Genomic DNA, 57,671 nt, shown 5'->3' with positions numbered 1-57,671 from the left:
GGCCGGTCTGGCAACGCACGGCACCGGCGAAGAAGCGGAACACGTCGACCGTGGCATTGAGGTCATCCTGACGGGCCAGGTGCAACGGCTTGCCGCAATTCAGGGCTTCGAGACGGGCGAGATGGTCGGCGTTTTTTTCGATGGCGTTGGCGATGTCCAACAGCAGGTTTGAGCGCTGTTGTGGCGTGGTCCGCGACCAACCGGCAAAGGCGCGGTGGGCGGCGAGGATGGCTGCTTCGACTTGTTCGGTGCTGGCTTCGGCGATTTGCGTCAGGATTTCGCCGGTGGCCGGATTGATGATGGGTTCGGCAAAGCCTTGCCCTGCGACTATTTCACCATCGATCAACAAGGCGGTGAACAACGGGGTCTGCGCACCAGCCATTTTTCGGGTTCTCGTTTTTTGTGTGGCTTGTTGTGTAGACATGGCAGCGCTCCCTGTGACTGGGGCCCGGCCGTCTTTATTGGATGCAACAAGACTAGTTCGCGGACCCGAGGACAACAAATACTAAATACTGAAGGTAGCGTTCGATTAAATAGATGGCTTGCGCCCGCCGTGGGGTTGTTCACGCGCAACCGTGAGGAACGGGTCCACCAGCGCCGGCCGTGCGGTGCCGCGACGCCAGGCCAGGCCGACATCCAGGGTCTGGCTGAGGTCGGCGATCGGCCGCGCTTCGATGATGTCGCCCTCCAGTGACCACGGGCGATAGGTCATGTCGGGCTGGATAGATACGCCCAGGCCAGCGGCCACAAGGCTTCGCACCGCTTCGGTCGAGGCCGTGCGCAGGGTGATGCGCGGTTGCAGGGAGGCGGCGGACCACATACGTTGGGCATTGCGGTCCATTTCATCGACGTTCAGTTGAATCAATGGCTCGCGGGCCACGTCGGCGAGGTTGATGCTGTCGTGTTCCAGCAGCGGGTGCTGGGCCGGCAGCCATAGCCGGTGCGGCGAGCGGGTCAACACTTCGGTCTGCAATGCGTGGCGGTCTTCGAGGTTGGACAGGATCAACACGCCGACATCGATCTCGCCGCTGACCAGCAAATGCTCGATGTACGGGCGCTCATCCTCCATCACGCGGATTTCCACGTTGGGGTAGGCGCGCTGGAAACGGGTGAGCAAATCCGCCAGGTAATAACCGGCCACCAGACTGGTCACGCCGACGATCAGTTGCCCGGCGACCTGGTCGGTGCTCTGTTGCAGGCTGCGCTTGGCGTTATCCACCGTGGCCAGGATCAAGTGCGCCTGACGCAGGAATTGATGCCCCTGGTGGGTCAGGGTCATGCCCTTGGCATGGCGGCTGAACAGGCTGACGCCGATTTCCTCCTCCAGTTGCTGGATCGCCAGGGTCAGGGTCGACTGGGAAATGAACGCAGTTTGCGCGGCGGCCGAGATCGAACCGGTCTCGGCCACGGCGATGAAGTGACGGATCTGACGCAAGGTCATCATGGGGAAGCACCCGGTGGGCTGTTTTTATCGATTGGCGAGAGTGTATATCGTTTTTTCTGACGGGTCGGCGTAAGCGGCAATGGGCGCATTGAGGGGAGTTGTACGTTTTTAATAAAGTATGTACATTCATAATAAAGTGTGTACATTAATAATAAAGTATGTACTTAAAGGCGTGGCTGAGACCTGGAACGCCCCCGGTAAGCAGCCCACGCCGTGGTTTGAGGTTGAGTGATGGCGCGCCGCAGGTACGAGATTGATGAAGCAAAAATTCAAAAATTCCTTAAGGAGGGGAGGGGGCGTGGCGAGGGCGCTCACTATCTTCCATGGCTGACCATCCAAGACGTTCCTAGCTCAGGTCGATCAACACGAGCCCTTGGTAGTACCACTGGACGAACCCACCATCTCCTTTCCGACCTCGAAACTGGGCTTTTCCTGATCCTGGATCGCTCGTCACTAGTGATCGACATACGAGAACAGTTCCCCCTACCTCGTGAGGAGACGCAGCGAATTGCTGCCAGCATGGGTGTTAAGCATCCTCGTGAGCCCAAGGCAGGCAACGAAATTGTAATTACTACCGATTTTCTCATCACGATGCGGCAGGGATCCGAAACATGGTTTGTCGCGAGATCCGTGAAGCCTGCGGGAGAGCTTGAAAAGAAACGGGTACTTGAAAAGCAAGAAATCGAGCGACGTTACTGGAGTTCTCAGTCCGTGAGCTTTGGTATCGTGACTGAAAACGAAATACCAAAAGAACTTATCAAAAATTTGAGATTTCTCAGTGAGATGCGGTCGCTAGATGGGCTGATTGTTCCCTATGAAGGATATTGGGCGGACCGTGAATCTGTATTTGTAAGCCGATTTCAGCATACATCTAGCTGTACTTTGAAAGAGTTTTTTAATTATCTGGAAGCTTCGCAAGGTTTTCAAGTTGGAGAGGCATTAACAGTTTTCCGTCACTTAGCTGCAAATAAAGTTATCTCGTTTGATCTAAATAAAGAATGGCATGTGCATCTGCCAATTGAGCATTTTATTATTGAAAAATATGAATGTGCTGCCGGAGCGATAGCAAATGTTATTGGTCAATGAGGTATTAGAATACGTATGTTTTGATTTACGTCAGATTCGAGTTCTGTGGATCTCAAGCAAAGGTGATAATGTTGTAACTTTTGAAATTTCTAACCCTAAAGCGTTTCCCGTTCTGGTCAAGCTGGAAGTGCTCTTGGAAGAGATAAATGAAGGTAAGCTTAAAATTATTCCTGATCCGCTCTTGAATATCGCCAATCCTACGGGTGTTAGTGATAAGTCCAAGTCCAAGCGTGACCGCAATTGGATGCTCATTAGAGACATTGTTAACGATGTTCCTGCAGTGTTTCTCAAAACGAAGCGTCATAAACTGGTGAGCGAGGCGGCTAAGAAAAACTCGATGTCACACGTCGGATTTTACCGGTTGATGAGAAGGTATTGGGCAAGAGGCCAGACAATAAACGCCCTCTTGCCTGATTATAAAAATTCGGGTGGCAAAGGCAAACACCGTATAGCTACTAGCTCATCAGCGAAACGTGGGCGTCCAGTACAGTTTGGTTCTCTTCCCGGCATGAATACGGATGAAAGCCTGAAGAAATTGTTTAGGATAGCTATCCAGAGAAGAATTGCCCAGCTAGGCGGAAGGTTTAGTCTTGCCGCAGCCTATGAAGACATGGTCAAGGATTTTTTCTCTGATGTCGTTATAGATGAGAATGATGAAGAGATTGTATTGCTTCAAAAGCAGTACCGAGAAAGTGGGCCACCTACTTATACTCAGTTCTATTACTGGATGAGCCGAGAAGCTGACCTCCTAGATATTCGGAGAAAACGGCTTGGTGATAATGCCTACAATAAGGATATGCGTGGGTTACCCGGTACATCTGCCGCGGAGGTGTGGGGGCCAGGGGCGCGCTATCAAATCGATGCGACATTGGCGGATGTTTACATAGTATCAAAGCTTAATCGCAGGAAAGTAATTGGTCGCCCTGTGATATACGTTGTGGTAGATGTTTTCAGCCGTATGGTTGTAGGGCTCTACGTTGGTATTGAAGGTCCGTCATGGGTCACAGCTATGATGGCGTTAGCCAATGCTGCATCGGACAAAGTGGAGTATTGCGCGAAATATGGCATCGAGATCGAAGACGCTGATTGGCCATGTAAGGCTCTGCCTGCGGTCTTGCTGGGTGACAGGGGAGAGATCGCAAGTCATAACATCGAGACGCTTGAAAAGAGTTTCAATGTCTTTATTGAGAATGCCGCCCCGTATCGCGCCGATTGGAAAGGCATTGTCGAGAAAAAATTTAACACCATTCCTCTAAGTTTCAAGCCTTATGCGCCAGGCTATGTGCGGCCGCAGCCTAGGCAGCGAGGCGAAAGGGATCACCGTTTAGATGCAAAGCTAAACTTGGACGAGTTCACTCAGATCGTTATTACTTCGGTGCTGGCGTATAATAACAACCATGAGGTCAAGGGATACGATCGCTCTGTCGGTTTGGTTCGGGATGATGTTCCTGCCATCCCTATTGATCTGTGGGAGTGGGGATGTCATAACGCAAGCGGGGTGATGAGATCCTATCCGTCGGAAGCCGTTAAATTTGCGCTGATGCCTACAGCTCAAGCGACGGTGACGGTGCACGGTATCAAAATTTTTGACCTGTATTATGCGTGCCGGGAAGTTTTAGCAGATAAGTGGTTAGACCGTGCCCGTCAAGAAGGTCAGTGGAAGGTTACCATTTCGTACGATCCTAGGTCTGCTGATACCATTTATCTTCATTATCCAAAAGCAGCGAGTGGGTTTGTTGTGTGCTCGCTCAGTGAGCGTAGCCGTGCTTATAGGGCCGGTTCATTCTGGGACTCTGGGCAATCGTTCGAAGATTTGAAAATAGCGTCAGCAAACAATCGAGTGAATCGCGCAGATGCAAACTCTACGCGAAACAAGCGAATTCAAGATGTTATTAAGAAAGCGACGGAACAAACGGAGGCAGCAGTCGCCTCCGCAGGAGATGTAAGTGACAGAGAGGTTGTAAAATCCATCCGGAAAAATCGGGCCGAGGAGAGGCAGCATAATCGGCTGTCAGAAGCATTTAAGTTAGGTGGTAAAACTGGGTTGAGCTCAGGAAAGGTCCTGGGTTTTTCCCAACCTAATAAGCCGGATTATTCCACACCTAACATTGCTGAATTGCTCTCAGGGTTTGAGGAGGACGGCGATGAGTGATGAACGTTATTATGCGGTCCCAGAATATGATGGTAATCCATTCATAGCTAAGTTACCTCGGTTAAAAGATCGGAAGGCGGTATTTGGTGCTCTACAGTTTAAGCCAGAGTATTCTGAGGACGAGTGCGGTTATCCTCCTCACTATCGAAAGCATTTCGTTTTGCGGTTGACCCGATTTTTCGAGCCTGTAAGTCGTCATGTTGAGTTAGCCGAACGATTGGATTTTATTTTGCGTCAGGGGTATATAGGTCGCAATCCGTTGACTCATGATTATGTGAGGCATCTCCAGAATGATTTTAAGCGAACAGTTCAGAAAAATGTTTATGCGGAAAATCTTTTGGTGGTTGAGAATACAGCTACAAGTTTTTCAGTTGTCGGGTGTTCTGGAGTTGGTAAGTCGAGAGCAATTGAAAAAATTCTCCATCAATATCCTCAAACAATTACTCATTCGGAACCATTCCGCCTCATACAGGTGCCGTGGCTGAAGTTAGACTGCCCACATCAGGGGTCGCCTAGGCAACTCTGTAAAAATTTCTTCGTTTCTATTGATAAGATACTTGGTACTGAGTATGACAGGCTGTATGGGAATACGAGGGCGAGTCTGGATGAAATGCTGGTTCACATGGCCCAAGTAGCAAATCTGCACGCGCTCGGTCTGCTAGTAATAGACGAAATACAACATCTTCGTAAATCCAAAAAATCTGTTAATGCTTCAGGCTCTGATCAACTGCTGAATTTTCTGGTAACGCTTGTGAATACAATTGGCGTGCCGGTGGTTTTAATTGGCACACTCAGTGCCAAAGCGATACTTCAAAAAGATTTTCGTCAAGCCAGACGTGGGGCTGGCTTTGGTTCTGCACAGTGGGATCGTTACGCCTACGATGTCGAATGGAAACATATAGTTCAGCGTCTGTGGAAGTACCAGTGGACTAAAACTTACACACCCCTAACACCCGAGATTGAGGCAGCACTGTATGACGAATCGCAGGGGATATTAGATGTCTTGGTAAAGCTTGTGATTTTATCTCAGCTTAAAGTCATAAGCATTAATGAGGCGCGAGCACAAGGCGAAGAGATAACTCCTGAACTTATCAGAAGGGTTGCGTCCGAGGAGTTTAAGCTGATTCAACCCATGATTGAAGCCCTAAGGCGTAATGATTATGAGGCCATTTTCCAATATGATGACCTTTTTGATTTTGACGAGCATATATCAACCCGATACTCTCAGGTTGCTGCCACTTCGAGGGCGAATGAGTATGCTGATGCGCCCACGCCAGAGCTCGACAAACTTGCAGTGTTGATGAGGGTGGGCGTCTCAGAGGAAGAGGCAAGGGGCATATTGAGTAATTTAGCGAGTTCTACGACGCCTAATACAGCTATGCGCATGATTGTTGAGAACCCTGGTCAGGATGAGCCGAAGGCGCAACAGGAGGAAACTAAGGTTGCGGGTGATTTGCGTAACGCTTTTGGGGCACGGCCTTCGGTATATCATGTTCTCAAAGAACAGGGCGTAATTTCCTGCCCGTTGATAGATTTTAAGGTCGGTGAATAATGCATCGGAGGTGGGAAGGCTTATTGGTATCTGGTTACAGCTACGAGATATATTGGTTGATTGGTGTTATCAGAGATCCAACTGGCTGGATGATAAAATTTCTTGTCAGAAAGGCGAAAACTCAAATTTATGAGGAGGTCATTGCTCCACTCAATGAGTATTCTGGAATTATAATAGGAACGCTGCACAAGGACGGCCAGCGTTTGGGAGTAAGTCGTGGAGGGCTGAGTACTGTTGAGATATCTAATGCATCAGATTTTTCCCGTGTCCCAGTTAGTGGGGTGCCAACTGAATTGTACCCCATGCCGGCTCAGTATTCACAGGATCTCTTCGCGTACTCCATAGGTAACCACTTATATCTGATTCCAGAGTCCGAGTTAATTCGCGGGCTCTTTGCGCTCGATGCCTATCTTTCTGATGTTGTTATATCTCCCGCTGGGCTTTGCTTGCTTGTGTCTCCACAGTTAGAGGTTCAAGGGGGGCGATACTATGCGGAATTTTCTAATTTGATTTCCAAATATCATCAGACCGTCACGAGACTTGAGCACTATATTTGGTTGGCATTTGATGATGACGTTCGCAGAGCTTGGGATAGTATTGGAGAATTGTCTTCGTGCGAAAAAATATCTTTCAATCCGCCGCCAATAAAGTTGTCGCTGATCATTTCATCCATACAGCGTGGTGACGTCCATTTTGTTACTGAAATCGTGCATTCCAGTTCTGTTAATGCTTATGCTGGGTTGGTCTCTCAAGCTTGAGACTCTAGCATGAAACTATCGTTGATGATTCTTAAAGATATTTGATCGCTGTTTTGAGAGTAATCATAACTCCATGCTTCAATTATTTGGTGTTCATACAGTTGTGTAAGTGCATCTTTAATGGCTCTTGTGTTGTCTGGGTTTCTCTCTGAAAGCTTGATTGGACTCGAGTTGATTAAATTGGTAGTAGACAATACTAGTTTTTGGTTTGTAATTTCTTTGTGGAATCTGACTAGAAATTTATAAATGTGTTTTGCAAGGGCGCCCATTCTTGTGGCTTTGTGATAGTTTAGGCGCTCTGTCTCTCCTGATAGGATGCGTGCAGAGGTAAACTTACTAAACTTTACGCTGGACTTGATGTCTCGCGATTCGCTTGTCGAGTCTCTAATCGATAGATGGGCGAAAGCTTTGTAAGAAATATTCTCGTATTGCTGACCTTGAAAGGTTCCGCGAAATCGCACGCTTGTTTCGAATAATACATTCAGGGCAAGGCGTATCTCTCGAATTGAGTAAGTTTTCTTGGTTGAGCTAAGTTCGTTTTTTAGTTCGTAGAGGCTGAAGTAAACTGAAATGAATCCGTTGTCATTGTAGCAGCGTTTGGAAGCTAGTTGTATTAGAGCATCTTCCACATTTTCTTCCATAATTCCCGGGTAGCGAAAAATTGTCTTGGAATCTTTCTGCGTCGCATACCCGTGGTAAGTGATCTCACCGGTCAATTCAGAGTCGCTAGACTTAATGCTAAAATCAGGGGTATTTTCAAGCTTGCCTTTCGAAGCAAAAAAGCGTGGGGCTTTAAATAGGCAGTTGCTCCAAAGTTCATCGTGCGTCTCATGTTCCTTCATGGAAAACAGCTCAAATATACTATGTTTATGCATGCGTTCGCTCCTGAAATGGTCGACTATAATTGTACGGTTGTAGAGAGGGCTCTAGAATGTATGCATATTTTCCTGAGATGTATCCGGATGAATCATTGTACAGCGTTCTTGCACGTTTGCGGACGCATTTAGGTGGTTTATCGTCCGTGCAGTTTCAACGGTGGTTATATGCCGGGCTACTCCATCCTGCCGATTTTGAACTGGTCGGTGGTATAAACGTCATAGCTTATAATGCCTACGGAACATCACAGCGCGATCTTGATGCGCTCATTGATGATCATACGGGGCTGAATTATTATCTGAGGTATCAAGAGGCTTCGCTGGCAAAATCCTGTCGGAGTATGTATGCCAGTGGCGAAGAGAGAGGTTTATTAATATGGACAGGTTCTGCTACTTCTAATATAGGTAGAGTAAAAGCACTCCGTTATTGCTCGAAATGCCTTGAGATTATGCATGCCTCTTATGGGGAGTTTTACTGGCGACGTGCACATAATTTGCCTGGAAGTTTAGTTTGCCCTGATCATGGGTGTCCACTCTGCCTAAGCTCAGTTAATTTATATAGGCTCGGACGGTTTGATTTTATCTCAGCAGACATGGCGATATGTCGAGCACGTGATCACTTAGTGTGCGACATGCCGCCGGAAGTGATTCCGTTAGCACAGCAATTGGCTAAGATTTCCGCCGGCTTTTTGAAGGCCTCTGACTGTCATCAAAGTCGTGTCGATTGGGCTGCGGATTACATGGCCAAAATTCGAACCTTGGGATTTATGAGAGGTACTACCATGGTCGACGATAAGAAGCTCGCCATTATGGTGAGTGACGTATATAGCGGAATATATCCCTACCTGAAGGACTGCTTTTGCGAGCGCAGAGATGGGTTTTTCCCTATTCTCTCTATGCTCCGACATCCTAAGTCAGGCTTCCACCCACTTGATCACGCCTTGATGGAAGTCTTCCTATCTCGTGCTGGAAGCACTCGCACACTACCAACATCGCGAATCATAAACCTTTATGAAGCTGAACATCACGCTATAGACGCCGGTTACCGTCGTCCCTGCTTTGGAGACGTTGAGGATTGGGACGCGATTGATCGGGTGTTGCGTGATGTTGTGCTCCTGATCGCAGATTGCATCAGGTCAGAGCAGCCACCCGTTAGGATTTCTCGCGTCGAGGTCGAGCGTCGGTTGCCGGTTGGAGGCCGGATAGGAAAACGCTTGCAGCATTTGCCCAAAACAGCTGAAGTGCTTAGTCGCTATGTGGAAACGGCCCAAGATTTCCAATCCCGTAGGGTTCGTTGGCACATTAGCCAGTTCGTTCGCCTCGGAAAGCCCATCACTGCCGCCGCGATCATGAAGGTCTCAGGTATACGTTTTACCCAACGCTCGCGGATAGAGCAGTTGATTGTGGAATTTAAGGATGCCGGTGCTTCTGAAGCGGGCGCTGACTGAAGATTCTCGCTCGCGCTGCTCAGTCAATGCCAGTAGGACACCAATGCTCTGCGCCCGGTGCCGCTGCCGGCGCAAGGCACGATCTTCTCCAACCCAAATGACAAGTTGGACCCTAACGTGTTCCTCGGTGAGCCTGGCTTCGACGGTTTTGATCGTGAGCAGTACTCCTTCGGCTACGTGTTCGACCATCGCTTCAACGATCTTTGGTCGATATCTCAGAACCTGCGTTACAGCCACGCCGGCACTGCTGAGAAATTCAGCCTGCCGATGTTTGATGTCTCGTTCTTGGACGATCATCGCACGATGGATCGTCGGGCGTGGGACGACCGTAACCATATTAGTGTGTTCAGCGTCGACAACCAGTTGCAGGGCAAGCTGTCCAGCGGGCCGCTTCAGCATAGTCTGCTGCTGAGTGTGGACTACTGGTATGCCAGTAACGACTGGCAGTTTAATTCCTCCGAAATCAAGTCCATCGATGGGTTCGCGCCGCACTACGGTACGCCGATTGGTCCGTACACGTTTCATCGACCAGGAGCAGCGGGAGCGGTAAACGGCCAGCCGAAGCGTCAGTGATCATTGAGTTGCCCCTGGCTGGGCAAGTGATCACGGTGAAATGGCCAGCCTCAGACCCCGAGGGCTGCGCGCAATTTATCCGGGCTATCGCTCAATGATCCGCATTGATGCGATCTGGCTGGCCACTGAGCCGATGGACATGCGCGCGGGTACCGAAACCGCATTAGCCCGGGTGATCGCGGTGTTTGGGGCGGCAAAGCCGCACTGCGCTTATCTGTTCGCCAATCGCCGGGCTAACCGAATGAAAGTGCTGGTGCACGACGGCGTGGGCGTCTGGCTTGCAGCGCGACGACTGAATCAAGGCAAGTTCCACTGGCCCGGCATTCGCCATGGCTGCGAGGTCGCACTCGACAGCGAACAACTCCAGGCCTTGGTGCTGGGCCTACGCTGGCTCAGTGGGTGGGCCAAACTGGCGTACAGCTACAACCGCTGGTGGATGCACTGCGCGAAGCGGTGCTAGCCCAGCGAGTCGTGCATGCCGATGAAACGCCGGTGCAGATGCTGGCGCCCGGCGAGAAGAAAACGCACCGAGCTTATGTCTGGGCCTATTGCACGACGCCGTTCTCGGCACTGAAGGCCGTTGTCTACGACTTCAGCCCCAGCCGTGCTGGCGAACATGCACGGAATTTCCTCGGTACGTGGAACGGCAAGCTGGTCTGTGATGACTTCTCGGGTTACAAGGCCAGCTTCGAGCTGGGCATCACCGAAATCGGCTGCATGGCGCATGCCCGCCGTAAGTTCTTCGATCTGCATGTGGCGAACAAAAGCCAGTTGGCCGAGCAAGCACTGCACTCAATCGGCGGGCTGTACCAAGTTGAACGGCAGGCCAAGGACATGAGCGATAAAGAACGATGGCGATTACGCCAGGAAATAGCGGTGCCCATTGCACAGAAGTTTCATGAGTGGATGCTGGCTCAGCGCGACCTCGTGCCCGAGGGCTCGGCCACGGCCAAGGCTCTGGATTACAGCTTGAAACGCTGGGTAGCGCTGACGCGCTACCTGAATGATGGTGCCGTGCCCATCCACAACAACCCGGTGGAGAACACGATCAGGCCATGGGCGCTTGGGCGCTCCAACTGGTTGTTCGCCGGGTCTCTGCGCAGTGGCAAACGAGCGGCAGCGATCATGAGTTTAATCCAGTCGGCACGCATGAACGGGCATGATCCGTACGCGTATCTCAAGGATGTGCTGACGCGATTGCCGACGCAGAAAGCCGGTGAGATTGAGCATCTACTGCCGCATCAGTGGATAGCTGGCTGATCTGAGCAAGGCATATTCCCTGTACGCGTATGATAGATGGGCATAACCCCTAGATTTTCCATATCCTCCCCTGTCGTTGGCTAGATTTTCTTAACCGAGCCAAGATTTTCTTAAAATATGGGCCGAGTACTCAGAAAATATTAACCGAAATGGCCGCACAGCCACTATTTGGTAACCGTCTGGCCAATACTTGACGACTTGGGCTATGAACGGCTTGGGATAAGAGCTTCGTTGGCGCACGAAAATCCTGGCGATAGGGGCGATCGCGTCGCTTAAAATTACGCGGACACCATCGCCCTTAATGCTGGATTTCGGTAGGTGTGTTCGCCGTCCGGTTACGTAGAGGATGACTCCTCAACAGGTGAGTCTACGAGTGGTTAAGCCCCATCTCATGAATGCCGGTTACGGTGACAGCTAGCCATGGAGGATTCCATCGACCTCGCTTTGGGCGGCTAGGATCACTCGAACTTTATCAGCGGAAATCAAATCTCGGGGGCGCTTACCTCCCAGCATTCCATTTGGCGAAGAAAACCAGAACGCTACTAACCAACTACTTTTGGTAGGAGAGAGGATAGAGAGGACCTCTTTCAATGCAGGATGTGGACTGAGGCCTGATCGTGTGGAGAACGCATATCGGGGAAACAGATTGCTGCCTTCGTGTTCGATCGAAAAAATTCGATTATCTCCCTCCCACTCAATCAAGGCCGGAGTAAGCGTATCAATCCGAATACTGAAAAGCTCTGCAAGACGGTTAACAGGCAGGAAGTCACCGCATCCTAAAATCTCGTTCTTTGCTTGGGTGAGCATTTTCTGCTCCCTATCGCGAATATTGCCCAGCAGCTCTTTTTTGTCCATGACGCCACCTCGATTCGGCTTTCACCATCCTACTCCGCCTACAGGTAAGCGTAACGGCGTATGTGATTAATCTTAGTGGTTTCAGGTTTTCCGATATGCAGACAGTACGACACCGGCGCCGGTCGTACTGAAGTGGCTGGCTACCCAACGTTGTGTCTAAGTCGATTTTGCACGGTTTGCTGCCTTGGCCACTGCCGCAACAGCTTGAGTCTCAAGCTCCGCAGACTCTCAGTACCCTTTGGGTCGAACATTCAAATTGATTACAGCGAGCAACCAACGATTCTGGCTGCTCGTGCGAGCCTCCTCGAACGTGTACTGGGCTGCCCATTCGTAAGCGTCCGACCAACACACCTTCAGAATCCTCCAATCATGGCAAGCGTTTGATTAAAGCGCTGTGGTTTGCAATCCGCGCTGAGAAAACTCAATAGTTTGTGGCTTTGGAGCGCCTCAGACCTCGTAGCTATTCAGTAGGTCGGAAACGCTCGTTCGGCTACTGCACTTGCGCTGAAGAGGTTGCCAGATTTGCCCGGGCCCACTTCTCAGCGGTCGTGACCTGAATCGACTGCTGCGCGTTGAAGGTGCCTGCCTTAGGCCAGGCCACACCTCTGCCCTGAGCGAACACAGCGCGGTACTTCTTGATGTGATGCGTTGAGTCTTTCTCCAATTCTTGGAGCAAGTACGGAACAGTCCATACGTTACGTTTGAACGGGCGGCCCAGTACACGTTCGAGGAGGCTCGCAACCTCTCCGTACGTCACAGTGTCTCCCGAGAGGTACACAATCTGATTGCGGAAGCGAGGTTCGAAGAAAACGATTTCCGCTGTCAACGCACCAATGTCGTCTGGAGTCGTTAGCGTCACGCTGGTCTCAAGACTGCCCAGCGCGTTCACGGTATCGTTTTCGAAGTCAACCACCTCGAATACAGGCTCGAACAGGAAACTGGTAAACATACCCGTCGAGATGATTACCCATTCAGTTTTATCCTGGGCTCGAAGCAATTCGCGAACATCAAGCTGAGCATCGAACAGATCCTGAGGACTACCCCGACCGATTACCTCGAAGTCGACACCAAACTGCCACGGGAAGTAGCGCTTCACACCGGACTTCAGAGCAGCGGTAGCCAGTTTCATCGGGGTTTCCCGGCCTGCAACCATGCCTGCACAGCCGATTACGGTATCGAAACGTGCGAATACTTCAGCCAACTGATCGATTGAGTCATTCACGAGGTCTGCGGCTACCATTTGGATGCCGAGCCCCCGAAGCTCATCGATTTCGACCTTTTTCTCGGGCACCTCAGTGTTGATGGTCGAATCCCTGAGCAGCACGCTGATTGTTGAACCGGGCGCGCGCTTTGCTACTCGCGCAAGATTGCGCAAAACCGGTAGCCCAAGCTCACCGGCGCCTAGAACGAGAATGGATTGGGGGGAAAACTGGGTCACTTCGGTCATGATTTCTCCTGAGACCTGTTGCCTGTAAGATGAACAAATGCTTGCACGATTTGGCAACGCTCGTAAGAAGGCACACCTGTGATACCAGAGAAAGAAATGACCGATCAGGAGGCTCTCAGCCAGGCAGAGACAATCTGCCGAACGCTTCGAGAAGACGATGATGGCGTCAGGCGGGAAGTGCTTGCTCACGCAGGCAGCCGCTGGTCGTTGGGTATCCTGCATGCCCTGGGGGTGTACGGCACGATGCGTCATGCCGAAATAAAAAGGCAGATGACCGGGGTGACTCAGCGGATGTTGACCAAGACACTACGCTCTATGGAGAGGGATGGCCTAGTGGTTCGGCGGGAGTTCGGTGAAATCCCGCCACGTGTCGAGTATGAGCTGACGCCGCTTGGTATGGGACTGTTGATCCGCATGTCCCCTATCTGGACTTGGGTTGTCGAGAACGTTGAGGATTTCCGCAAGGCGCGGCGTATTTTCGACAGTCAGGATGACAAAAAACCCGCTTGGCAAATACCTACATCGACACCATTAGGCTCAGAAGCGTCTGACTGAATGTAGCTCACAGCGTATTAGGAGCCCTGTGCCCATTGATGCGATAGTAATTGGTCAATCGCACTGGCCCACTGTGTCGGCAACCGCGTCAGTACATCCTTGAGATACGCGAACGGATCATGCCCGTTCATGCGTGCCGATTGAATCAAACTCGTAATTGCCGCCGCTCGTTTACCGCTACGCAGTGATCCGGCGAAGAGCCAATTCGAACGGCCAAGGGCCCAAGGCCGGATCGTATTTTCGACCCGGTTGTTGTCGATGGGCACAGCACCATCATCGAGGTAGCGCGTCAGCGCTGCCCAGCGTTTCAGGCTGTAATCCAGAGCCTTGGCCGTGGCCGAGCCCTCGGGCACAAGTTCGCGCTGAGCCAGCATCCACTCATGCAACTTCTCCGCGATAGGCATCGCCATTTCTTGGCGTAATCGCCAGCGATCCTCATCGCTCATCTCTTTGGCCTTCCGTTCAACCTCGTATAGGCCTCCGATTGAGTGCAGCGCCTGTTCGGCCAGTTGGCTTTTGTTCGCCACATGCAGGTCGAAGAACTTGCGGCGAGCATGGGCCATGCAGCCGATTTCGGTGATGCCCCGTTCGAAGCCGGCCTTGTAGCCCGCGAAGTCATCGCAGACCAGCTTGCCATTCCACGAGCCCAAGAAGTTACGCGTGTGTTCGCCAGCACGGCTCCGGCTGAAGTCGTAGACCACCGCCTTCAGTGCTGAGAATGGTGTCGTGCAGTAGGCCCAGACATACGCTCGGTGCGTTTTCTTTTCACCCGGTGCCAGCATCTGGACGGGGTTTAATCGGCATGGACGACTCGCTGGGCCAGTACTGCCTCGCGCAGTGCATCCACGAGCGGTTGCAGCTGTACGCCGGTTTGGCCCACCCATTGCGCCAGGGTGGATTTAGGGATGGCCAGGCCGGCACGGCAAAAGATCTTTTCCTGCCGGTACAGCGGAAGATGGTCAGCGAACTTGGCCACCATTACGTGGGCCAACAAGCCGGCGGTGGGGATGCCCTTGTCAATCACCTGTGCCGGTACCGGCGCCTGGGTCAGGGTTTCGCACTGGCGACAAACCCACTTCCCACGCACATGTTGCTCAACGGTGAACACGCCCGGCGTGTAATCCAGCTTCTCGCTGACGTCTTCGCCAATGCGCTGAAGTTGGCAGCCACAATCGCACTGAGTGCTTTCCGGCTCATGACGGATTACGGTACGTGGGAACTGCGTAGGCAACGGAGCACGCTTAGGCTGCTGACGGGGTTTGTCCGGTGCCAGGGCGGGACGAAGTGCTTTCAACTTGGCGTCGATGGCTTCGAGGTCGGTGTTGAGCAAGTCATCCAGCAAGCTGCCTTGCGCCGGGCTTATTTGCTCGCTGCGCTTGGCAAGCTTGTGGCGTTTGAGGATCGCGATTTCGTGAGAAAGCTGCTCGATGATCCTCTCGTCACGATGGATCTTTCGGCCCATGGTGTCGACTTCCGACAACAACTGCGCAGCGAGGGCGCGCAGTTGTTCAGGCGTCATCTGGTCGAAATTGGGCGCGGAAGTCATGCCGTGGATTTTACCAAAGCAGCCCACCTGCCACAGCTGAAAGGCAAGGCTAAATCAGTGTAATTGCGCCGTTAGAACCAACCCGCTGCCATGGCAGACCGAGCACCAGCGATTGTAGTTGTTCGGCATCGAGTTCGACTTCCAGACCGCGATGAGTGCCAGCCCAATGGAATTTCCCCTGGTTCAATCTTCGTGCTGCAAGCCAGATGCCCACGCCATCGTGCACCAGCACTTTAATCCGGTTGGCGCGTCGGTTGAGCATCTTTTACGTGTGTCCACATTCCATGAAATGTGGACACACGAGTTTTTGTACAAAAGAGTACGTCAAGGAAAGAGTTCTATCACACAGAAAAATCATTGCCCTGGATATTTCTGTGACCCACTCCAATTCGATTGTAGGTGCATGTCGAGGGGGCAAGTCCGGCACAAGAACATTTGAGGAACCCTTAGGTATGACGAGTACTTTCAGAGGCACCGCAAAACCCAATTATCGCCTTGGTTTCGAGATACTCCTCAAGGCCGTATACACCATACTCTCGACCATTGCCGGAACGTTTGTAACCGCCGAAGGGAGCCATTGGATCCCATGCGGGATGGTTCACATGCACTTGCCCTGCGCGTATACGTGAGGCGACCGCGCGCGCAAGATCAAGGTTCTGAGACTGAACGTGAGCGCCTAGCCCATATACGGTGTCGTTCGCAATGGCGACAGCTTCGTCGACAGTTTCATAAGGAATGATGCAAAGCACTGGACCGAAAATTTCTTCCTGCGCGATCCGCATTGCTGAATCAACCTCAGAGAACACAGTTGGTCGCGCGTAAAAGCCTTTTTCGTAACCCTGCACACGACCTAGTCCACCGCAGACCAGTTTTGCGCCTTCTTTGAGGCCTGCCTCAATCATTGTTTGTACACGATTGAACTGGGCCTCGTTGGCGATGGGACCAAGCACCGTATCCTCCGAGCGCGGATCACCGACGATAATCGCATTGGCGGTTGCAGCAGCCAACGCTTCAACCTGCGCCAGTTTGTCCTTGGGTACGATCATTCTTGTCGGGGCGCTGCACGACTGTCCGACGTTGCGAAACGCCGACATCACCCCTAGAGGCACGGCTTTGGCAAAGTCGGCGTCGGGAAGCAGAATATTCGGAGACTTGCCTCCCAATTCCTGTGTGACTCGCTTGACTGTATGCGCGGCCGCCTGCGCCACCAGCGCGCCCGCGCGGTTTGATCCGGTGATCGAAATCATATCGATGTCAGGATGTGCAGCCATCGCTGCGCCGACCTCGTGGCCACTTCCATTCACGAGATTGAAAACTCCAGGGGGAAGGCCGGCGTCGTGGACCAATTGTGCAAACAGAAGAGCGCTCAGAGGCGAAAGTTCGCTTGGTTTGAGGACCACGGTGCATCCGGCCGCGATGGCCGGGGCGACCTTCGCAGTGATTTGATAAAGCGGCCAGTTCCATGGAGTGATGAGACCGCAGACGCCTATCGGCTCGCGCTCGATCGCGGTTCCACCTTGAACTGTCTGGAAGCGATATGTGGACAGCAGATCGCGGGCTACCCGAACGTGCTCTGCTGCGAGAGGCACCTGCATCGCCCGAGCGGAGTTAATCGAAGCGCCCATTTCAAGCGATAAGGTCTGCGCTAGCACTTCTTTTCGCTCTAGCATGAGCTCATGGATCTTTCCAAGAACAAGCGCACGGGACTGAGCGGAGGTCGTAGACCAGCCGGCAAACGCTGCCCGCGCCGCTGCCACCGCTCGGTCAACGTCTGCAGAGGTACCCTGGGCGATTTCGGCGACAATTTCCTCGGTGGCCGGATTGATTACCGGCAGCGTGGCCGCATTACTTGGAGCCGACCAGCCTCCATTGATGTAAAGCTGTCGCGACGTTTGCGGATTATTCGAAAATTGGGTTGTCATCCAACGGGCTCCCATAGAGCTGTAACGGCAATGCCAGCAGCAGAATCGTGATGCAGTGTCTGTGATCAGGCTAATAAACCGACCCTGATGAGTTGTGCCGTTCTTGAGGTTGGTTAAGGAGAGTTTGCGTGTATGGCTAATCAACTTCACGTAAAGGGATCAGGGATCAGTGCTTATTCGCCGGTTCTTCCATCGTGTGCGATAAAACCTCGGTAGCCTGGCGCGCGGGCTCGTCGATGGATGACTTGTCGTCGTTTTCCATTGACTTGCGGAACCCCTTTATCGTGTCACCGATATCCGAGCCCAAACCCTTCAGTCGTTTGGTGCCGAACAGCATGATCACGATCAACAGAATGATCAGGAACTTCCAGATACTAATGCCGCCTATTCCCATGATGTGCGCTCCGAAGTGAGTGGTCATCCCTGGCGAAACGTTATTCATCAAGCGCGCTCGCGTGCTCGGCCCAATACGAATGGCGCCTGCAGATTGATGGTTTGCAGGCACCAATTACTTTTTTAGCGTTTATTTAACGGCGTAGAGCTTGCGAACGTAGACCGTGCTCTTCCAGGCGCAAGGCACGCCTTTGGGCACGAATACTGTATCGCCGGGGTTGACTGTCAGTTCACTTCCGTCCGCCGCCTGAAGGGTGACGCGGCCTTCGATCAAGTGCATCAGCTCATGCAGTTTATGCGGTCGCCCCCGGCGCGTGTAGGGCGTTGAGTCCCAGACACCAATGTTCAGTTTGGTTGGTTCTTCAATGAACATATTGTTCGAGCGGCATTGTGGCGCAGGGCTGAGCAGAATCGCGGCGTCCAGCCCCTGGGAAGGCGACAGCGCGGCGAGCGGGTTGAGTTCAGTGAGTCCGGGGCTGCGTTCATCGATGCTCTGGATATCGGCGCAGAATGCCCAACAGGAGTTCGCGTGTGCTTCGACCTGAAGCTGTGAACCACGGCCGATCACGGCGCCGGCACCTGGGCCCAGTTCCAGGGTGCTGCCCAGGCTCTGCAGGATGACTCGTCCGGAATGGACCACTATCATTTCGGAGTAAGGATATTCATCGATGCTGAATTGTCCGCCGGCTTCGACCAGGCCGGCTGCGATTTCCCCCGGACTTGCATAGGCCGTTTTTCGTTGCGCGCCGAAAGGATCCCCCGCACCCAAAGGTCCACGAGTAAATGTTGTCGAGACAGGGTTGCCGTCGGCGCGTGCCAGCAGCACTGTGGTGGGTTCTGACATCAGGGTTCTCCATGTAGAGGTAGGTCAAGAAGCAGGATGTGTGCGTTCGTGGTCAGCCAATCGCTTGGGTTACCAGGGCGAATTGACTAACGCCGTCGGCAGACTGAGGAGGGGTTCCGCGGGCCATTTGCGCAACTTTGTCGACCTGTTTCAAACCCGCTGTTTCGAGCCAGTCGGACAAGCCGCAATCGGCCGGTATATCAATGCGTACGAACGTATCCGGCACTTGCGCCAGCAAGACGCCGATCAGGTGTTTGGCCTGATCGGCCGTCTGCGCGATGACCGGGCCAACACAATAACCGCGGCCGAAGGAGCGCAGGATCGCGAAGGCGCACAGCTGTCCGTCGCGCTCGATACCGACGGCGTGCTCGGTGACATCGAGCAATACGTTGAGTACGGCTTCCCGGTCCAGTCCGCTGCCGGCGTTGGCCAGTTCGAGTTGGCGCGCCCGATCGGACACGGTCAAAGGGCGAGAACGTTCGTTCACTGGCAGGGCAGGGGTATCGCTGGCTTGTGCCTGGCCCTGATGTTGTTGGATAAGACCGAACTCGACAAATCCCTGGCTGATGTACAGCGGGGCACCGGCCAATGTGGCGTTGAGAATGGCGGTGCGTGGCGTGCACGCCTCGAGCGCTAGCTCCATCAGTTTGCGACCAATGCCTTGGCCCTGGTAATCGTCGCTGACGATGACCAGGCCGATGGTGGCATACGCCCCCTGGGGACACGTGAATGCGGTACCGATCAAGTGCTCGCCGTCTTCGACGACGAAGCCTTCAGCGATGCGCTGCAACATGGCCCAATCTTCCAGGCGGTGCGGCCATTTCAATCGGACCGACAAGGCGTGGGCCGCAGGCACATCGGCACTGGTCATTGGGCGGTAGCGAAGCGAGACGGACATGGCAGATCTCCGTTAAGGGGCTTGTCGGTGGGAATTTTCACCGACGATAAGGCTTGTATCCCACTTGCGATGGGGCCTGACAAGGGGGCGGAGTCAATTCGGCAGATTCACCAAGCGACCGCTCCAAGAGCCCAATTTTTGACTTAAACGGGGCTCGCTATCGGCAATAAATACTTGCCTGTTTTTTCCGGATAAAGGCAACGAAAGAGTCTTCGGCAAGTTCGCCCAGAATGAAAAAAAAGGCGCCGAAAGGGCGCCTCAAGGCTAAGGGGACGTGGAGAAAGCCTTTAAGAAAACCGACCGGCCCGAAGTGGGAAAAGCCGACCGGGGAGTACCGTTACAGGAGGCTTAGTGGATACTCGATGATCAGGCGCACTTCGTCCACGTCGCTCTCATACGAGCTTGCGCGGTGGGTGGCCTGCCGCACGCGGAAGGACAGATCCTTGGCCGAGCCCGACTGGACCACGTATTTGGCTTCAATGTTGCGCTCCCATTCCTTCTCATCGTCAGCACCGGCACGGTAATAGGCCCCCGACGGATCGGCCTTGGTGAAATCGATCTGGTCGCCCTTGATGTAGCGGGTCATAAACGTCAGGCCCGGCACGCCGAAGCTGGCCATGTCAATGTCATAGCGAATCTGGACGGACCGTTCGTTCGGGCTGTTGAAATCTGAGTACTGCACAGAGTTGGCCAACCAGATGGAATCGACACCGATATAGTCGAAGGTCTCGTTACCATCAATCTTCTGATAGGCCAGGCTGACTTTGTGCGGACCGTAGGTGTAAGCGGCCTTGGCGGACCAGCTGGTGGTGTCGATCTTGCCGGCGCGAGCCTCACCTTCGTCGTTTGTCTTGTAGGCAAGCAAGCCGAAGTTCAATGATTGCTTTTCGGCCAGCGGGATGGTGTAGGAAGCGCTGCCGAAGTACTGGCGCCAGACCTCTTCGGCACGACTGGTGTACGCCATCAGGCGGAGGTTGTCGCTGACCTTATAGGAGCCGCCGAGGAAGTCGACGCTGTCGGCTTCGACACCTGCGTAGCTGGTGGTCAGCTTGTCATCGGAATTGGTCGAGTTTCTACCGTTATATGCGGTGAAATGACCGGCTTCGAGGAAAAGATCGTCGAACTCTTTGCTCGACAGCTGGAAGCCGGTGGCTACTTCCGGTAGCAAGCGGTTGTCCCCCATGGCGAAAACCGGTGCGGTCGGCCGCTGTTCGCCGAACTTCAACACCGTGGAGGAAACACGTACCTTCACTGCTCCACCAATCTCACCGTATGAGTCCGGCACATTAGCGTCGGAGGTTTTATTGTTGCTGATGGGCAGCAGCCCGTTGCCGACCCGGCCCCGACCGGTATCCAATTTGACCCCGCCGTAAGCGAAGGCATCAGTACCGAAGCCGATAGTGCCTTGAGTGAAGCCTGAGGCGAAGTTCAGCATGGCGCCCTGTGCCCACTCTTCACGGTAGCCGTTGCGATCGCTGGCTGGCTTGGCGCCGTTGCTGCCTTGGCTGTTACTGCCGCCGTTGCGAAAGTCGCGGTTCATGTAGAAGTTACGGTTGAGCAGATTCAGGCTGCTGTCTTCGATAAAACCTTTGGCTTCCTCCTGCTGGCTGGCGATGGCCAGTTGCGAGGCCGTGGCGGTGACCGCCAGGAAAAGACAGCTGTGTTTCACGACGTTCATGGGGTGCTCCATCGAATTTTTTATTAGTTGTCGTTGTCCCAGCAGCGGACAACGCTTTTGCGCCAGACCGGTGAATACCCCAGGGCAAATGCGAGGGTGTGCATCGTCGTCGACAATGCCTCATTGCGTCAGCGAACCGCACCCAATGCCCTGGCGGCGATGGCTGTATCGCAGCTGCTACGAGGCCTGACAAGAGGCCAAAATCAATTCGGTAGATTGCATAAAAAATGAGGAACCAGACCGCATCTACGGCTCAAATCGGGACCAAAGTCGGCAGCAAATATCGACTGAATTTTTACGGTCGCACCCATGACAATCATCACAAAGAACGCCAACTCAGTCTGTTCGCGAACAAAATGTATGGGAGAGTTTTCTTGTCAGGCATCGTCTAAACGAGAGATCTGCTTTTCGCGGCTGGAGGTGTCGCTAAGTCTTACCGCGTAGCAAGCGGCGGCTATCCGGCAAACTGTTAGTGCGGAGGAGGGATGTCGCGGGCGCCACTTCCGAATTGATGTCCGCCCTCATCCGTTGCAAATGGGGTGGGGATTGTGGCGGGAAAAAAAAGGCGGAAGCAAGCTCCCGCCAAACAACGAAGAAGTAGGTTCAGAAATCAGAAACCTTGCCCCAAACCCCTTTGTTCAGACGGGCAAGCCTGTATTGGGTGTGGTCCACAAAGGGCGTCGTACCCGTCACCAGCTCAGCAATGAGCCGTCCGGCACCAGGGCCGATGCCGAAGCCGTGACCCGAAAAGCCGGCGGCGAGAATGAAGCCAGGCAGGTTTTGCGCTTCGTCGATGACCGGGACACCGTCGGGTGTGCTGTCGATATAGCCTGCCCAACCAGCCTGAACGGGCACGCAGCCCAACGCGGGCAACAGGAGCCTTGCTCGGGCAAGTGTTTCCCTCAAGATTGCCTCAGACGGGCGAGGGTCGAGGATACGAACGCGCTCCATCGGTGTAGGTCGGTCGAGCGCCCACTTGCGCAGCGTCTCGTGTCCGTACTGCCAACCCTGTAGGTCGCCGGGTGAGAGCATTTGCCAGCGTTTGGCGAACATCGGGAGAAAGTAGGGGGAGAACCGAAGTTGCTGTGGCGTCGGGTCCACGCAGGCCCGTCCAGAAATGGCCAGAGTATGGCCGCCATCCCCACGCCGCGTGACGGTGACGTTGCTGGTATGAAGCGCATCGGGAAGTCCTTTGGCGCCCGGCATGACTGACAGGATGCTCGATCGCACCGATGCCTGCGGAAAACGTATGCCGAGCTGAGCACAAAAGGAGGAGGCCCAGGCACCGCCTGCCATCACTACCTGACGGGTTTTGATCACACCTTTTTCAGTAATGACCCCCGACACCTGCCCAGCTTCGGTCTCGACGCCGCGTGCGGCACAGAATTGGTGTATCGAACCGCCATGCTTAAGTACACCCTTAGCAATCAGCGGTGCCGCCCGCGACGGATCGGCGATGCCATCGGACGGCGAAAACACTCCTCCCAGCCAGGGCTTGCCGGTTGCCGCGCCGCGTTGCGTGGCTTCGGCGCTGCTCAGCATATGAGTCGTGACCCCTTGGGTAAGCGCGAAGTCGCGCCATTTCGCCCAGCCATCCAGTTCGGCCTGGTTATCCGAGAGATAGAACAAACCGCAGCGACGAAAACCGAGGTCCTCGTCTAGGTCGGTGGTGATCTCTTCCCAGAGCGCGAGGCTTTTAGTCGATAACGGCAGCTCACGCGCGTCGCGGTTCTGCTGGCGGCACCAACCCCAGTTGCGGCTGGACTGCTCGGCGCCTATGCGTCCCTTCTCGATGACAGCGACACTCATACCCTGACGGGCCATGAAATAGGCGGCGCATACGCCGATGATACCGCCGCCGATGACGACGGCATCGGCGCTCTTTGGCAGCTCCGGTGTGGACGCAATGGTTATCAAGGGAGCCGGCATTCTGTTCTCCAGGCCTGACGTTTAAAGTTGTGCGGCTTCAGTTGCTTCGTAATATCAAGTGCTGATCGATGCGGAACGATCGAGTGGGCATCGCCAGCTTTCAGTCCGGTCGAGAGCACCATCGTGTGGGACACATATTAGTCCGCTCGATCCGCGCGAGGCTGTCGTATTGGGTGCTTGTAGTCGCAGAATCGCGCGTTTTCGGGGGTGTACTCAAAAGTTTATGCTGTGCTTGGCGAAGCACAAATAGCACCGTTCAGTTCTGAACGCGGAAGGTTTGGTACCTCAAAGATTGATGACAGTAACCAGTGATCAAATTGCCAGTGATGTCAGTGGCCGCCCTGTGGCGTTCAAGCTTCTGTTCAGTTGCTATGCGCGCAGGCTTGACCTGGTGGGGTATAGCGTTTGCTTTCGCTGTTGGCGATGAAAGTTATTTAAAGTTCGGTATGCGGTGAATATTCGAAATTTTCTGCTGGGTGCTCGGGAGGATACTAAGGTACAGATAATCAGGCAACGGGGTTGCCGAAGGGCGTAATGAGAGAGATTAAATAAATGAAAACATTGCTGCTAAAAAAAGAAGAAGTGCGCAGTTTGATATCGATGAAGGAGGTCATCAGCACGGTGGAAGAGGCCTACAAAGCCTTTAATAGTAATCAGGTAGTGCAGCCTGACTATATAGGGATACATCTGCCACCGCCACGTGGGGAGATTGATTTCAAGCTAAGCTACTATATGGCCAATGAAGTGATCTCTATGAAGGCGTCGTCTGGAGGTTTTAACGATAATCCAGCGGTGCACGGAGTGCCGAGCGGTATGGGTACCATTTTGCTGTTCGACGGCAAGAGTTGCGCGCTGATCTGCGTGATGGATGGAAGTTTGATCACCGGTCTCAGAACTGGCGCGGCCGGAGCTGTTTCAGTAAAACTGCTGGCAAGAAAGAACTCGCGAAAAGTAACCTCTATCGGCACGGGCAATCAAGCAAGAATGCAAATCCGTGCAATAAGTGAAGTTATGAATATTGAGGAAATCCATGCATGGGACAATTCCCCAGATACACTTGCCAGATTTAAGGCGGATATCGAAGGTGAGTTTGGTATTCCAGTAAGCATGGCCAGTTCAAAAAAAAACGGCGGTTGAGCTAGCTGATATCTTGATTACTACGACCCGCGGAAAGGGGACGCTTGTAGAGGCAGATTGGATAAAGCCAGGCACTCACATTGTTGCGATTGGTACTGATCAACAAGGCAAGCAAGAGCTCGATCCAGAGATATTCAGACATGCAAAAATAGTAAACGACTCCACTAGCCAGTGCGCCGAGAAAGGTGAAACCTGGCACCCATTGAATGCAAAAATCATTACCTATGACGATATCCATGCAGAAATCGGTGAGATACTGCTAGGCGAAAAGCCAGGGAGAGAGAATGACGAAGAAATAACTATTTTCGATTCAACCGGCATGGCCATACAGGACAACACTACGGCAGAAAAAATCTACCGCAATGCCTTGGGCAACAACGTTGGGTCTTTCTTTGAGTTTCTCTGAATACATTCTTTAGAAGGATAAGCATTGTGCGTGACTACCCTACCATTCAAGACATTCGGGAAGCCCAGGAACGGCTCAAACCCCATATCAAGCATACGCCGTTACTACGTGCTGAAAAAATAGAGAAGGTCGTTGGCTGTCAGCTCTATTTAAAACCTGAAACCCTCCAGATTACTGGCGCCTTCAAGATTCGCGGGGCTCTGAATAAGGCGCTTTCGCTTTCCAGAGAAGAAATCGCAAACGGTATCATTGCCACGTCTTCTGGCAATCATGCCCAAGGGCTTGCATACGCCGCCAGAATGCTAGGTGTCAAAGCGTTATTAGTACTTCCAGTCACCACGCCAAAAATTAAAATCGAAAACACCAAAGCACTTGGCGCAGAAGTTATCCTTTTCGATGGAGATACAGCTGCCAGGTGGAAACGGGTGTATGAAATCGCCGAAGAAAACAAATATGCCGTTGTTCACGCTTTTGAAGACCCTCTTGTAATGGCTGGTCAGGGAACGATCGGTTGTGAAATATTGGAGGATCTGGATAATGTCGACACGGTCATCATTCCCATGGGCGGTGGTGGGCTTATTTCAGGAATTGCCACCGCGATCAAGGAAACGAACCCGTCGGTACGAGTTATAGGCGCCGAGCCCGCCTTGACACCGAAGTATTTTCACAGCCGGATAAATAAAAAGCGTACAACACTTCCCTTGCTAGATACTATTGCGGACGGCTTAAGGATTAGTGTTCCAGGTCAAAATCCCTATCCTATTATCGAGAAGTATGTGGATGAAATTGTACTGGTTGAGGATGAGCATATAATCGCTGGTATGCGTGCTCTTGCCAAAGATGCAAAGTTAATAGCTGAGCCGGCCGCCTCAATTGGTATTGGTGCTCTCTTGGCAGGTTCCATAAAAGTCAGGGCGGATGAAAAGGTATGTGTGGTACTGACCGGCGGCAATTGGGACCTGTGTGACCTTGCCAAGATATACCAAGCTGTCGAGTAAGCTCTAGAGCGTTGATAGTAACGTTCTCTATTGGTGTCGTGTCTGTTGATTGACGCCCTTCCTTAATGGAGGGGCGTTTTGCTTTGCTGAATTTATTTGACCTCTGCCGATTGGCGGGGACCGGTTAAGCTCGAAAAACCGGCGGCAACCTGTAACAAACCCTATCGGGCTATACGCGTCTATCCCAATTGGATCCCTGAGCGCGCATGCTCTCGTACGTATCGCATGCATGCCAGCGTCACAACCACTGTCAGGACAATCACTCCATCAACGGTTGCCGCAGATCATGTCAGGCATGCGTCAAATGTAAAAGGAATCTGCCCGAGTTGCAGGGTGATTAGGCATTTCCGTCGAGTTGCTATTCATAAACTAGTACTCAACAACCTTTCATCCATAGAGCGGAGATTGACCCATGACCTATAAGCCAAAATTTATCAGCTTCGATTGCTACGGAACCCTCATCAACTTTGAAATGGGGCCGACGGCAAAGTTGCTTTTCGAGGATCGTGTTCCTCGTGATCGGATGCCAGCTTTCCTGGACAGTTTTCGATTCTATCGTCTCGATGAAGTGTTAGGTGAGTGGAAGCCGTTCTTTGATGTCGTTGAGAGCTCTATTCAAAGGACATGCAAGAAACACGGTGTGGAATATCGTCCTTCCGACGCGCTCGCATTGTACGAGGCCGTGCCGACCTGGCAGCCTCATCCCAATGTAGTCGAAACGCTGCAGGCAATTGCCCCGCATGTCCCGTTGGTGATTCTTTCGAACTCGATGGTCGATCTGATTCCACATAGCGTCGCGCACCTCAAAGCACCGTTCCATGCGGTTTATACAGCCGAGGAAGCTCGCGCATACAAACCAAGGGGACAGATGTTCGAATACATGTTCGATCAACTCGGCTGCGGGCCCGAGCAAATGATGCATGTCTCGTCGAGTTTTCGTTATGACCTCATGACAGCGTCCGACTTCGGGTTCATGGCCAAGGCTTTCATCGATCGCGGTCATGAACCCGTGTGCGACGGTTATGGTGTCAACAGGTTGACAGATATTCGCCAGCTTCCCGGCTTACTTGGCCTTGATTGTCTTGCCCAAGATGCTACGACGAAACGGGGCGCGTGATGACGGCGAATGGATCGATAGCGACGGCGGCACTGAGCACGGCGGCACCCTGCCTCACACCGGACGAGGTTGGCGCCTTGGTCAGTCGTGTCTACGGTATCAACGGTAGCGTTAAATCACTGGTGGGCGAGCGCGATCAGAATTGTTGCATAGAGACCCGGGATGGTATGCGGTACGTTTTCAAGATCAGCAACTCATCCGAGCCGGTTTCGGTAGTGGATTTCCAGATCGCTGCGCTTGAGCACATTGCCCGTGTAGCGCCTGACCTGCCAGTTCCCCGAGTGGTGCGGACATTGGGTGGAAGTACGCGCGACTCTGTGATACTCGCCGATGGGGTCCCAACCACTGTGCGAATGCTGTCATATCTCGACGGTGTCCAGATTCGTGAGACTCCTCGGACCGCTTTGCAGTGTAGGGCAATGGGGTGCGTACTCGCCAAGTTGAACCTAGCGCTGCGCGATTTCGCGCATCCTGCAGCGACTCACGATCTGCTCTGGAACGTATCCACAGCACATCGGCTGGCACCCAATCTTGATGTCATCGTCGACGCCCCACGTCGAGCTCTGGCCGAGTTGTTTATGGCGCGTTTCAATGAGCATGTGCTACCGCGGTTGGCTTCGGTGAGGTCGCAAGTGATCCACAACGATTACCACCTCTATAACGTGCTTGTTGACCCCGACGATCATGAGCGAGTCGTGGGGATCATCGACTTCGGCGACATGCTGCATGCGCCGCTAGTCGGTGAGGTTGCGACGGCGGCTGCCTTCCACATGACTGGCAACGCTGACCCCTTCGAAGGGCCGTCGCAGTTTGTAGGGGCCTATCACGCGACTCTGCCGCTTAGTTACGAGGAACAGGAGATCGTCGCCGATCTCATGGCGACACGGCATCTGATCACTGCATTAATTTCGGAGTGGCGTGCCAAACGTTATCCCGAGAACCGCGCTTACATCATGCGTCACAACCCCGCAGCATGGGAGGCGCTATCTCAGATGGCCGGTCTTTCCCGAGCTGAGGCGCGCGACCGACTACTGACCGATGTACGATAAGGATTAGCCAATGAAAAGCACGACTGACCTCAACATGGTTAACGCTTATATTCCCGGACGCGCCAACCTAGCGCCAGTTACCGCGGCGATGATCGAGCGGCGTGACGCGCTGCTCGGTCCGGCCTATCGCCTCATGTACGAACATCCGCTGCACATAGTGGGTGGCGAAGGCGTGTGGTTGATTGACCCGGAAGGTCGCCGTTACCTGGATGCATACAACAACGTGGCCTCACTTGGGCATTGTCATCCGGCCGTGACCGAAGCGATATGCAAGCAAGTGCGTACCCTCGCCACCAATACCCGGTACCTGCACGACACCATTCTGGAACTGGCCGAACGTTTGATCGCAACAGTGCCTGAGACCGAGCTTGCGCACCTCATGCTGACCTGTACGGGAAGCGAGGCAAACGATCTTGCTTATCGTATTGCTCAAGTTCGTACAGGAGGCACGGGCGTAATCGTGACTGAAACCGCTTATCACGGCTTCACCGATGCGGTGTCGAAATTTTCGCCATCTCTCGGTGTTACGGTCGATCTTGGTGCGCACGTTCGCATAGTGCCGGCGCCGCGCCTTTATCATGCCGAGGGTGCCGACCTTCCCCAGCGCTTCACCCAGGATGTAGAGGCGGCGATCTCCGATCTTCAGCGTCATGGCATCAGGCCGGCGGCACTGATCGTCGATTCGCTGTTCACTAGCGACGGCATTCTTCCTGAGCCGGCGGGCTTGTTAAAAGGCGCTGTCGAGGCTATCAAGCGGTCCGGCGGCCTGTTCATCGCCGATGAGGTCCAGCCTGGCTTCGGAAGGACGGGAGAGCATATGTGGGGCTTTCAACGCCACGGCGTCATACCTGACATCGTCACCCTAGGTAAGCCGATGGGCAATGGGCAACCTATCGCGGGGTTGCTGGCCACCGCTGACGCGCTGGCGAAGTTCGGTAAAGATTCGAGGTACTTCAACACCTTCGCCGGCAATACCGTATCGTGCGCGGCTGCCCTGGCAGTGTTGGACACGATCGAAAAAGAAGGTCTGGTGCAGCATGCCGCCAAGGTCGGGAAAATTCTGCGCGACGGCATTTCGGCACTTGCTAACCGGCACGAGGCTATCGGCGATGTGCGCGGCGCAGGCATGTTCGTTGGCGTTGAGTTGGTCTCGGATCGCGTAACGCGAGCACCGGACCGCGATCTCACCACCCGTGTAGTCAACCGAATGCGCGAGATGGGTGTCCTGCTCAGCGCATGTGGAATGGGGCACAATGTGCTAAAGATTCGACCGCCGCTGGTACTGTCGGCGGAAGAAGCTCACATAGTGATCGATACGCTCGACGAAGCGCTAACCGCAGCGCAATCTGCTTAAGGCGACAATGGGCCTGGCATTGAAGGTGATCGACTAATGCAAACCTCAGCTCCCCTCGACCAGTTCGATATCAAGATTCTTGAGCATCTCCAGCGCGAGGGGCGCTGTTCGAACGTAGATCTTTCCGCGAACATAGCCCTCAGTGAAAGTCCGTGCCTCCTACGAACGAAACGGCTTCAGGATACCGGCGTTATCCTGGGCTACCATGCGAGGATCGCATTGGAAAAACTGGGCGGCTACGTCACTGTCTTTTCCGAGGTGACTATCAGCAGCCACCGACCACGGGACTTTCGTAAGTTCGAAGCAGGGATCGGCAAGTACCACGAGATTGTCGAGTGCTACAACGTAAGTGGTGGTTACGATTACCTTTTGAAAATCGTGACGCCTGGTATTCCCTACTTTCAGGCGCTAATGGATCGTCTGCTCGAGGATGAAATCGGAATCGAGAAGTTCGCCAGCCGGATAGTACTGCGCCAACCGCTCGATCAACGTGGATATCCCCTGAGTATCATCGTATCCGGAAAGCCAAGTTGGGATTGATGCCTCGACGCATTCCGGTACAGCGCTCTGCCCTGTGCATCACTAGTAGAGCCTGTACCGGACTGGCGGTCGTATGCACACCGCGCACCTGATTTGGACATTGCCCTTGGTGCGGGGGGGGGGCAGAAGGCTGCACGGTATCGGTCAACCGTTACGACATAGCTCCGACCACATCCTATCCACCGAAGGCTAAAGCGTCCGTGTAATGGCAAGGGCCAACGTGAGGAAGCCTTGCGGTAAAACTTCAGCATACAAAAGGTGCTGATCGAGATCAGTTGATTCTGCTGAGATGTACCCAAACGGGCGCCCAAGGGGCGCCCGTCTCGTTTGTGCAGACCCGCAAAAAAGCGGGGCGAAGTGCGTTTTTCGGTACCTGATAGACGTTCCGCAAAGTCTGCTGATGCGTGCCTGTAAAACAGCTTTTTATGTGGAGAAAACGGTGCTTTTAAACTCATGTGCTGGGCTCTTGGTGCTGTAATGATACGGCAGGGCAGTACAACTCCAGAGGCCGAAAGCGGCCGAGGTTAGCTGCAAAATTTAAACAAATATCAGGACTGCGCCATGAGCATTATTCGACCCAAGTACATCACCTTCGATTGTTACGGCACTCTTACAAACTTTCAATTGGGCCCGATGACCCGTCAGCTGTTTGCCGATCGTGTACCTGCCGACCAGATGGATCAGTTTGTAGAAGACTTCGCCGTTTATCGCCTGGATCAGGTGATGGGTGATTGGCGGCCATATGATGAAATCTTAAAGACAGCTATTGCTCGGGTATGCAAACGCTGGGGTGTCGAGTATCGCGGTGAGGGTCAGCTTTACTACGATGCCGTGCCGACCTGGGGTCCACATGCTGATGTAACGGCTGGCTTATCCAAGATCGCTGACAAGATTCCGCTAGTGATCTTCTCCAATGCGATGGACGAGCAAATCATGTCCAACGTCGACAAGCTGGGCGTACCCTTCCATAAGGTGTTCACCGCCCAACAAGCACAGGCCTACAAGCCGCGTCTAACCGCTTTCGAATTTATGCTCGACAACCTCGGTTGTGGCCCGGAAGACGTACTGCATGTTTCCTCCAGTTTCCGCTACGACTTGATGTCGGCCAATGACATGAAGATCAAGAACAAGGCATTCGTCGCTCGTGGCCACGAACAGCCCGCTAATGCCTGCTACAGCTACCGGCAGATTTCTGACATTGGTGGCTTGCCTGCTTTGGTCGGTCTCTGATCGCTATTTCGCAACGAGGAGTTGGAGATGCACAGCGATTCCTATTGGCTCGACACGGCACCAGTCTTCACCGGTGCGCAGGCCGGCGTACTTCCCGCTCGGGTCGATGTAGTTGTCATCGGGGGCGGGTTCACTGGTCTGTCGGCTGCCCGTTCGCTAGCCCTGAAAGGGGCTAGTGTGGCGGTCCTGGAGGCCGGGCGGGTGATCGGCGAAGCCTCCGGGCGCAACGGTGGTCATTGCAGTACTGGAGTTGCTCAGGACTACGCCGGGTTGACTGCCAGTCTCGGCAGTGAGCGAGCGCGCGCCTATTACCGTGCCTACGAGAATGCGGTGCAGAGCGTTGTCTCGATAGTTGAGCAAGAGCGAATCGCCTGTGATCTCACGCGTAATGGCAAGCTCAAGTTGGCAGCCAAACCTCATCACTACGAAGGGCTAGCGCGGACCTGCGAGGCTATCCGCCGGGAGGTAGATGCTGATGTAGAGCTGCTGTCTGCTGCTGAGGTGCGAAGCGAGGTTGGCTCGACCGAGTTTTATGGAGGGCTGCTGCAGCGCAATGGTGTTCAGATGCACATAGGCCGCTTTGGCATTGGCTTGGCCGAAGCAGCCGCGCGGCACGGTGCGCTTGTCTTTGAGCAGACTACTGTCAAGGGCTGGAAAGCCTCCGCAGGTGGATACCGGGTCGACACAAGTCGCGGCAGTCTGCAGGCCGGTCAGGTGCTGATGGCGACAGGGGCTTGCCAGCATGGCGGCCTGGGTTGGTATCGGCGGCGGATCGTACCGGTGGGTAGTTTCATCATTGCTACAGAGAGGCTACCCGACGATTTGGTCAGTCGACTGCTTCCTGGGCGACGCTCCTACGTTACCAGTCGTACCATTGGTAACTACTTCCGTCTCACCCCTGACAACCGTCTGCTGTTCGGTGGACGAGCACGCTTTGCCATGTCTGGAGGTAACTCCGACGTGAAGAGCGGCAAGATACTGCGGGCGGCGTTGGTGCAGATGTTTCCGCAGTTGGCTCAAGTGAAGGTCGACTATTGCTGGGGCGGTTTGGTGGATATGACTTCCGACCGCCTCCCGCGCGCCGGCCAACATGGTGGCGTTTACCACTCCATGGGCTACAGCGGTCATGGCGTGCAAATGTCGGTGCACATGGGTCAGGTGATGTCCGAGGTAATGGACGGCAAGACCGAAGCCAATCCATGGGGAGAACTGAATTGGCCGGCCATTCCCGGTTATTTCGGCAAGCCATGGTTCCTACCGGTGGTAGGTGCCTACTACCGCGTTCAGGACTACTTGCACTGAGTGCGTCATGGTCAAGGAGCATTATCGCTACTAGCAAGAGTGTTGATTCAGTGTCGTAAGCGTCACCAGGCGGCTTCGCTACACAGCGAGCATTCGAGCCTTCTCATTATCGACAGGTAGAACGAGATGACTGACAACAAAAATAAAAACGAAACCCAGTTGATTGGCCCAGAGCAAAGCCAACGCATTTTCGAAGGTCTCAATCGTGGTGTGTCGCGCCGCGACGCACTCCGCTTGCTGGGTTTGGCTGGCGTTGCCGTGGCCGGTGCAGGCAGCCTGTTTGGTCCGGCGGGCGAGCTTTTTGCCTCGACATCCAGTGATACGGGCAAAGGTAAGCGCGGTGGTCGCATCAAGGTCGCCAGCGCGACCAGCTCGACCGCCGATACTCTGGATCCGGCAAAAGGCGCGAACTACACTGACTATTGCCGTCACAACATGTTCTATAACGGCCTGACCACGTTGGACGAACAATTGGTGCCGCGTATGGCCCTTGCGGAGTCGTTTGATACCAGTGACGCCATCTCCTGGACCGTCAAACTGCGCAAGGATGTCGTCTTTCACGACGGCAAGCCATTCACCTCGGCCGATGTTGTCTATTCGCTGAACCGTCACAAGATCCCTCAGGTCGGTTCCAAAGCGCTGACTACCGCGCAGCAGTTGGATGAGGTGAAAGCCACCGGGCCGTATGAGGTGCTGATCCGATTGACCAGCCCGAATGCCGACCTGCCGGCTATTCTCGCCACCACGCATTTTCTCATCGTACGTGACGGAACCACCGATTTCGCTATCGCCAATGGGACCGGGCCTTTCAAATGTGCGGAATTTCAGCCGGGCGTGCGCTCGATCGGCGCGCGCAACGACAGCTACTGGAAGCCAGGCCTGCCTTATTTGGACGAAGTCGAGTTTTTCTCGATCCCGGACGAGGCCGCTCGCATCAGTGCTTTGCTCGCCGGTGATGTGGACCTCATTAACCCAGTCAACCCACGTTCGACTTCGCGCATCCTGGAGAGCAGCAAGGTAGGGCTGATGGAGTCCCGAACCGGTGGTTATACCAATCTGGTGATGCGCGATGAGTTGGGCCCTAGTCAGAATCCTGACTTCGTCTTGGCGATGAAGTATCTGTTAGACCGTAAACAGATCAATCGTGCAGCCTTCCGTGGTTATGGCGCCATCGCCAATGATCAGCCAATCGCGGCGAGTAACCGCTACTACTTTGCTGGTCTGCCGCAGCGTCAGTTCGATCCGGAGAAGGCCAAGTTCCACCTGCAGAAGTCCGGCATGGTCGGTCGCACCCTGCCTTTGGTAGCTTCCGAAGCCGCCACCGGTTCGTTGGACATCGCCCAGTTATTGCAGCTTTCGGCTCAGCAGATCGGACTCAAATTCGACATCAAGCGGGTTCCGGCGGATGGCTACTGGTCCAATCACTGGATGAAGCACCCACTGGGTTTCGGAAACATCGGTGCGCGTCCAACCGCTGATTTGATGTTCAGCCTGTTTTTCCAGTCCAGCGCGGGCATGAACGAGTCGGGGTGGAAAAACGAGCAATTCGACCAGTTGCTGGTGGCTGCGCGTGGGGAGACCGACGATTCCAAACGCAAGCAGATGTACGCCGATATGCAGGTGCTGGTGCATGAAAAATGCGGGATCGGTATCCCGCAGTTCACCAGCAGCCTCGATGGGCACAATGCCAAGTTGAAAGGTCTGGTTCCCCATCCGCTCGGTGGTTTGATGGGTTACATGTTTGCTGAGCATGTCTGGCTGGATGCCTGAGCGAATAGCGCAACGATAGCTCGATAACAACGGCGCGCCTGCGGGTCCCTGCAGGCGTCGCCATCAAGTAAAGGTATCCATTATGAACAGCACTATTGCGCGCCTTGTATTCAGTCGGCTGGCTGTAGGCGTGCTTACGCTGCTTATCGTGTCGCTCGTGGTGTTTTTTCTCACCAGCCTGCTGCCGGGTGATGCGGTTCAGGAGCAGCTCGGCCAGGACGCAACACCGGAAGCGGTGGCAGCAATGCGCACGTTGTTAGGCCTGGACCAACCTGTGTACCTGCGGTACGTACACTGGCTGGGCGGGTTGATCACCGGCAATCCTGGTGTTTCTCTGGTCAATGGCATGGCGGTCGACGAAATGATCGCCAGCCGTCTGCCCAACACCCTGCGCCTGGCGTCAATCGCTGCGCTGGTTTCAGTGCCGCTCGCGCTGACGATAGGCATTTTGTCAGCGATGTACCGCGGTTCAATTTTTGATCGCTACAGCAACATGCTAGCGGTTTTCGCTGTCTCCGTGCCGGAGTTCCTGATTGCCACCGTCGCGGTACTGATCTTCGCGGTCAAGCTGGGTTGGCTGTCGGCCCTGTCACGTGACGTTGACGTCGAGTCCTTCGGGCAACTGGTGCGCGTCTACGCGATGCCCGTGCTGACTCTGTGCTGTGTGTTGGTAGCGCAGATGGCACGTATGACGCGGGCCGCGCTGATCGACCAATTGAGCAGCCCCTATGTCGAAATGGCGGTGCTCAAAGGCGCGCGACCGATACGCGTGGTGCTTCGCCATGCGCTGCCCAATGCAATCGGACCAATCGCCAACGCCATCGCACTTAGCCTTTCGTACCTGCTGGGTGGTGTCGTCATCGTCGAGTCGATCTTCAATTACCCGGGTATCGCGACCCTGATGGTCAACGGTGTAGTCACGCGTGACATGCCGCTGGTCCAGGCGTGCGTAATGTTGTTTTGCCTGGGTTTCCTGGTGCTGGTACTGCTGGCCGACCTCTGTGCAATTCTGTCCAACCCGAGGCTGCGCAAATGAAACTTGATATCACTCCCCCAAAGCCGGGTGCAGGGAACGGCGTTAAGCAGAATGAACTGAAACAGACCGTAGCTTTGCCTCATCGTCGTCGACTCAAGTTGACTCTGGGTGGCTTCATAGGCCTGCTGATCGTGAGCTTCTGGGCATTGATGGCCGTCGTCGGCCCACTGTTGGCACCCTACGATGCCAACGCCATGGCCAGCGAAGGCTTCTTTGGTCCGCTCAGCTGGCAGTTTCCGTTGGGCACCGACTACCTGGGGCGGGACATCCTCAGCCGGTTATTGCATGGCGCGCCCTACACCATCGGCGTGGCGTTGGCGGCGACCGTGCTCGCCTGCACGGCAGGAGTGGTGCTTGGGCTAGTGGCGGCTGCCTCCGGTGGTTGGGTCGATGCACTCATAAGCCGTACCGAAGATGCGTTGATCTCCATCCCGAACAAGATTTTCGCGCTATTGATGGTCGCCTCGTTCGGGTCCTCCGTGCCGTTGCTGTTGTTCATGGCCGCATTTGCCTACATGCCGGGCTCCTTCCGTATTGCACGTGCGGTTGCAGTAAACGTCATGACCATGGACTTCGTCAGGGTTGCTCGCACTCGAGGTGAGGCTATGCCCTACATCATCTTCATCGAGGTGCTGCCGAACATGCTTCGTCCTGTGCTGACCGATTTTGGCCTGCGCTTTGTGTACGTGGTGCTGCTGCTGAGCGCGATGAGCTTCCTCGGACTGGGCATACAGCCGCCGGACGCGGATTGGGGCTCTCTAGTGCGAGAAAACATCCAGGGCCTGGAGGAGGGTGCTCCGGCCGTATTGGTGCCGGCGCTTGCCATCGCCACCCTGACCATGGGGGTCAACTTGCTCATCGACAGCTTCGGCGGGCGATCCAAGCGCGGGACGGAGAAGTGAAATGAACGAAATCGTCAGGGTAAGTGGCCTGCGCGTGGCCGCGCGCAATGAAGAAGGCATCGACATTCCGATCGTACACGGTGCGGATTTCAGCCTGAACAAGGGCGAAGTACTGGCGCTGATCGGTGAGTCCGGTTCCGGCAAAAGCACCATTGCCTTGTCACTGATGGGTTACGCCCGCAGTGGCTGCTGCATCGTAGGCGGCTCGGTACGCATCGGCGATGTGGATGTACTCAAACTGTCGAATGCCGAACTGGCAAAGTTGCGCGGGCGCACTGTGGCATATATTGCACAGAGCGCGGCGGCGGCCTTCAATCCTTCCAAGTGCATCATGGATCAAGTGATTGAAAGCGCGTTGATCCACGGCACTCTGCCGCGGCACGAGGCGCAGGCCAAGGCCGTCGGGTTGTTTCGAGCGCTGGCGTTGCCGGACCCTGAAGGCATAGGTGCGCGTTATCCGCATCAGGTCTCGGGCGGTCAACTGCAAAGGTTAATGGCGGCGATGGCGCTGATCACTGATCCGGCATTGGTGATCCTCGACGAGCCGACCACGGCGCTGGACGTCACCACACAGATCGAAGTGCTGCGGGCTTTCAAGCAGGTGGTTCGTGAGCTAGGCACAACGGCCGTATACGTCTCGCACGATCTGGCGGTGGTAGCGCAGATGGCCGACCGTATTGTAGTGCTGCGCAATGGTCAGATTCAGGAAAACAGCAGTACCGAGCAGATCCTGATAGAACCCGAACATCCCTATACCCGTAGCCTGCTGTCGGCGATGAAGCCGACGGCGACCCGGGACGCGGTCGATCAAGGCGTGGGCCCTGCGGGGAATGATCTGCTGCTCGACGTCCGTGGCCTAGAGATTTGCTATGGCGTCAAAAAGGTCCTGCAGGATGTGGATCTGCAGGTTCGTAGAGGTGCGGCAGTCGGTGTGATCGGCGAGTCGGGGTCGGGGAAGACTACTCTCGCTCAGGCTATCGCTGGCTTGGCGGAGCCGTCAGCCGGGCGGATCCTGCTGGACGGCCAGCCGCTCAGCAAAACCCTGGCCGGTCGCACCCGCGAGCAGTTCCGACGTGTTCAATTCGTATTCCAGAATGCTGATACGGCACTGAATCCTCGACACAGCATCGAAGAGATCCTTGGCCGTCCGTTACGGTTCTACCACGGCATGAAGGGTGCACAACGTCAGCGACGAGTTGCTGAATTGCTGGAGTTGGTGCAACTGCCGGCAAGCATCGCGCAGCGCCGCCCTGGTGAGTTGTCTGGCGGGCAGAAACAAAGGGTAAACCTGGCACGGGCGCTCGCCGCGGAGCCGGACCTGATCCTCTGTGACGAAGTGACCTCGGCACTGGATACCGTGGTAGGGGCGGCGATTCTCGAACTGTTGCGTGATCTGCGTCGCGATCTGGGCGTTTCCTACCTCTTCATCAGCCACGATATCTCGACCGTTCGCGCGCTGTGTGACGACATCGTAGTGATGTATAGCGGGCACAAGGTCGAGGCGGGAGACTGTGAGTCGTTCGTCCAGGTGCCATACCATCCCTACACCGATCTTTTAATCAATTCAGTGCCGGAATTGCGTCAGGGATGGTTGGAGAACTGCAGTGCCTCCCATGGCGATCTCCCCCCGATCGGCGCGTTGGACACTACTGCGCACTTGTGCCCGTTTCTGAACCGTTGTCCGGTGCGCATTGATGGGCTCTGCAATCGCAGCGCGCCGCCACGACGAAATATCGCCGGCGGCAGCGAGATCCTGTGCCATCACGAAAGTGCCGAGCTTATCAAGGCACAGCAAGGATCGCACAGCATGAAATTAGTGGGGACCTACGCATGAACGCGCGTTTCGTGCGCTTGGCCGAAAAACAGCGTGCAAAGGTAAGGTTGATGGTCGATGGCGAACCCATCGAGGCGATGGAAGGCGACACCCTGATGGTTGCGTTATTAACCCAGGTGTCGACCCTACGCCAGTCAGAGTTCGATTCGGGCCGACGTGCCGGCTTCTGCCTGATGGGCGCTTGCCAGGACTGCTGGGTCTGGACCCGTAGGGGCGAACGTCTGCGTGCTTGCTCGAACGAAGTCCGCGAAGGACTGGATATCGTAACCATACAGCCGGAGGCGACATGGCCATTGCGCGCCTGAAAGGTCTTCGCAATGACGATGTGCGCGTCGTGATTGTCGGCGCCGGCCCGGCCGGCACACGTTGTGCCGAGATTCTGGTGGCAGCCGGCATTAGGCCGATTGTGTTGGACGAAAACCGTCGCGACGGCGGCCAGATCTATCGTCGACAGCCTGAGGGGTTCGACCGCGATTACGCCACCCTTTATGGTAGCGAGGCGGACAAGGCCAAGGCACTGCATGATAGCTTCGACCACTTGCGTGGGCGGATCGATTACCGGCCCGACACGTCGGTGTGGAGCTTGAGCCCGTGGGAATTGTTCTGCATCAGCCAGGGCAAGCACACGACGGTCAGTTACGATGCACTGATCCTTTGTACGGGGGCCACTGACCGCTTGATGCCGATCGCCGGCTGGCAACTAGCAGGTTGCTTTAGTTTAGGCGGCGCGCAGATCGCCCTGAAGGCGCAAGCGGTAGCGATCGGTCGCCGGGTGGTGTTCATGGGTAGTGGGCCGCTGCTTTACCTGGTCGCCAGTCAGTACCTCAAGGCCGGTGCCGAGGTGGCCGCCGTGCTCGACACCTCACCGCTGCGCAAACGCATATTCGCCCTGCCCAAACTGCTGGCTCGACCAAGGATGCTGTTCACCGGCCTGCAGTTGATGGCCAAACTGTTTTTGGCGGGTATTCCAGTACGCCTGGGCGTCGAGCCGCAGCAGATAGTGGGCGAAGCGAGCACAGGCGTCAGTGCTGTGCGTGTGCGCACGGCACACGGCGAAAGCCTGGAGATCGACTGCGATGCGGTCGCCCTCGGATATCACCTGCGCCCGGAAACCCAATTGGCCGACCTCGCCGGCTGCCGTATGCACTTTCATGAGCCTTCGCAACAGTGGGTGCTGGATACTGATCAAGACGGTCGCACTTCGGTCGAGGGGGTGTACGCCGCCGGCGACGGTACGCGAATCCGCGGTGCCGATGCCGCCGAGCACTCCGGGCGCCTGACTGCCATGGCGCTGTTGCAGGATCTGCGGCAGCCCGTGAGCAGCGAGGCGCTGGCTCAGAAGCGATGTGCCTTAGCGGCGATGGAACAGTTCAGCCGGGGCCTGCACCAGGCCTTTCCCTGGCCGGCGGCTCAAGCCGAGAGGTTGCCTGACGGGGCGATCGTCTGCCGTTGCGAAATGATTACCGCCGGCGAGTTGCGTGAGGCGGTGCGCGAGAAGGGCGCCAGTGAGGTCAATCGTGCGAAGGCCTTCAGCCGGGTCGGCATGGGCCGCTGTCAAGGTCGTTACTGCTCGCAGGCCGGCGCCGAGGTGATCGCCGCGGCGGCTGGCGTTCCTGTCGAGCGGGTCGGTCGTCAGCGCGGTCAGGCGCCGGTCAAGCCGCTGCCTATGCAGAGCGAGGAAATCAGGCTAGCCGAAGAGGTGTCGCGGTGAGCGTTCAACAAATTGATGTACTGATCGTAGGCGGTGGCCTTATGGGCGCGGCTTCGGCATTCTTCCTGCGTCAGCGCGGGCGCTCGGTGGTGCTTCTGGAACGGGACATGATCGGCCAGTACGCCAGCGGAGTGAACTTCGGCAACGTGCGTCGCCAAGGTCGTTTCCTCGGCCAGCTGGAACTGGCCAACCGCTCCTTCGCGCTGTGGAAGCGTCTGCCACAGCTGATTGACGACGATCTGGAGTTCATCGCCAGCGGTCAGATGCGTGTGTGCTACCGCGAGGACGAGGTCGCCGAACTAGATGCCTATGCGGCTGCCCCCGAAGCGAGGGAACTGGATCTGAAAATCTATCGTGGGCGTGAGCTACACGAACGCTTTCCGTTCCTCGGCCCGGAGGTCAAGGGCGGTTCCTATGCACCGCACGATGGCCACGCTAACCCGCGTCTCGCCGCACCGGCCTTTGCCCGCGCCTCGCGGCGTGCAGGCGCGCGCATCGAAGAACGTACCGAAGTGACGCATATTCAGAAGGTGGGTAGGCAGTTCCAGGTGGATACTGCCGATGGCCGCCGGTACCGCGCCGAACAGTTGCTGATCACGGCGGGCGCATGGGGAGAGAAGCTTTCCTCCCAATTCGGTGAGCCAGTGCCAATGATCGCCAAGGGGCCTCAGATGTCAGTCACTGAGCCTGTGCCCTACGCGCTCAAAACGGTGATCGGCGTGTACACCAAACACCCCGAAGAAGTGCTGTATTTCCGCCAGATCCCTCGAGGCAACATAATCATCGGCGGCTGCCATCACACTCAGCCGGATATGCTCAACCGCCGCGCCTACTTCGATCCGTCGAGTGTTCTCAAACAGTTGCAGCAGATGCGCAGGCTGGCACCGCAGATGGCCAACCTCAATATCATTCGTACCTGGAGCGGGATCGAGGGCTACGTCGCGGACTCATTGCCGGTAATGGGGGCCAGTGGCCAGGTTGACGGCCTTTATTACGCCTTCGGTTTTAGCGGCCACGGTTTCCAGTTAGGACCTGGCGTTGGCGACGTGATGGCCGAGCTAATAAGTACCGGTAGCACCAGTACCCATATCACTCCCTTTCACGTCAGTCGCTTCGCCAGTAAGGCTGAGCCGAGGAGCAATGCATCATGAGAGGGCGTGCGCTGGAAATACTCAAGCGACTGATCGCATTCGAGTCCGTTTCCTCGGAATCGAACCTTGCGCTGATCGACTATGTCCGCGCGCAGCTGGCGAGCAAAGGTATCGAGTCGTTGATCGTCAAGGACGAAAGTGGACGCAAGGCCAACCTGTTCGCCAGCGTTGGCCCGCGCGATCTGCCGGGCGTGTTGTTGTCCGGACACACCGACGTGGTGCCTGCCGTCGGACAGGCCTGGAGCGTGCCGGCGTTCCAGGCGACGCTGAAGGACGAGCGGATTTACGGCCGTGGCAGCTGCGACATGAAGGGATTTATTGCCTTGGCGATCGACGCCATGCTCGAAGCAGCTGACTGCTCGTTGAGCCGCCCATTGCAACTGGCCCTGTCCCATGACGAGGAAATCGGCTGCGTCGGCGTACGCCGACTGCTTGATGTTCTGCACTTGGCGCCGTTGCGACCGATGCTGTGCATCGTCGGCGAGCCAACCAATATGCAGTTCGTGCTCGGGCACAAAGGCAAGGGTTCCTACCGTGCATTGTGCCGGGGGCAGGAAGCCCACTCATCTCTGGCCCCGCGGTCGGTTAATGCTATCCATTTGGCTTGCGACTTTATTGCCTCACTGCGCGAGGGCCAGCGGCGTTTACAAAATCAGGGAGCGCACGACTCAGATTACGACGTACCGTACAGCACCGTGCACGTCGGACAGATTGCGGGGGGCAAGGCTCTGAACATCGTGCCGAACCTGTGCAGCCTTGATTTCGAGGTGCGCAATCTGCCGGCCGACAACCTCGATCAGTTTCTTGCGCAGATGCAAGAACACGCCGAGCAGATCGTTCGTGAGGCCAAACGGTTGTCCGGCGCAGCTGATATCGAAATCGAGACGCTGAACGTTTATCCCGGCCTGGATACCCATCCCAGCGTGGAAGCTGTGCGCTTTCTGAAGAATTTCGCACCGGCGGATACCGGCAGCGCAAAAGTTTCCTTCGGCACTGAGGGGGGCTTATTCAGTCAGCGCCTGAATGTACCGGTGGTGGTCTGTGGACCGGGTTCCATCGAGCAGGCACACAAGCCTGATGAATTCGTCGCGTTGAGCCAGATGCAGGCAGGGGAGCGCTTTCTCGATGGGCTGCTGGGCTCGCTGAGGCTGTAACGTCAGTCTCTCGTGTGGCCCTTGCGAATCCGAAAGGGCCATTTCGCATGATTACCATTCACCCGATACCCCTTGGTTGATCAGTCGCATGTTTGCCTGAGCAAGAGTGCGTGCGCCTTTTTTAGGGCTACGCCTTGACCGAATAACCAAAAATAACGGGACTCTCGCGAGTCTCCGACAACACTCCGGGAGTCCGTCTATGAAAGCACTTGAACGTCTTTCCTTCTCCACCAAGTTTGTCTTGCTCGGTCTTCTGGTTATTGCGCTGATTGCAGTGCCAAGCACCCTATACGTGCTTGGTGCGCTGCAGACGGGCCGCCAGGCAGATCGGGAAGTGCAGGGACTTGAGCCGGTACGGGCGCTTTTGCGTCTGGTTGCGCTGGCCCAGCAACATCGCGACCTGGTCGCGGCGGTGCTCGGCGGCGCCGATTCCCTCCAGCAGCCTCGCCTGGTCAAGCGAGCGGAGCTACAGCGTGCCTTCGAGGCAAGTGAGCTTGCTCTGCAGGCAGCGCAGGTCAAACCGGATCTCTTGACCGCCTGGCGTCAGGTGCGAGAGCAATGGCAAACACTCTCCGATCAGGTCGATAAAGACTCAGTCAAAGCCAGGCAGAGTCTGCAACTGCATTCGCAACTGATCGCCTCTATTTTGCTGATCGAGGATGCCCTGCTCGATCATTTCGAGCTGGCACTGGATCCGATGCTGGAAACATACTCGTTGATGTATGCCGCGCTGATCGAGATGCCGCAGACGGCCGAGCTGTTCGGTCAATTACGCGGTTTCGGTGGCCTGTATCTGGCTCAGGGGCGAATCATGCCCGAACAACAAGGTGCCTTGATGGGCCTCACCGCCCAGGCTAAGTCCAGCCTCGACAGGATGAGTCGGGCCTTCAGCAAGGCTGTTGCCACCGATCCTGCGCTTGCATCGGTGCTAGAGGCACCGCTGGCGGCGTTGCGCCCCCAGATCGAACAGGTCCTGGCATTGACTGACAAGCAGTTGGTTGCGGCCACCGAGATGGATTTATCTGCTGATGGCGGCTACGGCGTGAAACTGAGCTATCCGGTCACAGATTATCTGGCTTCATATGATGGGCCCATCGGTGCGCTACAGGCGCTCGGAGACAGCGCCTTAACGAAGCTCGGCGAAGCGTTGACAGCGAGGCGCGACAGTTATCGACAAGACACTGTGTGGATGTGTATTACTTTGCTGTCGGTGCTATTGGTTGGCGGCACTTTAGCCATGCTGATCGTACTGCGGCTGCTCGAACAGCTGGGTATCGCCATGGTGGCGGCGGAGCGAATCGCCAAGGGCGATCTGACCCAAACACTCGATATCAGCGGCAAAGATGAAGCTGCACGTTTGCTTCAGGCGCTGCAGTGCATGCAAACGGACCTGCGAGGTACCGTCACTCAGGTAGTGAGCTCAGCCGAACAACTGAGCTCGACTTCCCAGGCATTGAGCACTGTGACCGAAGATGCCAGTCAAGGATTGCAACGGCAGAGCGAGGAGCTCGACCAAGCCGTTACAGCCGTTACCGAATTGACCTGCGCCATCGAAGAGGTGGCGCGCAATGCTGCTTCGGCCTCCCTGGTGTCCCAGGCAGCCGATCAACGTGCTCGACAAGGCGAAGACAGCGTCATCCGGACAGTCGGCGCTATCGAGTCGTTGACTGGCGATATGGCGCATACCGCTGATGCGTTGCAAAGCCTGGCAGGCCAGATAGGTGATATCGGCTCGGTGCTGGATGTGATTCGAGGCATCGCCGAACAAACCAATCTGCTGGCGTTGAATGCTGCGATCGAGGCGGCCCGGGCGGGAGAAAGCGGCCGCGGTTTCGCCGTGGTGGCCGATGAGGTGCGGGCCTTGGCTCAAAGAACCCAGGCCTCCACCCTGGAAATAGAAACCATCATAGGCTCGGTACAGCAAGGCAGCCGTAGTGCCCTGAGCGCCATGCACAGCAGCAATGAGAAAACCCGCGACACCCTGGGGCTCGCGCGTGCAGCGGGCACCGCACTCAATGCCATCGTCGAGGCTATCGGCCAGATCAATGCACGCAATCTAAGTATTGCCAGCGCTACAGAGGAGCAATCCCAGGTCGCCCGTGAGGTCGACAGCAATCTTTTGAATATACGTGATGTGTGCGCTCGAACCTCGGCTGGAGCTCGGCAGACCCGTGTTTCCAGCCAGGAACTCGCCAGCTTGGCCACTGAGTTGAATGGGAGGGTCGGTCACTTCAGCGTCTGAGCCCGCGTTGGCGTGCGCCGCGGTGCACGCTGGGGTTGTGGCTGCGAACCCGCTTTTTATATCAGCCATGGCATCCCCTCGGTAGAGCCTGCTGGCATCGGCTGATATTCAGCAGCCAACGCTGCAGCCGCGATGCTTTCAGCATCCTGACCTGTGGTGTCTGAATAGACTGAAGGCTGTCTCGGAACAGGACTCGATCATGCTCAAGAATCGTTTGCAAGACCCCAGCCTTCTAGCAGAACTCGCGTACATCAACGGCCAGTGGGTGGGTGCCGATAATGCCGCCACCCTGGATATCAACAATCCCGCCACAGGCGAATGCCTGGCCCGGGTTCCGGCCATGCAAGGCGCGGAAACTCGTCTGGCCATCGAAGCTGCCGAGCGCGCCTGGCCAGCCTGGCGCGCTCGACCTGCAGCGGAGCGCGCGGCGCTATTGGAGCGTTGGTATCAAGCCATGCTCGATAACCTCGACGACCTGGCGTTGATCATGACCTGCGAACAAGGCAAGCCGCTCAACGAAGCCAAGGGCGAGATCCGTTATGGTGCCAGCTTCGTCAAATGGTTTGCCGAGGAAGCACGGCGGGTTTATGGCGAGACCATTCCTGCCCCCAGCGGCGACCGTCGCCTGCTGACCCTGAAGCAACCGGTCGGCGTCTGCGCTGCAATCACGCCGTGGAATTTCCCCAACGCGATGATCACTCGCAAATGCGCACCGGCCCTGGCTGCCGGCTGTCCGGTCATTGTCAAACCGTCGGACTTGACGCCGCTTTCAGCTCTGGCGCTCGCGGTGCTGGCCGAGCGAGTCGGGATCCCGGCCGGTGTGTTCAACGTTGTGACTGGCATGCCCAAGGGCATTGGCGAAGAGCTGACCAGCAACCCGACAGTACGCAAGATATCCTTCACAGGTTCGACTGCCGTAGGCAGCTTATTGATGCGTCAGAGTGCCGATCAGATCAAGCGCCTCAGCCTAGAGCTGGGCGGCAACGCTCCCTTCGTCGTGTTCGACGATGCGGATTTGGAACAGGCAGTGACCGGCATCATGCAAAGCAAATTCCGGAACGCAGGACAGACTTGCGTCTGCGCTAACCGGATCCTCGTGCAGGACGGGATCTACGAGCGTTTCGCTCAGCGGCTGGTGGAGGAGGTGGGCAAGCTCAAGGTCGGCAATGGCCTGGAGGCTGATGTAACCATTGGCCCGTTGATCAATTCAGCGGCGGTTAGCAAGGTAGCCCGGCATATCGACGATGCCCTGGGCAATGGTGCTCGTTTGCTCTGTGGCGCCATTCCCACAGGGGACGACCAGTTCGTCCAGCCGACGGTGCTTGCCGACGCCCATGCCGGGATGTTGCTGGCTAACGAAGAAACCTTCGGCCCGGTCGCACCGCTGATGCGCTTCAGCACTGAAGAAGAAGCGCTGTCCCTGGCCAATGCCACACCTTATGGCCTGGGTGCCTATTTCTTCACCCAGGACCTGCGCCGCTCGTGGCGCTTCGGTGAGGCGCTGGAGTTCGGCATGATCGGCCTCAATACCGGGCTGATTTCCATGGAAGTGGCCCCCTTTGGCGGCGTCAAGCAGTCCGGCCTGGGCCGTGAGGGCTCCAAATATGGCCTGGACGAGTACTTGGAAGTCAAAGCATTCCATATCGGTGGACTGTAAGGCGACTCCTCTTTGTACGGGCTTGATTGACGTGAATCCGCGAAGGTAATGACATGAGCAAGACATTCAAAATCGCCGCGATTGCCGGCGATGGTATCGGCAAGGAAGTACTGCCCGAGGGACTGCGGGTGCTGGAGCATGCTGCACGTAAGTGGGATTTGGACTTGAGCATCGAAGTGCTCGACTGGGCCCATTGCGATTATTACCTGGAACACGGGCAAATGATGCCCGCCGACTGGTTCGAACAACTCAAAGGTTTCGATGCCATTTACTTCGGTGCGGTGGGCTGGCCAGACAAGGTACCGGATCATATTTCCCTGTGGGGCTCGCTGCTCAAGTTCCGTCGCGACTTCGACCAGTATGTGAACATCCGCCCAGTGCGCCTGTTTCCCGGAGTGCCATGTCCGTTGGCCGGTCGCGAGCCTGGTGATATCGATTTCGTGGTGATTCGCGAGAACACCGAAGGCGAGTATTCCTCGGTAGGCGGCAAAATGTTCGAAGGCAGCGAACATGAGTTCGTGCTGCAAGAGTCAGTATTCACCCGGCGCGGTGTGGACCGGATTCTCAAGTTCGCCTTCGACTTGGCGCAGACCCGGCCACGTAAGCATTTGACAGCTGCGACCAAGTCCAATGGCATTTCCATCAGTATGCCCTACTGGGACGAGCGCACCGCGCTGATGGCCGAGCAGTACCCAGACGTCAGTTGGGACAAACAGCACATCGACATTCTTTGTGCGCGCTTCGTACTGCAGCCGGATCGTTTCGATGTAGTGGTGGCCTCGAACCTGTTCGGCGATATCCTCTCTGATCTGGGCCCGGCCTGCGCCGGCACCATCGGAATCGCCCCTTCGGCCAACATCGATCCCGAGCGACGGTTCCCTTCGCTGTTTGAGCCGGTGCACGGCTCGGCGCCGGACATTTATGGGCGCAACATCGCCAATCCGATCGCCATGATCTGGTCCGGCGCGCTGATGCTGGACTTCCTTGGGGATGGTGATGAGCGTTACCGTGCCGCCCATGACGGCATTCTCAAAGCCATCGAGCAGGTTATCGCAGAGGGGCCAATTACCCCGGATTTGGGAGGACAGGGCTCAACCCAAGATGTCGGCAAGGCGATTGTCGAGGCACTCTAGACCGGTTAAAAAATCGCGCATCACCCTTTTGCCCGCTCACACTGCGGGCTTTTTTCTTGGCCGGAAGGTTGCCATGACTAGATTGTCGATCTTGCTTTTGGCTTGCGTCTGGCACGCCACGAGCTGGGCAGGCGCGCCGATAGATGTAGTCATTCTTTGCGACGCCGGATACCCACCCTACAGTTACGCTGAGGGCGACGAGGCGAAGGGAATCTACACCGATATTCTGCGCATAGCCTTTACCCGTATGCCGGACTATCGCGTGCATATTCGGCCTGTACCCTGGGCGCGAGGCCTGAGCGAATTGTCGCAGGGGCGCGCCTTGGCCCTTTATCCGCCATATCGCCGGCCCGACGAGCGACCGTGGATGGATTACTCACGCCCCATCGTGCAGGAGACCCTGGTTGTTTTTATGCGCACCGAAGTAGCCCGGACGCTGGAACAGGAAAGCTTTCCGCAAGCCTACGGCGGTTTACGCATCGGCCAGAACAGAGGGTTCATAAACATTGTCGATCAGAACTACCAGAGCATGCTGGCTAGGGGCGAGCTGCGACAGATCTATTCCAAGGACAACCGCACCAACCTGGCGATGCTCTATCGTGAGCGTCTGGATGCCTATATCAACGACCGCCGGGCCGTTCTTTGGGAGCTGGAGCAGATGCGGCGCGACGGCGTTTTTGATCACGACTCTCTCAACTGGATAGCCGAAGGGCCCTGGCTCTCAGGCGAAGAGGGGTACCTGGGTTATACCCGCATTAATACCTCGGCCTATCCATACAAAGACGACTTCAAAATACGCCTTGATGCGATCCTCTCCGATCTAGAGCGGGAGGGCGTCATCTATCGCATCGTGAAGCGTTACGATGCGTTTTATCCTCTTGAGTTGCAGGCGGCGGGTATTCAAGGGGTTAGCCAGTAAGTCCTTGGGTCATTCGCGCTTCGCCAACAACGCGTTAAAAGCCGTCCTGGCCTTTAGCTGAGGACAACGCTCAATCTCGCTCGAGAAACGTATTCTGGAAACAGGGCTAGTAGCCCTGTTTACGGTCAACTTGGCCGAGCATGGGATCTCCACGCTGATGCCGGCGGATATTCTCCAGTAGCACATCAAACGCGCTTTCCGGCTGGGTCATTGCGGCGATATGCGGGGTCAGCAGAATTTGCGGGTGCCGCCAGAATGGATGTTCGGGCCGCGCCGGTTCTTCGCGTAATACGTCTAGCACCGCTGCACTGAGCTGACCGCTGGCCAAGGCCTCCAGTAGATCTTCTTCAATCAGGTGTCTTCCTCGCCCCATATTCACCAGCGCGGCACCTTTGGGCAGATACTGGAATAGATGGCGGTCAAGAATACCCTCAGTCTGCTGGGTCAGCGGCAAGGCGCACAACAGGATGTCGCATTGATTGAGGAATTCCGGCAACTGCTCCACCCCAGCAAAGCAGTCTACGCCGGGCACGCAATGCCGACTGCGTGCCCATCCAGACAAGCTGAACCCATACGGTTGCAATGTCGCGAGTATCTGCCGGGCTTGTAAACCCAGGCCCATAACCCCGACGCGGCGTTTGGATGCGGGTATCAGTCGATGGGCTTGCCAGTTTTTTTCGGCCTGTTGCTGACGATAGCGCAGCATATCCCGGTGTACGCTGAGCACGGCGTAACTGGCGTATTCGCACATGCCCTGGGTAATGCCAGGATCGAGTAATCGCACCACCGGCAAATTCGCTGGCAAACGGCTCAGGTCAAGCTGATCGACACCAGCCGATAGCGCGAACAGCACTTGCAGGTTTGGCAGTAACGTTTCGAGGTCGTCCGGGGCCTGCCAGGCCGCCAGGTAGCGAATATCCTGCGGATTGCCGAGCTCTGGCCAGGCGCGCCATTCAATATCCGGTGCCCGTTCAGCGAATAGCGTTTTCCAATGTTCGCCGCGCACCGGGTCGGCTTTGTAGAGCAGGGTCATGGGCGTTTCCTCTCATGAACGGAGAATGGGAGCATGCCCGAACATCAGAGCAGAATCTGTCGAAAGGCCTTGTTTGAATCGAGGAGTGCAGTTGTATTGCGGCACAAATTGGCAGATTGCATGGGAAAACCCGCGGCTGATGGATTCTGCCGTTTTCCGGGGTGAAAACAGTCGAACCGAATTTCTCAGCGGGCAAGTTCGGCTTAGAGCATTGCGTCAAAGGCTTAACCTAGGACTCATCGCAGCCGCCTCCTGGTTGCCTGGCTCACTATGGGAGATGCCATGAACAGCAAATGCGAAGAAACCCCTTATCTGCTCCAGCAGCGTGACCAGTTCGTGCCACGCGGGTTGGTTACTGCTCACCCACTGGTCATCGACCGAGCCCTAGGGGCCGAGGTATGGGATGTGAGTGGTAAGCGTTACCTGGACTTCGTTGGTGGCATCGGTGTAATGAATATCGGCCACAATCACCCGAAGGTTGTCGCGGCAGTTCAGGCGCAGATGCAGAAGGTCACCCATGCCTGTTTCCAGGTGGTGGCTTACCAACCTTACCTCGATCTGGTACAGCGTTTGTGCGGGCTGGTTGCTGGCTCCAGTGGCATTGCGCACAAGGCGGCACTTTTCACCTCAGGTGCGGAAGCCGTGGAGAACGCCGTTAAGATTGCCCGCGCTCATACCAAGCGTCCGGCTGTTATTTCCTTTCGTGGTGGTTTCCATGGCCGGACGTTGCTCGGCACGACCCTGACGGGTATGAGCCAGCCCTACAAGCAAAATTTCGGTGTGGCACCCGAGGTCTTTCATACTCCTTATCCGAATACTTATCGCGGCTTCACCAGCGAAATGGCGCTGCAGGCGCTGAATGATTTGTTTGCCACGCAGGTATCGCCCGAGCGGGTAGCCGCGATCATCATTGAGCCGGTTCAGGGCGACGGTGGCTTTCTTACCGCACCGGCCGAATTTCTCCAGGCATTGAGGGCGTTGACCGAACAGCATGGCATCGTGTTGATCGCGGATGAAGTGCAAACTGGTTTCGGCCGTACCGGCACTTGGTTCGGTTTTCAGCATTCCGGAATTCAGCCGGACCTGGTCACCGTAGCCAAGAGCCTGGCAGCCGGTATGCCGATCTCGGGTGTGGTTGGTCGTGCAGAGATCATGGATGCCCCAGCTCCGGGCGGCCTGGGCGGTACATACGGTGGCAACGCGCTGGCTTGCGCGGCTGCGTTGGCGGTGATCGAGACCTACGAGCAGGAACACTTGCTGGCGCGCGGCAATAAGCTGGGCGAACGTTTGCGTAAGGGGCTCCTGCGCTTGCAGACGCGCTTTCCCCAGATTGGTGACGTGCGCGGTACCGGTTTCATGCTGGCGATCGAGCTGATCAAGGGCGATGCTGCCGGCAGTCCGGATCCGGACTTGAATCAGCAAGTGATTGATGAGGCTCGTAAGGGTGGTCTGCTGGTAATCAAGTGTGGCGTTTACCGCAACGTACTGCGTTTCCTCGCGCCTCTGGTTGCCGAAGAGACGCAGATCGACGAAGCGCTGGACATTCTCGAAGGGGCGTTGTCACGCGTTTTGGGCTGATGTCTGATCTCGGTCGGCACATTTCGATGCATGGAGAGGAATGCCGACCGAACACTCTAATGAGTAATCATTCATGAAATACATCATGGGAGGCTTTAGGCCATGGAGCTGACTGACTACCGCGCACTGTTGATTGATTGCGATGAGGTCCTGTTTGATCGGAACTCTGGTATCTGGACGGCCTTGCAGCCACTGCTTCAGAGTTATCCAGATACATTGAGTAGAGAAGAGGTATTGGCGGACTATGATGAGGTGATACGCGGGCTCAATCCTCTCTTCTCCAAACTGGGGTTCAGTGGCCTGCAGTGTTTCGCACATCGCCAGTTGGCCGAGCGCCTGGGGCTCGAGACCACTTGGGAGGAGGACATGATGTTCGCCCGTTCCGTTAGCGACTGGTCTCTGTATGAGGACGCACCTGGCGCGATGTTGTACCTGCGCAAGTTTTACCGGCTGCTGATTTACGGGGATCGTGACAACGCAGATCGTGAGGCATTCTGTGAACGATTGGGAATCACATCTGAAGATTTTCTGTCACCGACCAGCCAACCGCTGGAGGATCGGGCTTGGCTTTTGGCTAATGACCTTGAACCGAAGGATGTTCTGCTGGTCTGCGGTTCTGCTGAATTGTCTTCGGCAGGCGGCTTGTGCCTGATTCAGCGTGGTTGTGGCGAGCCTCGTTCAACGAGTCCGGCGGACTTTTACATCGACAGCATGGCGGATCTGGTGACGCAGCATCAACAATCTCTCAGGCGTTGATACTGACGGAATGATTGCATAGAACAATCACGAGGTATGCGATGGAAGGTTTAATCAAGCTTGACAGGATTGACATCAATATTTTGGTTGAGCTGCAGAAAGATGGCCGCATTACCAATGTCAGTCTTGCCGATGCAGTAGGTCTGTCAGCCAGCCCCTGTCTTCAGAGAGTCAAGCGGCTCGAGTCGGCCGGGTATATTTCTGGGTACAACGCGCATCTCAATTTGGCCAAGATCACTGAGTCGGTAACAGTGTTTACAGAAATCACGCTGCACGACCACAGGCGCGAAGACTTCGCCAAATTTGAGTCCAATATTCGATTAGTTGATGAGGTGCTCGAATGCCATTTGATCAGTGGTGGCTACGATTATCTGACTCGTTTCATGACTCGAAGCATTCCGCACTATCAGGAAGTGATGGAAGGACTATTGGATAAGAACATCGGTATAGCCAAGTACTTCAGCTACATCGTTATAAAATCGCCGGTACTTAAGGATGGTGTTCCGTTGCGTAAGTTGCTGCATCGCTGACGGAGAAAGACTTGGGATTGGTCCGTTGCAAAAGCTATTGAGGTACTGAGCAACGGGATCACCTTCTTCAATGTAAATGCCCTTCTTGGGGAGAAACTTTGCCTGGCGTATCTATTTATCTGAATACCTGAAGCGTCAGCAAATCGTGGGTCGATCGGTTCTTGAGCGTCTCCGCCAGCCCTGGGCGCAGCACCGGGGTAGATCTAGCGCGCTCTTGGGCTTGGTCACGAGCACTTCGAAGAGATGCATGTGCGCGATAATTTTTGTCTGCCTATTGAAAGAAGTATTAGGCGTTAGCCGAATAATCGGGGAATCTTCGATGGCGCATGTTCACCTCTAATGAAACGGCTATCGGTCATTAAATCGTGAATTCAGTTAATATAAAAGTTGTCCGATGAGAATGGGAATTGATATCATTAATGTGATTTCAACCGGCTCTTGGTGTGACCGGTATCTTCTCAAAGGTTATATATTTATGCGTCGAACTCTCGTTTCTTTGTGTGTGATTCAGGCTATCTTCCAACTTGCGTGGGCTGAACAGTCAACTAATAATGGCTGGGCTCTAGAGCTACAGGCGCTCAACATCAATGGAATGTTTGATGAGCAGCCCCAGGAGCCGGTACAAGGCTACCGAGCAACCCGTTCGACCAGCGCGACCCGCACCGACACCTCAATTCATGAAACTCCGCAGGCCATCACGGTAGTGCCTAAAGACGTCGTCGAGGACATCAGCGCCACCCGATTGCAGGACGCCCTTGATTACGCGGGAGGCGTCGGGCGGGCCAACAATTTCGGTGGTCAGGGACTAACCACCTTCACCGTTCGCGGCTTCACAACCGGTGAGTTCTACCGCAACGGCTTCCCGATCAACCGCGGTTATCCAAGTACGCCCGATGCCAACATCATCGAACGTCTCGAAGTGCTGCGAGGGCCAGCGACCATGCTCTATGGCCGTGGCGATCCGGGTGGCACCTTCAACGTCATCTCCAAGCAACCGCTGGCGCAACCCACAGTGACACTGGGCAGCCAGCTCGACGATCAGGGCATGCAGCGCGGCACCTTGGATGCCAGCGGCCCGTTGGACGAAGAAGGACGCCTGGCGTATCGCCTTAATGTGGTGGGCGAGGGCGGCGACACCTTTCGCGATCACGTCGAAACCGAGCGCTACGGCGTGACGCCGGTGCTGAGCTGGCAGGCCACCGACGACACCAAGGTGATCTTCGAAGGCGATTTTATGCGCAACAATCACCCGCTGGATCGCGGCCTGACCCGCTACCCCAATCAGATCGGCACCGCGTCTCGCGACACCTTCTGGGGTGAAAAAGACGTCGGCAAACTGCACAACGACAACAACATGGCGCAGTTGCGATTCGAGCATATCCTCAGTGATAACTGGACCTTGGGCGGTGGTTTTCAGTGGCTTGACGGCACGCTTCAGGGCAATGCGGTCGAAGGCAACGGTGTCGCCGCGGATGGCCGCACCCTGGGCCGTAACTTCAACTACCGCAAGCTGGAATGGACCGACAGGGATACCCAACTCAACCTCACCGGGCACTTCACCGCGGGCGGTTTCGATCACACCCTATTGACCGGCGTCGAGTACGAAGACTACGACTACAAATCGATCATCCAGCGTTCCAGCGGTGCGGTGAGTGCCTACCCGATCGACATCTTCGACCCGGTATACGGCCAGCCACGCCCGGCCCTGACCCGCACGCCGACCGACGACAAGGAAAACCTCAAGACCTACGCCGCCTTCATCCAGGATCAGGTCGAATTGACCGAGCGCCTGAAATTGCTGGCCGGCGCACGCTTCGAGCGTTTCGAACACGACTACGAAACCTTCGTCCCGGGCGGCAGAAGCTGGCAGGCAAGTGACAACGCCGTGACGCCGCGTATCGGCGTCACCTACGACCTGACCGACACCGTCGCGATCTACGCCGATACCGCGCGCTCGTTCAAGCCCAACACCGGCGCAAGCCGCGAGGGTGGCGGGTTCGATCCGGAGAAGGGCAAGTCCTGGGAATTGGGCGTCAAGTGGGAAGCGCTGGACAGTCAGCTCAGCGTCGACGCGGCGATCTACCAGATCGACAAACGCAACGTGCTGACCACCGATCCGGTGTACTCGACCTTCAGCGTCGCGGCCGGGGAAGTGCGCAGCCGCGGCTTCGACCTCAATGTCGCCGGCAACCTGACCCCACAATGGCGGGTGATCGGTGGTTATGCGTACGTCGATGCCGAAGTGACCAAGGACAACGTCATCAAGTCCGGCACGCGCCTGATGAACATTCCGCAGAACAGCTTCAGCCTGCTCAACGTCTACGAGTTTCAGGACGGCGATTTGAAAGGACTGGGACTTGGGGCGGGCGTGAAGTACGTCGACGAACGTGCGGGGCAGACGGCCAACACGGCGTTTTCAATGGGCAGCTACACCGTTGTCGATCTGCTCAGCTACTACAAGATCAACGAGAGGATCCGGGTCAATCTGGATGTGAAGAACTTGGGCGACGAAAATTACGAGGAGGGCGCTTTCGGTAACGTCTACGCCTATCCGGGGGCGCCGAGAACGGTGCAAGTGGGCATTTCCTACACCCTCTAGTCACTGTATTGCTGCGACCTGAACACTCACTATCAGTGCAACATAAAATAAACAAGACTAATCACCGAGGTAAGAAAGATGAGTGCGGCTTCCCTGTATCCCGTTCGTCCCGAGGTTCTGGCCAATACGCTGACCGACGAGGCGACCTACAAGGCCATGTACCAGCAGTCGGTCGTCAACCCGGACGGCTTCTGGCGCGAGCAAGCCAAGCGCCTCGACTGGATCAAGCCTTTCACCACGGTGAAGCAGACTTCCTTCGATGATCACCATGTCGACATCAAATGGTTCGCCGACGGCACGCTGAACGTTTCCTACAACTGCCTCGACCGTCATCTGGCCGAGCGCGGTGATCAGGTCGCGATCATCTGGGAAGGCGATGACCCTGCCGAAAGCCGCAACATCACTTACCGCGAACTGCATGAGCAAGTGTGCAAGTTCGCCAACGCCCTGCGTGGTCAGGACGTGCACCGCGGTGACGTGGTGACTATCTATATGCCGATGATCCCCGAAGCCGTGGTCGCCATGCTGGCCTGTACCCGGATCGGCGCGATTCACTCGGTGGTGTTCGGTGGGTTCTCGCCGGAAGCACTGGCCGGTCGCATCATCGACTGCCGCTCGAAAGTGGTGATCACCGCCGACGAAGGTATTCGTGCCGGCAAGAAAATCCCGCTCAAGGCCAACGTCGACGACGCGCTGACCAACCCGGAAACCAGCAGCATCCAGAAAGTCATCGTGTGCAAGCGCACCGGTGGCGACATCAAGTGGAACCAGCATCGCGACATCTGGTTCGAGGACCTGATGAAAGTGGCCGGCACCGTGTGTGCGCCGAAAGAGATGGGCGCCGAAGAAGCGCTGTTCATCCTTTACACGTCGGGCTCCACCGGCAAGCCGAAGGGCGTGCAGCACACCACCGGCGGCTACTTGCTGTACGCGGCCATGACCCACGAGCGCGTGTTCGACTACCGCCCGGGTGAAATCTACTGGTGCACCGCCGACGTCGGCTGGGTCACTGGCCACAGTTACATCGTCTACGGCCCGCTGGCCAATGGCGCGACCACACTGCTGTTCGAGGGCGTGCCGAACTATCCGGATATCACCCGGGTGGCGAAGATCGTCGACAAGCACAAGGTGAACATCCTCTACACCGCGCCGACCGCGATCCGCGCCATGATGGCCTCGGGCACCGCCGCGGTTGAAGGTGCCGATGGCAGCAGCCTGCGCCTGTTGGGGTCGGTGGGTGAGCCGATCAACCCGGAAGCCTGGGACTGGTACCACAAGAATGTCGGCAAGTCCCGCTGCCCTATCGTTGACACCTGGTGGCAGACCGAAACCGGCGGCAACATGATGAGTCCGCTGCCGGGTGCTCACGCTCTCAAGCCGGGCTCTGCGGCGCGTCCGTTCTTCGGTGTGGTGCCGGCCTTGGTGGACAACCTGGGCAACATCATCGAAGGCGAGGCCGAGGGCAACCTGGTGATTCTCGATTCGTGGCCAGGCCAGGCGCGTACGCTGTTTGGTGACCATGATCGCTTCGTCGATACTTACTTCAAGACCTTCCGTGGCATGTACTTCACCGGCGACGGCGCCCGTCGCGACGCCGATGGTTACTACTGGATCACCGGTCGCGTGGACGACGTGCTCAACGTGTCCGGCCACCGCATGGGCACCGCCGAGATCGAAAGCGCGATGGTCGCTCACCCGAAAGTTGCCGAAGCCGCTGTGGTCGGTGTGCCGCACGACATCAAGGGGCAGGGCATCTATGTCTATGTCACCCTGAAAAACGGTGAGGAGCCGAACGAGCAACTGCGCCTGGAACTGAAAAACTGGGTGCGTAAAGAGATTGGTCCGATTGCTTCGCCGGATGTCATCCAGTGGGCGCCGGGATTGCCGAAGACCCGTTCGGGCAAGATCATGCGCCGGATTCTGCGCAAGATTGCGACGGCCGAATATGAGGGGTTGGGGGATATCTCAACGCTGGCGGACCCCGCGGCCGTCCAGCACCTGATCGATATTCGTAAGCGCATGAACGCTTAAAGAAAGCCCATCTGTCGCGATTGGTTTGTCGCCGGGTATATTAAAGAGACGCTTCTGTGTGTGGGCGCTGATGGCTAATTGGCCTGATCACGACCATCAGAGTGAAAAGTTACACCATACCCGGCTAATTTGTTACTTGGGACCTGTGGCAGGCCATTTGAATGCTGACATAGTGGCGCTGTCCCCCGTTAATCCTTGTTTATCGATCTCCAGCCCGTCTTGCTCAGCGTCAACATATTGAATAATGTTTTCGAGTTTCGCACTGAGGGGTCTACAAACTAGGGGCGATTCAACCGATGTGTCTGGCACACAGGATTTCAGACCTGCGCTTGCTCGGGCTTATCTGCAAATGGCTTCATGCGGGTTTTATGAGTGAGGATTGTCTGTCTTGCCTTCGTCAGAAGCGGCGAAGTTGCAATCGCTCGCGCGCGTCATGCAGCGCCAAGAGAGCGGCGTCGTCACCCTATGGAAGCTGCACTGGGTATGGGCTAGAAACAATTTGCGCTACTTGAAATATCCCAAAGGTGTCTGAGGTCATTGCTCCCACTGTTCCAGCAGTATCGAGACGAATTTTTCTGCTGCCGGAGATAGTGAGGCGCCTCGTCGATAAACCAGTCCCAACGATCGGTTCACGATGGGCTCGATCAAAGGAACGCTTACCAACGTTGGATGATCCACAGCAGGCATTGCGAGGCTCGGCATTGCCGAGACGCCTAATCCAGCTTCTACCAGGCCCAGCGATGTAGACAGGTGTTGTACCTCATAGAACCACTGTGGACGCCAGCTCAAGCCCGACAAAGCGTGGTCAAGCAACATGCGGTTGCCGCTTAGGCGACCGACCCCGATAAGGCGGTAATTGCTCAGTTCAGACCAGGTTACTGAGCTACGCTCAGCCAGCTCATGATCACGCCGACAAGCTAAAACAAAAGGCTCGTTGACCAACGGCACGAACTCTATATCTGGGTGCTGGCCGCTCATCATGTTGATGCCAAAGTCGGCTTCGCCACGCAGAACAGCCTCCAGCCCTTCGTTTGCACTGAGATCAAGCAAGCGAATGCGGATTTGTGGATAGCGCTCGTTGTAGAGGCGGATTACCGAGGGGAGGAAGTAGAAAGCTGCAGTGGGGATACAGGCAAGGGTTACACGGCCGCTCTGCCGCTCGGCCAGCTCTCGGATGTTAAGTATCGAGTCATCGAAGTCATCCAGTAAGCGTCGTGCCTTGGGCAGGAAGTCTCGCCCAACGCTGGTGAGACTGACCCTTCTTGTGGTGCGATCAAGAAGAGCTGT

48 protein-coding genes and 4 pseudogenes (2 of these 52 running past the window's edge) are annotated in these 57,671 nt (G+C 55.7%); 37 read left to right on the top strand and 15 right to left on the bottom strand.

Going from position 1 to position 57,671, the window contains the following annotated elements:
• Both ABIE16_RS05860 and ABIE16_RS05855 read right to left on the bottom strand, forming a co-directional pair.
• Positions 1-382 carry the start of a gamma-aminobutyraldehyde dehydrogenase gene (locus ABIE16_RS05860; RefSeq protein WP_429520711.1) on the bottom strand. 1,076 nt of this gene lie to the left of the window's left edge, so only the first 382 of its 1,458 coding nucleotides appear in the window; it begins with the start codon at positions 380-382; its stop codon lies beyond the left edge, outside the window.
• A gap of 147 nt (positions 383-529) precedes the next feature.
• On the bottom strand, positions 530-1,444 hold the full coding sequence (locus tag ABIE16_RS05855) for a LysR family transcriptional regulator (RefSeq protein WP_057716216.1): 915 nt from the start codon (positions 1,442-1,444) through the stop codon (positions 530-532).
• A gap of 231 nt (positions 1,445-1,675) precedes the next feature.
• Between ABIE16_RS05855 and ABIE16_RS05850 the strand changes: the two genes are divergently transcribed.
• Genes ABIE16_RS05850 through ABIE16_RS05835 form a run of 4 tightly spaced genes read left to right on the top strand, consistent with a single transcriptional unit; the run spans position 1,676 to position 6,992 of the window.
• Positions 1,676-2,530, top strand: coding sequence for a TnsA endonuclease N-terminal domain-containing protein (locus ABIE16_RS05850; protein WP_429520710.1), 855 nt, complete (start codon positions 1,676-1,678; stop codon positions 2,528-2,530).
• The gene (locus ABIE16_RS05845; RefSeq protein ID WP_429520709.1) at positions 2,514-4,682 is read left to right on the top strand and encodes a Mu transposase C-terminal domain-containing protein; all 2,169 of its coding nucleotides are present in this window, start codon (positions 2,514-2,516) and stop codon (positions 4,680-4,682) included. The genes ABIE16_RS05850 and ABIE16_RS05845 overlap by 17 nt, the downstream gene beginning before the upstream one ends.
• A complete protein-coding gene (locus ABIE16_RS05840) occupies positions 4,675-6,234 on the top strand; it encodes an ATP-binding protein (protein ID WP_429520708.1) in 1,560 nt (519 codons plus the stop codon). The genes ABIE16_RS05845 and ABIE16_RS05840 overlap by 8 nt, the downstream gene beginning before the upstream one ends.
• Positions 6,235-6,290: 56 nt before the next feature.
• Complete coding sequence (locus ABIE16_RS05835; RefSeq protein WP_429520707.1) at positions 6,291-6,992, top strand: hypothetical protein; 702 nt, start codon at positions 6,291-6,293, stop codon at positions 6,990-6,992.
• Here the strand turns inward: ABIE16_RS05835 and ABIE16_RS05830 are convergent.
• Positions 6,983-7,867, bottom strand: coding sequence for a hypothetical protein (locus tag ABIE16_RS05830; RefSeq protein ID WP_429520706.1), 885 nt, complete (start codon positions 7,865-7,867; stop codon positions 6,983-6,985). The genes ABIE16_RS05835 and ABIE16_RS05830 overlap by 10 nt on opposite strands.
• A 56-nt stretch (positions 7,868-7,923) precedes the next feature.
• Here ABIE16_RS05830 and ABIE16_RS05825 point away from each other — a divergent pair, with 56 nt between their 5' ends.
• The 4 genes and pseudogenes from ABIE16_RS05825 to tnpC (ABIE16_RS05810) all read left to right on the top strand — a co-directional run.
• A complete protein-coding gene (locus tag ABIE16_RS05825; RefSeq protein ID WP_429520705.1) occupies positions 7,924-9,315 on the top strand; it encodes a TniQ family protein in 1,392 nt (463 codons plus the stop codon).
• Between the two features lie 57 nt (positions 9,316-9,372).
• Positions 9,373-9,888, top strand: coding sequence for a TonB-dependent receptor domain-containing protein (locus ABIE16_RS05820; protein ID WP_429520704.1), 516 nt, complete (start codon positions 9,373-9,375; stop codon positions 9,886-9,888).
• Between the two features lie 40 nt (positions 9,889-9,928).
• Positions 9,929-10,348 (top strand): IS66 family insertion sequence element accessory protein TnpB, encoded by a 420-nt coding sequence (tnpB, locus tag ABIE16_RS05815; protein WP_429520703.1) that lies wholly within the window; start codon positions 9,929-9,931, stop codon positions 10,346-10,348.
• Positions 10,273-11,148 (top strand): annotated as a pseudogene (tnpC, locus tag ABIE16_RS05810) (IS66 family transposase); the annotation flags it as partial. The gene tnpB (ABIE16_RS05815) and the pseudogene tnpC (ABIE16_RS05810), both read left to right, overlap by 76 nt.
• A 414-nt stretch (positions 11,149-11,562) precedes the next feature.
• Here the strand turns inward: tnpC (ABIE16_RS05810) and ABIE16_RS05805 are convergent.
• Positions 11,563-12,003 carry a hypothetical protein gene (locus ABIE16_RS05805; protein WP_429520702.1) on the bottom strand — a complete coding sequence of 147 codons (441 nt, stop codon included), beginning with the start codon at positions 12,001-12,003 and terminating at the stop codon, positions 11,563-11,565.
• Between the two features lie 161 nt (positions 12,004-12,164).
• On the opposite strand from ABIE16_RS05805, the pseudogene ABIE16_RS05800 reads away from it, so the two are divergent.
• Positions 12,165-12,298 (top strand): annotated as a pseudogene (locus tag ABIE16_RS05800) (ATP-dependent helicase C-terminal domain-containing protein); the annotation flags it as partial.
• A gap of 195 nt (positions 12,299-12,493) precedes the next feature.
• On the opposite strand, the gene ABIE16_RS05795 reads toward ABIE16_RS05800, so the two are convergent.
• Complete coding sequence (locus ABIE16_RS05795; protein ID WP_429520701.1) at positions 12,494-13,450, bottom strand: aromatic alcohol reductase; 957 nt, start codon at positions 13,448-13,450, stop codon at positions 12,494-12,496.
• Positions 13,451-13,546: 96 nt separating this feature from the next.
• On the opposite strand from ABIE16_RS05795, the gene ABIE16_RS05790 reads away from it, so the two are divergent.
• On the top strand, positions 13,547-14,005 hold the full coding sequence (locus ABIE16_RS05790; RefSeq protein WP_068937647.1) for a winged helix-turn-helix transcriptional regulator: 459 nt from the start codon (positions 13,547-13,549) through the stop codon (positions 14,003-14,005).
• Between the two features lie 17 nt (positions 14,006-14,022).
• On the opposite strand, the pseudogene tnpC (ABIE16_RS05785) reads toward ABIE16_RS05790, so the two are convergent.
• The 8 genes and pseudogenes from tnpC (ABIE16_RS05785) to ABIE16_RS05750 all read right to left on the bottom strand — a co-directional run bounded on the left by tnpC (ABIE16_RS05785) (position 14,023) and on the right by ABIE16_RS05750 (position 23,215).
• A pseudogene (tnpC, locus tag ABIE16_RS05785) lies at positions 14,023-15,551 on the bottom strand (IS66 family transposase).
• A 49-nt stretch (positions 15,552-15,600) separates the two neighbouring features.
• On the bottom strand, positions 15,601-15,813 hold the full coding sequence (tnpB, locus tag ABIE16_RS05780; protein WP_429520700.1) for an IS66 family insertion sequence element accessory protein TnpB: 213 nt from the start codon (positions 15,811-15,813) through the stop codon (positions 15,601-15,603).
• 184 nt (positions 15,814-15,997) lie between these two features.
• Positions 15,998-17,473 (bottom strand): aldehyde dehydrogenase family protein, encoded by a 1,476-nt coding sequence (locus tag ABIE16_RS05775; protein WP_429520699.1) that lies wholly within the window; start codon positions 17,471-17,473, stop codon positions 15,998-16,000.
• Between the two features lie 166 nt (positions 17,474-17,639).
• Positions 17,640-17,867 (bottom strand): twin-arginine translocase TatA/TatE family subunit, encoded by a 228-nt coding sequence (gene tatA, locus ABIE16_RS05770; protein ID WP_349733813.1) that lies wholly within the window; start codon positions 17,865-17,867, stop codon positions 17,640-17,642.
• A 129-nt stretch (positions 17,868-17,996) separates the two neighbouring features.
• A complete protein-coding gene (locus ABIE16_RS05765; RefSeq protein ID WP_349733505.1) occupies positions 17,997-18,710 on the bottom strand; it encodes a cupin domain-containing protein in 714 nt (237 codons plus the stop codon).
• 52 nt (positions 18,711-18,762) lie between these two features.
• Positions 18,763-19,608 (bottom strand): GNAT family N-acetyltransferase, encoded by an 846-nt coding sequence (locus tag ABIE16_RS05760; protein WP_349733503.1) that lies wholly within the window; start codon positions 19,606-19,608, stop codon positions 18,763-18,765.
• A 337-nt stretch (positions 19,609-19,945) separates the two neighbouring features.
• A complete protein-coding gene (locus ABIE16_RS05755) occupies positions 19,946-21,286 on the bottom strand; it encodes an OprD family porin (protein ID WP_349733501.1) in 1,341 nt (446 codons plus the stop codon).
• A 603-nt stretch (positions 21,287-21,889) separates the two neighbouring features.
• Positions 21,890-23,215, bottom strand: a complete 1,326-nt coding sequence (locus ABIE16_RS05750; RefSeq protein WP_349733499.1) for an NAD(P)/FAD-dependent oxidoreductase — start codon at positions 23,213-23,215, stop codon at positions 21,890-21,892.
• 552 nt (positions 23,216-23,767) lie between these two features.
• On the opposite strand from ABIE16_RS05750, the gene ABIE16_RS05745 reads away from it, so the two are divergent.
• From ABIE16_RS05745 to ABIE16_RS05640, 22 genes and pseudogenes are all read left to right on the top strand, one after another.
• Positions 23,768-24,352, top strand: coding sequence for an ornithine cyclodeaminase family protein (locus tag ABIE16_RS05745; protein ID WP_429520698.1), 585 nt, complete (start codon positions 23,768-23,770; stop codon positions 24,350-24,352).
• 13 nt (positions 24,353-24,365) lie between these two features.
• Positions 24,366-24,758 carry an ornithine cyclodeaminase family protein gene (locus ABIE16_RS05740; protein ID WP_429520697.1) on the top strand — a complete coding sequence of 131 codons (393 nt, stop codon included), beginning with the start codon at positions 24,366-24,368 and terminating at the stop codon, positions 24,756-24,758.
• Positions 24,759-24,784: 26 nt separating this feature from the next.
• Positions 24,785-25,756: a threonine/serine dehydratase gene (locus ABIE16_RS05735; RefSeq protein ID WP_429520696.1), complete on the top strand. Its 972-nt coding sequence runs from the start codon at positions 24,785-24,787 to the stop codon at positions 25,754-25,756.
• A gap of 412 nt (positions 25,757-26,168) precedes the next feature.
• A complete protein-coding gene (locus ABIE16_RS05730; protein ID WP_349733494.1) occupies positions 26,169-26,873 on the top strand; it encodes a haloacid dehalogenase type II in 705 nt (234 codons plus the stop codon).
• Positions 26,873-27,922, top strand: a complete 1,050-nt coding sequence (locus ABIE16_RS05725) for a phosphotransferase (RefSeq protein ID WP_429520695.1) — start codon at positions 26,873-26,875, stop codon at positions 27,920-27,922. The genes ABIE16_RS05730 and ABIE16_RS05725 overlap by 1 nt, the downstream gene beginning before the upstream one ends.
• A gap of 10 nt (positions 27,923-27,932) precedes the next feature.
• Complete coding sequence (locus tag ABIE16_RS05720) at positions 27,933-29,276, top strand: aspartate aminotransferase family protein (RefSeq protein WP_429520694.1); 1,344 nt, start codon at positions 27,933-27,935, stop codon at positions 29,274-29,276.
• 36 nt (positions 29,277-29,312) lie between these two features.
• A complete protein-coding gene (locus ABIE16_RS05715) occupies positions 29,313-29,816 on the top strand; it encodes an Lrp/AsnC family transcriptional regulator (protein ID WP_349733488.1) in 504 nt (167 codons plus the stop codon).
• Positions 29,817-30,377: 561 nt separating this feature from the next.
• Positions 30,378-31,046, top strand: coding sequence for a haloacid dehalogenase type II (locus ABIE16_RS05710; RefSeq protein WP_349733487.1), 669 nt, complete (start codon positions 30,378-30,380; stop codon positions 31,044-31,046).
• Between the two features lie 27 nt (positions 31,047-31,073).
• Positions 31,074-32,348, top strand: coding sequence for an NAD(P)/FAD-dependent oxidoreductase (locus ABIE16_RS05705; protein WP_349733485.1), 1,275 nt, complete (start codon positions 31,074-31,076; stop codon positions 32,346-32,348).
• Positions 32,349-32,474: 126 nt separating this feature from the next.
• Positions 32,475-34,118 carry an ABC transporter substrate-binding protein gene (locus tag ABIE16_RS05700; protein WP_429520693.1) on the top strand — a complete coding sequence of 548 codons (1,644 nt, stop codon included), beginning with the start codon at positions 32,475-32,477 and terminating at the stop codon, positions 34,116-34,118.
• 82 nt (positions 34,119-34,200) lie between these two features.
• On the top strand, positions 34,201-35,154 hold the full coding sequence (locus tag ABIE16_RS05695) for an ABC transporter permease (RefSeq protein WP_349733481.1): 954 nt from the start codon (positions 34,201-34,203) through the stop codon (positions 35,152-35,154).
• Positions 35,151-36,056, top strand: coding sequence for an ABC transporter permease (locus ABIE16_RS05690; protein ID WP_349733479.1), 906 nt, complete (start codon positions 35,151-35,153; stop codon positions 36,054-36,056). The genes ABIE16_RS05695 and ABIE16_RS05690 overlap by 4 nt, the downstream gene beginning before the upstream one ends.
• A gap of 1 nt (position 36,057) precedes the next feature.
• Positions 36,058-37,890, top strand: a complete 1,833-nt coding sequence (locus tag ABIE16_RS05685; RefSeq protein WP_349733477.1) for an ABC transporter ATP-binding protein — start codon at positions 36,058-36,060, stop codon at positions 37,888-37,890.
• The gene (locus ABIE16_RS05680) at positions 37,887-38,195 is read left to right on the top strand and encodes a (2Fe-2S)-binding protein (RefSeq protein ID WP_349733476.1); all 309 of its coding nucleotides are present in this window, start codon (positions 37,887-37,889) and stop codon (positions 38,193-38,195) included. Before ABIE16_RS05685 ends, ABIE16_RS05680 begins: the two co-directional genes overlap by 4 nt.
• Positions 38,177-39,601, top strand: a complete 1,425-nt coding sequence (locus ABIE16_RS05675) for an NAD(P)/FAD-dependent oxidoreductase (protein ID WP_349733474.1) — start codon at positions 38,177-38,179, stop codon at positions 39,599-39,601. Before ABIE16_RS05680 ends, ABIE16_RS05675 begins: the two co-directional genes overlap by 19 nt.
• Positions 39,598-40,752 (top strand): NAD(P)/FAD-dependent oxidoreductase, encoded by a 1,155-nt coding sequence (locus ABIE16_RS05670; RefSeq protein ID WP_349733472.1) that lies wholly within the window; start codon positions 39,598-39,600, stop codon positions 40,750-40,752. Before ABIE16_RS05675 ends, ABIE16_RS05670 begins: the two co-directional genes overlap by 4 nt.
• The gene (gene argE / locus ABIE16_RS05665; protein WP_429520692.1) at positions 40,749-41,906 is read left to right on the top strand and encodes an acetylornithine deacetylase; all 1,158 of its coding nucleotides are present in this window, start codon (positions 40,749-40,751) and stop codon (positions 41,904-41,906) included. Before ABIE16_RS05670 ends, argE begins: the two co-directional genes overlap by 4 nt.
• A gap of 199 nt (positions 41,907-42,105) precedes the next feature.
• A pseudogene (locus ABIE16_RS05660) lies at positions 42,106-43,290 on the top strand (nitrate- and nitrite sensing domain-containing protein); the annotation flags it as partial.
• A complete protein-coding gene (locus tag ABIE16_RS05655; protein ID WP_429520833.1) occupies positions 43,285-44,148 on the top strand; it encodes a methyl-accepting chemotaxis protein in 864 nt (287 codons plus the stop codon). The pseudogene ABIE16_RS05660 and the gene ABIE16_RS05655, both read left to right, overlap by 6 nt.
• Before the next feature lie 199 nt (positions 44,149-44,347).
• Positions 44,348-45,805 (top strand): NAD-dependent succinate-semialdehyde dehydrogenase, encoded by a 1,458-nt coding sequence (locus ABIE16_RS05650; protein WP_429520691.1) that lies wholly within the window; start codon positions 44,348-44,350, stop codon positions 45,803-45,805.
• A 53-nt stretch (positions 45,806-45,858) separates the two neighbouring features.
• Complete coding sequence (locus ABIE16_RS05645; RefSeq protein ID WP_349733466.1) at positions 45,859-46,938, top strand: tartrate dehydrogenase; 1,080 nt, start codon at positions 45,859-45,861, stop codon at positions 46,936-46,938.
• A gap of 73 nt (positions 46,939-47,011) precedes the next feature.
• Positions 47,012-47,857 (top strand): substrate-binding periplasmic protein, encoded by an 846-nt coding sequence (locus ABIE16_RS05640; protein WP_429520690.1) that lies wholly within the window; start codon positions 47,012-47,014, stop codon positions 47,855-47,857.
• A 106-nt stretch (positions 47,858-47,963) separates the two neighbouring features.
• Here ABIE16_RS05640 and ABIE16_RS05635 read toward each other — a convergent pair whose 3' ends face one another.
• A complete protein-coding gene (locus ABIE16_RS05635) occupies positions 47,964-48,890 on the bottom strand; it encodes a 2-hydroxyacid dehydrogenase (RefSeq protein ID WP_429520689.1) in 927 nt (308 codons plus the stop codon).
• A gap of 282 nt (positions 48,891-49,172) precedes the next feature.
• On the opposite strand from ABIE16_RS05635, the gene gabT reads away from it, so the two are divergent.
• From gabT to acs, 5 genes are all read left to right on the top strand, one after another.
• Positions 49,173-50,468 carry a 4-aminobutyrate--2-oxoglutarate transaminase gene (gabT, locus tag ABIE16_RS05630; RefSeq protein WP_429520688.1) on the top strand — a complete coding sequence of 432 codons (1,296 nt, stop codon included), beginning with the start codon at positions 49,173-49,175 and terminating at the stop codon, positions 50,466-50,468.
• Positions 50,469-50,570: 102 nt separating this feature from the next.
• Entirely contained in the window at positions 50,571-51,224 is a 654-nt protein-coding gene (locus ABIE16_RS05625; protein ID WP_429520687.1) for an HAD family hydrolase, read from the top strand.
• A 41-nt stretch (positions 51,225-51,265) separates the two neighbouring features.
• Positions 51,266-51,754 carry an Lrp/AsnC family transcriptional regulator gene (locus ABIE16_RS05620; protein ID WP_349733457.1) on the top strand — a complete coding sequence of 163 codons (489 nt, stop codon included), beginning with the start codon at positions 51,266-51,268 and terminating at the stop codon, positions 51,752-51,754.
• 475 nt (positions 51,755-52,229) lie between these two features.
• On the top strand, positions 52,230-54,353 hold the full coding sequence (locus ABIE16_RS05615; RefSeq protein WP_429520686.1) for a TonB-dependent siderophore receptor: 2,124 nt from the start codon (positions 52,230-52,232) through the stop codon (positions 54,351-54,353).
• A gap of 78 nt (positions 54,354-54,431) precedes the next feature.
• Positions 54,432-56,384 (top strand): acetate--CoA ligase, encoded by a 1,953-nt coding sequence (gene acs, locus ABIE16_RS05610; RefSeq protein ID WP_429520685.1) that lies wholly within the window; start codon positions 54,432-54,434, stop codon positions 56,382-56,384.
• Between the two features lie 534 nt (positions 56,385-56,918).
• On the opposite strand, the gene ABIE16_RS05605 is transcribed toward acs, so the two are convergent.
• On the bottom strand, positions 56,919-57,671 hold the 3' portion of the coding sequence (locus tag ABIE16_RS05605) for a LysR family transcriptional regulator (RefSeq protein ID WP_032831601.1). The gene runs 138 nt beyond the window's last position; only the last 753 of its 891 coding nucleotides appear in the window; its start codon lies beyond the right edge, outside the window; it ends in the stop codon at positions 56,919-56,921.

It is taken from the genome of Pseudomonas sp. 2725 (assembly GCF_050434585.1).
Lineage (GTDB): Bacteria > Pseudomonadota > Gammaproteobacteria > Pseudomonadales > Pseudomonadaceae > Aquipseudomonas > Aquipseudomonas jessenii.
This window is presented reverse-complemented; position numbering and strand designations above follow the sequence as displayed.

Coding starts and splice junctions, on each gene's coding strand:
- ABIE16_RS05855 (WP_057716216.1), bottom strand. CDS start 1,444: ATGATGACCTTGCGTCAGATCCGTCACTTCATCGCCGTGGCCGAGACC.
- ABIE16_RS05850 (WP_429520710.1), top strand. CDS start 1,676: ATGGCGCGCCGCAGGTACGAGATTGATGAAGCAAAAATTCAAAAATTC.
- ABIE16_RS05845 (WP_429520709.1), top strand. CDS start 2,514: ATGTTATTGGTCAATGAGGTATTAGAATACGTATGTTTTGATTTACGT.
- ABIE16_RS05840 (WP_429520708.1), top strand. CDS start 4,675: ATGAGTGATGAACGTTATTATGCGGTCCCAGAATATGATGGTAATCCA.
- ABIE16_RS05830 (WP_429520706.1), bottom strand. CDS start 7,867: ATGCATAAACATAGTATATTTGAGCTGTTTTCCATGAAGGAACATGAG.
- ABIE16_RS05825 (WP_429520705.1), top strand. CDS start 7,924: ATGTATGCATATTTTCCTGAGATGTATCCGGATGAATCATTGTACAGC.
- tnpB (WP_429520703.1), top strand. CDS start 9,929: ATGGCCAGCCTCAGACCCCGAGGGCTGCGCGCAATTTATCCGGGCTAT.
- ABIE16_RS05805 (WP_429520702.1), bottom strand. CDS start 12,003: ATGGACAAAAAAGAGCTGCTGGGCAATATTCGCGATAGGGAGCAGAAA.
- ABIE16_RS05795 (WP_429520701.1), bottom strand. CDS start 13,450: ATGACCGAAGTGACCCAGTTTTCCCCCCAATCCATTCTCGTTCTAGGC.
- ABIE16_RS05790 (WP_068937647.1), top strand. CDS start 13,547: ATGACCGATCAGGAGGCTCTCAGCCAGGCAGAGACAATCTGCCGAACG.
- tnpB (WP_429520700.1), bottom strand. CDS start 15,813: ATGCTCAACCGACGCGCCAACCGGATTAAAGTGCTGGTGCACGATGGC.
- ABIE16_RS05775 (WP_429520699.1), bottom strand. CDS start 17,473: ATGACAACCCAATTTTCGAATAATCCGCAAACGTCGCGACAGCTTTAC.
- tatA (WP_349733813.1), bottom strand. CDS start 17,867: ATGGGAATAGGCGGCATTAGTATCTGGAAGTTCCTGATCATTCTGTTG.
- ABIE16_RS05765 (WP_349733505.1), bottom strand. CDS start 18,710: ATGTCAGAACCCACCACAGTGCTGCTGGCACGCGCCGACGGCAACCCT.
- ABIE16_RS05760 (WP_349733503.1), bottom strand. CDS start 19,608: ATGTCCGTCTCGCTTCGCTACCGCCCAATGACCAGTGCCGATGTGCCT.
- ABIE16_RS05755 (WP_349733501.1), bottom strand. CDS start 21,286: ATGAACGTCGTGAAACACAGCTGTCTTTTCCTGGCGGTCACCGCCACG.
- ABIE16_RS05750 (WP_349733499.1), bottom strand. CDS start 23,215: ATGCCGGCTCCCTTGATAACCATTGCGTCCACACCGGAGCTGCCAAAG.
- ABIE16_RS05745 (WP_429520698.1), top strand. CDS start 23,768: ATGAAAACATTGCTGCTAAAAAAAGAAGAAGTGCGCAGTTTGATATCG.
- ABIE16_RS05730 (WP_349733494.1), top strand. CDS start 26,169: ATGACCTATAAGCCAAAATTTATCAGCTTCGATTGCTACGGAACCCTC.
- ABIE16_RS05725 (WP_429520695.1), top strand. CDS start 26,873: ATGACGGCGAATGGATCGATAGCGACGGCGGCACTGAGCACGGCGGCA.
- ABIE16_RS05720 (WP_429520694.1), top strand. CDS start 27,933: ATGAAAAGCACGACTGACCTCAACATGGTTAACGCTTATATTCCCGGA.
- ABIE16_RS05715 (WP_349733488.1), top strand. CDS start 29,313: ATGCAAACCTCAGCTCCCCTCGACCAGTTCGATATCAAGATTCTTGAG.
- ABIE16_RS05710 (WP_349733487.1), top strand. CDS start 30,378: ATGAGCATTATTCGACCCAAGTACATCACCTTCGATTGTTACGGCACT.
- ABIE16_RS05705 (WP_349733485.1), top strand. CDS start 31,074: ATGCACAGCGATTCCTATTGGCTCGACACGGCACCAGTCTTCACCGGT.
- ABIE16_RS05700 (WP_429520693.1), top strand. CDS start 32,475: ATGACTGACAACAAAAATAAAAACGAAACCCAGTTGATTGGCCCAGAG.
- ABIE16_RS05695 (WP_349733481.1), top strand. CDS start 34,201: ATGAACAGCACTATTGCGCGCCTTGTATTCAGTCGGCTGGCTGTAGGC.
- ABIE16_RS05690 (WP_349733479.1), top strand. CDS start 35,151: ATGAAACTTGATATCACTCCCCCAAAGCCGGGTGCAGGGAACGGCGTT.
- ABIE16_RS05685 (WP_349733477.1), top strand. CDS start 36,058: ATGAACGAAATCGTCAGGGTAAGTGGCCTGCGCGTGGCCGCGCGCAAT.
- ABIE16_RS05680 (WP_349733476.1), top strand. CDS start 37,887: ATGAACGCGCGTTTCGTGCGCTTGGCCGAAAAACAGCGTGCAAAGGTA.
- ABIE16_RS05675 (WP_349733474.1), top strand. CDS start 38,177: ATGGCCATTGCGCGCCTGAAAGGTCTTCGCAATGACGATGTGCGCGTC.
- argE (WP_429520692.1), top strand. CDS start 40,749: ATGAGAGGGCGTGCGCTGGAAATACTCAAGCGACTGATCGCATTCGAG.
- ABIE16_RS05655 (WP_429520833.1), top strand. CDS start 43,285: ATGCAAACGGACCTGCGAGGTACCGTCACTCAGGTAGTGAGCTCAGCC.
- ABIE16_RS05650 (WP_429520691.1), top strand. CDS start 44,348: ATGCTCAAGAATCGTTTGCAAGACCCCAGCCTTCTAGCAGAACTCGCG.
- ABIE16_RS05645 (WP_349733466.1), top strand. CDS start 45,859: ATGAGCAAGACATTCAAAATCGCCGCGATTGCCGGCGATGGTATCGGC.
- ABIE16_RS05640 (WP_429520690.1), top strand. CDS start 47,012: ATGACTAGATTGTCGATCTTGCTTTTGGCTTGCGTCTGGCACGCCACG.
- ABIE16_RS05635 (WP_429520689.1), bottom strand. CDS start 48,890: ATGACCCTGCTCTACAAAGCCGACCCGGTGCGCGGCGAACATTGGAAA.
- gabT (WP_429520688.1), top strand. CDS start 49,173: ATGAACAGCAAATGCGAAGAAACCCCTTATCTGCTCCAGCAGCGTGAC.
- ABIE16_RS05625 (WP_429520687.1), top strand. CDS start 50,571: ATGGAGCTGACTGACTACCGCGCACTGTTGATTGATTGCGATGAGGTC.
- ABIE16_RS05620 (WP_349733457.1), top strand. CDS start 51,266: ATGGAAGGTTTAATCAAGCTTGACAGGATTGACATCAATATTTTGGTT.
- ABIE16_RS05615 (WP_429520686.1), top strand. CDS start 52,230: ATGCGTCGAACTCTCGTTTCTTTGTGTGTGATTCAGGCTATCTTCCAA.
- acs (WP_429520685.1), top strand. CDS start 54,432: ATGAGTGCGGCTTCCCTGTATCCCGTTCGTCCCGAGGTTCTGGCCAAT.